At 61.5% G+C, this 57671-nt stretch carries 53 protein-coding genes and 1 tRNA gene; 21 read left to right on the top strand and 33 right to left on the bottom strand.

Annotated elements, in window-relative coordinates; genetic code table 11:
• Positions 1–2719: 2719 nt before the first annotated feature.
• From V8352_RS05535 to V8352_RS05480, 12 genes are all read right to left on the bottom strand, one after another.
• Entirely contained in the window at positions 2720–3421 is a 702-nt protein-coding gene (locus tag V8352_RS05535) for a hypothetical protein (RefSeq protein ID WP_336423266.1), read from the bottom strand.
• A gap of 112 nt (positions 3422–3533) precedes the next feature.
• Positions 3534–3890, bottom strand: coding sequence for a cupin domain-containing protein (locus V8352_RS05530; RefSeq protein ID WP_336423265.1), 357 nt, complete (start codon positions 3888–3890; stop codon positions 3534–3536).
• An 18-nt stretch (positions 3891–3908) separates the two neighbouring features.
• On the bottom strand, positions 3909–5285 hold the full coding sequence (locus tag V8352_RS05525) for an NAD(P)/FAD-dependent oxidoreductase (RefSeq protein ID WP_336423264.1): 1377 nt from the start codon (positions 5283–5285) through the stop codon (positions 3909–3911).
• 58 nt (positions 5286–5343) lie between these two features.
• On the bottom strand, positions 5344–6849 hold the full coding sequence (locus tag V8352_RS05520) for an aldehyde dehydrogenase family protein (RefSeq protein WP_336423263.1): 1506 nt from the start codon (positions 6847–6849) through the stop codon (positions 5344–5346).
• A 13-nt stretch (positions 6850–6862) separates the two neighbouring features.
• Complete coding sequence (locus V8352_RS05515; RefSeq protein ID WP_336423262.1) at positions 6863–7870, bottom strand: aminoglycoside phosphotransferase family protein; 1008 nt, start codon at positions 7868–7870, stop codon at positions 6863–6865.
• 17 nt (positions 7871–7887) lie between these two features.
• Positions 7888–8232 (bottom strand): cupin domain-containing protein, encoded by a 345-nt coding sequence (locus V8352_RS05510; protein WP_336423261.1) that lies wholly within the window; start codon positions 8230–8232, stop codon positions 7888–7890.
• A 15-nt stretch (positions 8233–8247) separates the two neighbouring features.
• Complete coding sequence (locus V8352_RS05505; protein WP_336423260.1) at positions 8248–8610, bottom strand: cupin domain-containing protein; 363 nt, start codon at positions 8608–8610, stop codon at positions 8248–8250.
• Positions 8607–9893: a glycosyltransferase gene (locus tag V8352_RS05500; protein ID WP_336423259.1), complete on the bottom strand. Its 1287-nt coding sequence runs from the start codon at positions 9891–9893 to the stop codon at positions 8607–8609. Before V8352_RS05500 ends, V8352_RS05505 begins: the two co-directional genes overlap by 4 nt.
• Positions 9894–9948: 55 nt before the next feature.
• Positions 9949–11007 (bottom strand): ABC transporter ATP-binding protein, encoded by a 1059-nt coding sequence (locus tag V8352_RS05495; protein ID WP_336423258.1) that lies wholly within the window; start codon positions 11005–11007, stop codon positions 9949–9951.
• The gene (locus tag V8352_RS05490; protein WP_336423257.1) at positions 11004–11795 is read right to left on the bottom strand and encodes an ABC transporter permease; all 792 of its coding nucleotides are present in this window, start codon (positions 11793–11795) and stop codon (positions 11004–11006) included. The genes V8352_RS05495 and V8352_RS05490 overlap by 4 nt, the downstream gene beginning before the upstream one ends.
• A gap of 2 nt (positions 11796–11797) precedes the next feature.
• Complete coding sequence (locus V8352_RS05485; protein ID WP_336423256.1) at positions 11798–12649, bottom strand: ABC transporter permease; 852 nt, start codon at positions 12647–12649, stop codon at positions 11798–11800.
• Between the two features lie 102 nt (positions 12650–12751).
• Complete coding sequence (locus V8352_RS05480) at positions 12752–13801, bottom strand: polyamine ABC transporter substrate-binding protein (protein ID WP_336423255.1); 1050 nt, start codon at positions 13799–13801, stop codon at positions 12752–12754.
• Positions 13802–13819: 18 nt separating this feature from the next.
• Between V8352_RS05480 and V8352_RS05475 the strand changes: the two genes are divergently transcribed.
• The 3 genes from V8352_RS05475 to V8352_RS05465 all read left to right on the top strand — a co-directional run bounded on the left by V8352_RS05475 (position 13820) and on the right by V8352_RS05465 (position 17260).
• The gene (locus V8352_RS05475; RefSeq protein WP_336423254.1) at positions 13820–14926 is read left to right on the top strand and encodes a GntR family transcriptional regulator; all 1107 of its coding nucleotides are present in this window, start codon (positions 13820–13822) and stop codon (positions 14924–14926) included.
• A complete protein-coding gene (locus V8352_RS05470) occupies positions 14923–16236 on the top strand; it encodes a glycosyltransferase (RefSeq protein WP_336423253.1) in 1314 nt (437 codons plus the stop codon). Before V8352_RS05475 ends, V8352_RS05470 begins: the two co-directional genes overlap by 4 nt.
• 148 nt (positions 16237–16384) lie before the next feature.
• Positions 16385–17260, top strand: a complete 876-nt coding sequence (locus V8352_RS05465) for an NAD(P)-dependent oxidoreductase (RefSeq protein WP_336423252.1) — start codon at positions 16385–16387, stop codon at positions 17258–17260.
• On the opposite strand, the gene V8352_RS05460 is transcribed toward V8352_RS05465, so the two are convergent.
• Entirely contained in the window at positions 17257–17574 is a 318-nt protein-coding gene (locus V8352_RS05460; protein WP_336423309.1) for a DUF2520 domain-containing protein, read from the bottom strand. The genes V8352_RS05465 and V8352_RS05460 overlap by 4 nt on opposite strands.
• A complete protein-coding gene (locus tag V8352_RS05455; protein WP_336423251.1) occupies positions 17538–18101 on the bottom strand; it encodes a hypothetical protein in 564 nt (187 codons plus the stop codon). Before V8352_RS05455 ends, V8352_RS05460 begins: the two co-directional genes overlap by 37 nt.
• Before the next feature lie 370 nt (positions 18102–18471).
• Between V8352_RS05455 and V8352_RS05450 the strand changes: the two genes are divergently transcribed.
• Together V8352_RS05450 and V8352_RS05445 are read left to right on the top strand one after the other, a co-directional pair.
• Positions 18472–19941: an aldehyde dehydrogenase family protein gene (locus V8352_RS05450; protein WP_336423250.1), complete on the top strand. Its 1470-nt coding sequence runs from the start codon at positions 18472–18474 to the stop codon at positions 19939–19941.
• Positions 19942–20167: 226 nt separating this feature from the next.
• Positions 20168–21268 (top strand): TRAP transporter substrate-binding protein, encoded by a 1101-nt coding sequence (locus V8352_RS05445; RefSeq protein WP_336423249.1) that lies wholly within the window; start codon positions 20168–20170, stop codon positions 21266–21268.
• Positions 21269–21341: 73 nt separating this feature from the next.
• Here the strand turns inward: V8352_RS05445 and V8352_RS05440 are convergent, their stop codons facing one another.
• From V8352_RS05440 to V8352_RS05425, 4 genes are all read right to left on the bottom strand, one after another.
• Positions 21342–23042, bottom strand: a complete 1701-nt coding sequence (locus tag V8352_RS05440; protein WP_336423248.1) for a TRAP transporter large permease — start codon at positions 23040–23042, stop codon at positions 21342–21344.
• On the bottom strand, positions 23039–23584 hold the full coding sequence (locus V8352_RS05435; protein WP_336423247.1) for a TRAP transporter small permease subunit: 546 nt from the start codon (positions 23582–23584) through the stop codon (positions 23039–23041). Before V8352_RS05435 ends, V8352_RS05440 begins: the two co-directional genes overlap by 4 nt.
• A 116-nt stretch (positions 23585–23700) precedes the next feature.
• Positions 23701–23976, bottom strand: a complete 276-nt coding sequence (locus tag V8352_RS05430; RefSeq protein WP_336423246.1) for a LysR substrate-binding domain-containing protein — start codon at positions 23974–23976, stop codon at positions 23701–23703.
• Positions 23973–24164, bottom strand: coding sequence for a LysR family transcriptional regulator (locus V8352_RS05425; RefSeq protein ID WP_336423245.1), 192 nt, complete (start codon positions 24162–24164; stop codon positions 23973–23975). The genes V8352_RS05430 and V8352_RS05425 overlap by 4 nt, the downstream gene beginning before the upstream one ends.
• Positions 24165–24388: 224 nt before the next feature.
• Between V8352_RS05425 and V8352_RS05420 the strand changes: the two genes are divergently transcribed.
• Entirely contained in the window at positions 24389–25699 is a 1311-nt protein-coding gene (locus V8352_RS05420; RefSeq protein WP_336423244.1) for an HlyC/CorC family transporter, read from the top strand.
• A 153-nt stretch (positions 25700–25852) separates the two neighbouring features.
• Here V8352_RS05420 and V8352_RS05415 read toward each other — a convergent pair whose 3' ends face one another.
• Entirely contained in the window at positions 25853–27286 is a 1434-nt protein-coding gene (locus tag V8352_RS05415) for a mechanosensitive ion channel family protein (RefSeq protein ID WP_336423243.1), read from the bottom strand.
• 303 nt (positions 27287–27589) lie between these two features.
• Here V8352_RS05415 and V8352_RS05410 point away from each other — a divergent pair, with 303 nt between their 5' ends.
• The 3 genes from V8352_RS05410 to V8352_RS05400 all read left to right on the top strand — a co-directional run bounded on the left by V8352_RS05410 (position 27590) and on the right by V8352_RS05400 (position 31192).
• On the top strand, positions 27590–28948 hold the full coding sequence (locus V8352_RS05410; protein WP_336423242.1) for a GntP family permease: 1359 nt from the start codon (positions 27590–27592) through the stop codon (positions 28946–28948).
• A 120-nt stretch (positions 28949–29068) separates the two neighbouring features.
• Positions 29069–30616 (top strand): cation:proton antiporter domain-containing protein, encoded by a 1548-nt coding sequence (locus tag V8352_RS05405; protein WP_336423241.1) that lies wholly within the window; start codon positions 29069–29071, stop codon positions 30614–30616.
• A gap of 102 nt (positions 30617–30718) precedes the next feature.
• On the top strand, positions 30719–31192 hold the full coding sequence (locus V8352_RS05400; RefSeq protein ID WP_336423240.1) for a DUF411 domain-containing protein: 474 nt from the start codon (positions 30719–30721) through the stop codon (positions 31190–31192).
• Positions 31193–31411: 219 nt separating this feature from the next.
• Here V8352_RS05400 and V8352_RS05395 read toward each other — a convergent pair whose 3' ends face one another.
• From V8352_RS05395 to V8352_RS05370, 6 genes are all read right to left on the bottom strand, one after another.
• Positions 31412–33046 (bottom strand): phospholipase D family protein, encoded by a 1635-nt coding sequence (locus V8352_RS05395; protein ID WP_336423239.1) that lies wholly within the window; start codon positions 33044–33046, stop codon positions 31412–31414.
• A 196-nt stretch (positions 33047–33242) separates the two neighbouring features.
• Positions 33243–33596, bottom strand: a complete 354-nt coding sequence (locus V8352_RS05390; RefSeq protein ID WP_336423238.1) for a hypothetical protein — start codon at positions 33594–33596, stop codon at positions 33243–33245.
• Complete coding sequence (locus V8352_RS05385; RefSeq protein WP_336423237.1) at positions 33581–34411, bottom strand: CobW family GTP-binding protein; 831 nt, start codon at positions 34409–34411, stop codon at positions 33581–33583. The genes V8352_RS05390 and V8352_RS05385 overlap by 16 nt, the downstream gene beginning before the upstream one ends.
• 52 nt (positions 34412–34463) lie before the next feature.
• Positions 34464–35801 (bottom strand): metal-dependent hydrolase family protein, encoded by a 1338-nt coding sequence (locus V8352_RS05380; protein ID WP_336423236.1) that lies wholly within the window; start codon positions 35799–35801, stop codon positions 34464–34466.
• A 923-nt stretch (positions 35802–36724) separates the two neighbouring features.
• Positions 36725–37648: a zinc metalloprotease HtpX gene (htpX, locus tag V8352_RS05375; RefSeq protein ID WP_336423235.1), complete on the bottom strand. Its 924-nt coding sequence runs from the start codon at positions 37646–37648 to the stop codon at positions 36725–36727.
• A 183-nt stretch (positions 37649–37831) separates the two neighbouring features.
• Positions 37832–38985 (bottom strand): IS3 family transposase gene (locus V8352_RS05370; protein WP_336423234.1). Its coding sequence is split into 2 segments (ribosomal slippage): positions 37832–38733 and positions 38733–38985, totalling 1155 coding nucleotides; the frame shifts between segments, so codons are not numbered across the junction.
• 553 nt (positions 38986–39538) lie between these two features.
• Between V8352_RS05370 and V8352_RS05365 the strand changes: the two genes are divergently transcribed.
• Positions 39539–40561: a cytochrome-c peroxidase gene (locus V8352_RS05365; RefSeq protein WP_336423308.1), complete on the top strand. Its 1023-nt coding sequence runs from the start codon at positions 39539–39541 to the stop codon at positions 40559–40561.
• Positions 40562–40877: 316 nt separating this feature from the next.
• Here the strand turns inward: V8352_RS05365 and V8352_RS05360 are convergent, their stop codons facing one another.
• Both V8352_RS05360 and V8352_RS05355 read right to left on the bottom strand, forming a co-directional pair.
• On the bottom strand, positions 40878–41207 hold the full coding sequence (locus V8352_RS05360; RefSeq protein WP_336423233.1) for a hypothetical protein: 330 nt from the start codon (positions 41205–41207) through the stop codon (positions 40878–40880).
• 182 nt (positions 41208–41389) lie between these two features.
• Positions 41390–41473: transfer RNA gene (locus V8352_RS05355), tRNA-Leu, on the bottom strand.
• A 174-nt stretch (positions 41474–41647) separates the two neighbouring features.
• Here V8352_RS05355 and V8352_RS05350 point away from each other — a divergent pair.
• The 3 genes from V8352_RS05350 (at position 41648) to V8352_RS05340 (ending at position 43783) form a co-directional block, all read left to right on the top strand.
• On the top strand, positions 41648–42226 hold the full coding sequence (locus V8352_RS05350; protein ID WP_336423232.1) for a YqaA family protein: 579 nt from the start codon (positions 41648–41650) through the stop codon (positions 42224–42226).
• Positions 42227–42229: 3 nt separating this feature from the next.
• Positions 42230–42697 carry a disulfide bond formation protein B gene (locus V8352_RS05345; RefSeq protein WP_336423231.1) on the top strand — a complete coding sequence of 156 codons (468 nt, stop codon included), beginning with the start codon at positions 42230–42232 and terminating at the stop codon, positions 42695–42697.
• Positions 42698–42784: 87 nt separating this feature from the next.
• On the top strand, positions 42785–43783 hold the full coding sequence (locus V8352_RS05340; RefSeq protein WP_336423230.1) for an aromatic ring-hydroxylating oxygenase subunit alpha: 999 nt from the start codon (positions 42785–42787) through the stop codon (positions 43781–43783).
• Positions 43784–43792: 9 nt separating this feature from the next.
• On the opposite strand, the gene V8352_RS05335 is transcribed toward V8352_RS05340, so the two are convergent.
• The gene (locus V8352_RS05335) at positions 43793–44221 is read right to left on the bottom strand and encodes an Lrp/AsnC family transcriptional regulator (protein ID WP_336423307.1); all 429 of its coding nucleotides are present in this window, start codon (positions 44219–44221) and stop codon (positions 43793–43795) included.
• A 115-nt stretch (positions 44222–44336) separates the two neighbouring features.
• Between V8352_RS05335 and rocF the strand changes: the two genes are divergently transcribed.
• The 3 genes from rocF to V8352_RS05320 are packed head-to-tail and all read left to right on the top strand — an operon-like array spanning position 44337 to position 47262.
• Positions 44337–45266 (top strand): arginase, encoded by a 930-nt coding sequence (gene rocF, locus V8352_RS05330; protein WP_336423229.1) that lies wholly within the window; start codon positions 44337–44339, stop codon positions 45264–45266.
• Complete coding sequence (ctlX, locus tag V8352_RS05325) at positions 45263–46210, top strand: citrulline utilization hydrolase CtlX (RefSeq protein ID WP_336423228.1); 948 nt, start codon at positions 45263–45265, stop codon at positions 46208–46210. Before rocF ends, ctlX begins: the two co-directional genes overlap by 4 nt.
• Positions 46207–47262, top strand: coding sequence for an ornithine cyclodeaminase (locus tag V8352_RS05320; protein ID WP_336423227.1), 1056 nt, complete (start codon positions 46207–46209; stop codon positions 47260–47262). The genes ctlX and V8352_RS05320 overlap by 4 nt, the downstream gene beginning before the upstream one ends.
• Positions 47263–47490: 228 nt before the next feature.
• Here V8352_RS05320 and V8352_RS05315 read toward each other — a convergent pair whose 3' ends face one another.
• On the bottom strand, positions 47491–47727 hold the full coding sequence (locus V8352_RS05315; RefSeq protein WP_336423226.1) for an EF-hand domain-containing protein: 237 nt from the start codon (positions 47725–47727) through the stop codon (positions 47491–47493).
• A 277-nt stretch (positions 47728–48004) separates the two neighbouring features.
• On the opposite strand from V8352_RS05315, the gene V8352_RS05310 reads away from it, so the two are divergent.
• The gene (locus V8352_RS05310) at positions 48005–48550 is read left to right on the top strand and encodes an RNA polymerase sigma factor (RefSeq protein ID WP_336423225.1); all 546 of its coding nucleotides are present in this window, start codon (positions 48005–48007) and stop codon (positions 48548–48550) included.
• A 16-nt stretch (positions 48551–48566) separates the two neighbouring features.
• Here the strand turns inward: V8352_RS05310 and V8352_RS05305 are convergent, their stop codons facing one another.
• The 3 genes from V8352_RS05305 to V8352_RS05295 are packed head-to-tail and all read right to left on the bottom strand — an operon-like array spanning position 48567 to position 50859.
• Entirely contained in the window at positions 48567–49409 is an 843-nt protein-coding gene (locus V8352_RS05305) for a substrate-binding domain-containing protein (RefSeq protein ID WP_336423224.1), read from the bottom strand.
• 35 nt (positions 49410–49444) lie between these two features.
• Positions 49445–50158: an ATP-binding cassette domain-containing protein gene (locus V8352_RS05300; protein ID WP_442970966.1), complete on the bottom strand. Its 714-nt coding sequence runs from the start codon at positions 50156–50158 to the stop codon at positions 49445–49447.
• Positions 50155–50859: an ABC transporter permease gene (locus V8352_RS05295; RefSeq protein ID WP_336423223.1), complete on the bottom strand. Its 705-nt coding sequence runs from the start codon at positions 50857–50859 to the stop codon at positions 50155–50157. Before V8352_RS05295 ends, V8352_RS05300 begins: the two co-directional genes overlap by 4 nt.
• A 233-nt stretch (positions 50860–51092) precedes the next feature.
• Here V8352_RS05295 and V8352_RS05290 point away from each other — a divergent pair, with 233 nt between their 5' ends.
• From V8352_RS05290 to V8352_RS05275, 4 genes are read left to right on the top strand one after another with little or no spacing between them, the layout of a single operon-like run.
• Positions 51093–51956, top strand: a complete 864-nt coding sequence (locus tag V8352_RS05290; protein ID WP_336423222.1) for an FAD binding domain-containing protein — start codon at positions 51093–51095, stop codon at positions 51954–51956.
• Positions 51957–51993: 37 nt separating this feature from the next.
• Positions 51994–52470 carry a (2Fe-2S)-binding protein gene (locus V8352_RS05285; protein ID WP_336423221.1) on the top strand — a complete coding sequence of 159 codons (477 nt, stop codon included), beginning with the start codon at positions 51994–51996 and terminating at the stop codon, positions 52468–52470.
• Between the two features lies 1 nt (position 52471).
• Positions 52472–54715: a xanthine dehydrogenase family protein molybdopterin-binding subunit gene (locus V8352_RS05280; protein ID WP_336423220.1), complete on the top strand. Its 2244-nt coding sequence runs from the start codon at positions 52472–52474 to the stop codon at positions 54713–54715.
• 5 nt (positions 54716–54720) lie between these two features.
• Complete coding sequence (locus V8352_RS05275; protein WP_336423219.1) at positions 54721–54966, top strand: MoaD/ThiS family protein; 246 nt, start codon at positions 54721–54723, stop codon at positions 54964–54966.
• 188 nt (positions 54967–55154) lie between these two features.
• On the opposite strand, the gene V8352_RS05270 is transcribed toward V8352_RS05275, so the two are convergent.
• A complete protein-coding gene (locus V8352_RS05270; RefSeq protein WP_336423218.1) occupies positions 55155–57662 on the bottom strand; it encodes a GcvT family protein in 2508 nt (835 codons plus the stop codon).
• Positions 57663–57671: the final 9 nt, after the last annotated feature.

Below are 57671 nucleotides of genomic sequence, written 5' to 3'. Positions count from 1 at the left end.
GATCTGGTTCCGACATTCCTGCCCATGGCCGAGGCCGAGGCCTCCGAGCTGTTGTCGGTGCTGGAACGTCGCGGTGCAAAGACGCGCACCCTCTATGTCGCGGTAGACTACACCCTGACCGAGGCGGTGGTGCGGGCGCCTGTCACTGGCCAGATCAATTCGGCAGAGATCGGGCTTGTTCGCCTTGGGTCGCGGATCGACGCGATCACGATTTTCGCCGATCCCGAACTGACGATGGTCTTGGCCCAACCCGTCACAGCAACCCCAGACGACTACACCGAGCCGAACCTATTGCCGGATGAGGTTTACGCCACGACGGGCAAGTCGCTCCTTGGGGCGATGGGCCAGTTCCCCGGCGGCGAAGCGGCGATCGCTGCGGTCGCATCCGACCGGCGCGAGGTGGTCCGGGCTCCTGCCGATCAGCGCCCCAAACTTGTGGATGCGATCACGCAGGACATCGTCGCCACCGCACGGGATGAATATTGGATCGGCGCGCGTTGGAGATTGCACGGTTACGATGCGGATGCAGGCGGATATCCCGTGAAGTCAGTGGGTTTTCGTGCCGCGCCGCATGGCGGCAACGCGTCAGGTTTTCCCTCACCCCCGCTTCAGGGCGAAGCCTCGCACGCGTATGAGGTGCTGAGGATCGACCCGGCGCGGCGCGCGGAGTTCGAGACGTATCTTGATCTTGACAGGGCGGACCATGTCGACGGAATGCGGCTGACAAGCTATATCCGCGTGCGCCCCGTCGGGGTGCAGGACGACCGGTCAGGTGCGACCCTTGTCATGTCTGCCCCATCCGAAATCATGCTGGGCCAGACAAAAGGCAATGGCTACGTGCTGACGGATGATGACAGGTTCCTGATTGCCGCACCGCCCAAGCTGGGGCCGGACTCAATGGATGCGCCCCAGGTCACACCGCCGGACGTCCTCATGCTGGACCACGAGGGGATCGACATGCTTGCCCTGAGCGTCGCACCAGAGGTCTATGATGACGCGGCCTATGAGCGGATGCTGGTCGAGCGTCTGCTGAAGGAACGCGCGCTTGCCGGGGCTGCGGAAAATGCGGTTGCGCCACAACCAGTGGACTGGGGACGTTTTTTCGAGAACCCGACCCAGCGCCTGACTGCGCCCGAGATTGCTCGGCTTGTTCCGATTTTCCGGGAGTGGACGCAGGCACGGGCTGCGCAACTGCCGCCGCGCGTGGCCATTCCACTTGGCTTCGGATTGCAGCAGCATCCCGAAACCGGATGCAACGGCATGCAGGAGGTCTTTATCAGTTCTGGTGGGCGCCATACTACGGTCTTTGACGATTTCGCGCGTCATATGCCGGATGCAACCCTGCCGGAAAAGCGGTTTCAGTTCGGGAGAAACAGGCCGCCCCGCGCCGGGCCTGACCGGCTGTGGGTCTCCGAAGGCCGTGCGATCATCGACGACACGCGGGCCGCCTGCGACTATATAAAGCGGCAGATGGGCCGTAACAGCGATGTGCCCGATCTGGACCAAGCGCCCTATGTCGATGCACTTGTGCGCATCCGGGCGCAGCCCACGCCACAGGCAAACATCCGGTTTTCCAGCGCGACATATATCGCGAACCTCGACGAGGTCACCTTTGCACCCGCCACGCCGGCCCGCATGGATGCCCCCGGTCTTGTCGGGGTCGTCTCCCTAAGCGCGACACCTGTTGCGCTGACGGCGCAGCATCGAAACAATGTGGGCAAGGTGGAGGTCGCACCCACGCTGGAGGCGGATGACTGGCAAGTGCCGGTCGCAGTCCCGCCAGAGGCGCAGGATGTCGTGGGGCTGACGCTTGGAATGCCGCTAGAGGCGTTTCTGACAGCGGTGCGCGAGAAATTGACCGACCCCGTGCTGTTCACGCCAGAAAAGCCTGTCGAAGGGATGTTCGGCACCGCCATCGGCCTCATGGACCCGGATACAAAAGAGGCGTTCCTTGCGCTTTACGTGGCCGGCGTGCCGAACGAGCCCGTCATTGGCATCATGCGGCGGATCGAGTTGACGCCCGATCAGGCCAGCGCAGCGGCCCTGCGCAAATCGCTTGAGGCAAAATACGGCGCGCCCTCGCTCACACAAGGAGATCGCTATCTTTTGTGGGGGGTGCTGCCCGAACGCGAGGACCAGTTGGGTTTCTGCGGCGGCATACAGACCGTCAGCAGCAGCATGGGCAGCGGCTTGCCCCGCATGGCAACGATCCAGACCGACCGCTTCGACAGCGAAAACAGGGCTCCGCAGTTTGATTTCTGGTATGGCGCAGGCTGGCCAAGGGACGCGTCGGGTGGACCGTCTTACGCAATGAAAGACCCCGACCGCTGCGGCCCTGTGGTGACAGCCACGATCTATGAGCGCAATCAGGGCACCGTGCTGGGCGTCTGGCTTTTCGACCGTAAACTTGCCGAAATCCAACGCGACGCCCCGCAGCCCGAGGTGGAGGAGGCCGATATAGATCTCTGAGCCGAGGCGCAAAGCGCCGGGGAATGCGGGCAGGTTCAGGCTGACAATGGCGCATTCAGGCTGGTGCGGATGTCTAGCGGTGTTCATCGGCGCGCCAGTGCGGACCGTCCTTGCGGACTTTCGCTAAGATCGCCAAAGGGACTTGTTCGGACGGAGCGGGGCGGAGGGCACCTCAACTCCACAGAGCCCAGAGTGAATTCGACCTGTCCAATGTTGAATTTGGTCGCTTCGTGGCGTCTCCAGAGCCGGATTAGGTACCCAAGGTGTTGGTGCTGCGTTCTTTCTGACCAAGCGGGCCCGTCTTATTGGCCGGAGCCAGGAAAATCGAGAGTGTCAGCAGGCCAAAGATAAACTCGTAGACTTCCCATTTACGGGGCAAGTCAACCAGCAACATCACAAGGCTCGCCACCAGCGCCACAACCGCATGACGCTTGCCGGGCAAAGGCACCACCAGATAATCGATCACGCCGGCGATCAAACGCACTCTTGGATAAAGAAGCGGCAAAACCACAAGATAAAGCAGAATTGCCACAGTCAAAAAGCTGCCGAAGAGCGTTTTCGTCAGCTGGCGCCCGCCGAAGACAAGGTTATGAATAGTGATCTCCTGCTGGAAATTGTTTTCCATGAAGTATTCAGGCGTCTCGATATCAAAAATCCGCTGGCCCCAGGAAATTTCCTCGCCTGCGCCGAATACGAACATCAAAGCATAAATCAAAAGAAGGACAGCCGCCACGACCCGCCCAGTCCGTAGCATCGCCGCACCCTGCCACCCGAGAACGCAAGCGGACACGAACAACAATATGGCAGTTCCATATTCGACCGGGCCATCCTCAATAGCAAACCCAGTCGCAAACTGCTGGTCAAAACCCAAAATCCAGTAGGCCAGCACGAACAACAATGACGCGTTGATCAGGCCAAAAATCAGTTGGTCGGCGGGGCTAAAATCACGCATTTTGTCATTTTCTGTTGTGCAAGTGAGTGATTGTCATAGTTGCATTGCCGGCCCCCGTCAAACGCCTAAGGCATCGCACTAGGTCAGCTTCGGCGCACCAAATCCAGCGACCTCAGGACAGGATGAAGAACACCTTTCGGACCGCTGTCAGATTTTCCCAAGTTCCGTCAAAGCCTGCCGCCACGACAAAGCTGTCGCCCGCGCCGAAGGTGCGCGTCTGGCCGTGGCGATCCGTCAGGCGCACATCGCCCTCCAGAATATGGCACATCTCGTCAAAGTCGCACTTGCACCGCTCCTTATGCGGCTCGGCCTCCCAAATGCCCGCCATAGCGCCCTTGCCCGCGTTCTCGAAATGGTGCCAACTGCAACTCTTGTAAGGGGTATCAACGACACTGGGATCGTCGATGACCGTGTGCTGCGGCGTCACGGCAGAGGCATCGAATGCGATGACATGCTCGGGGTTCTTCATTTCAGTATCTCCTTCAACCTATGATCCAAAGCCAATCTTGAACTTGTCCAGCGTTCTGAGAAGCAGCGACCTGTGCCCTGTCAGATCCTCGCGCGCCAGATCGGTCTGAGCCCATTTTACGGCCCAACTGCGAATGGGTTCGGGCGGAAACGGCACGGCGCGACTGCTGAGCAGTTTCAGCCGAGTGCGCTCGGTCGTCTTGCCTTCCAGCAAATCCAGCATCGTCAGCGCGGCAAACCGTGTGGCCGACACTCCCTGCCCGGTAAAGCCCATCGCATAGGCCACGCGGTTCTGGAACGCGGTCCCGACAAAGGCAGTCAGACGCGCGGATGTGTCGATAAGGCCGCCCCAGCGATGGGTAAAGCCGATGCCGCCCAGCGCCGGAAACGCGTCAAAGAAGTTGCGCTCGATCGTTTCATAGCTCTCGGCGCGGTCATGCAGATGCGCATCCCGCTTGCTGCCGTAATAGTAGATTGCATCATACCCACCCCAAAGAATCCGGTTGTCGGCTATCTTGCGAAAGTAGTGAAACTGGTTGCCACTGTCGGCGATGCCATACCGCCCCTGCCAGCCGATGGCCGCAAGCTGATCCGCGCTCAGCGGTTCACTGACCAGCGTGTAATCCCAGATCGGGATGATTGCCGAACGCAGCCGCCGAAGCAGCGGCACGGAGGCATTCGTGGCCAGGATCACCTGTTTGGCGAGCACAGTGCCCTCCGCAGTGGTCAGGCGCACGCCGTCCGCTGCATTCTTCATCCCCGTCACAAGGCTGTTTTCATGAAGCGACGCACCGCGCGCCATCGCCGCCTTTGCGAGGCCGTCCACCAGCCGCGCCGGGTTGACCAATGCATAATTCGGCTCAAAGAGGCCGGCGTGATATCTGGGCGTATTGAACCGCTCGTCTAGGGCGGCGCCTTCCAGATACTCGGTTTCGATGCCAAAGCGGGCGTAACTGGCCTGCATCGCGCGCAGCCCCTCGGCCTGCCACGGGGTCGCCGCGACGTTCAGCTTGCCGTTGCGCTCGAACCCGCCATCTATGCCGTGATGCGCCAGATCCGCCTCAAGATCATCGAGGTTTTCGCGCCCCAGGCGGATCAGCGTTTCGGCCTCGCCCGGCCACCTTTGCGTTGCATTCGAGACACCGTGCGAGATGCTGGGCGCGCAAAACCCGCCATTGCGCCCGCTGGCCGCATTGCTCAGCTTGCCCCCTTCCAGAACGACGATGCTGGCGTCACCGTTCCGCTCGGTTGCCTTCAACGCCGACCAAAGCCCGGTAAAGCCGCCGCCGATGATCGCCAGATCGCAGGTGACATCCCCCTGCAGCGGCGGCGCATCCACCGGGTTTTCCACGGTCTCGCGCCAGTAGGGCGCCGGTTTTGCGTCACCAAATCTCATGCAGCACCTTTTGCAGACTCAAGTCCATCACCCCTTTGCCTCCTTGGCGCGGCGGCCTTCAGACATGCTTGCGTCCACCTTCGTCGAGAAACCAGTCATCGTCATAAGGATACCACCAATCATGGCGCACCGGCTGGTGATCCATGATGACCATTTTCGTGCGGCGGAACGTGTCGAGGCCCATGCGCCCCAGTTCACGCCCGACCCCCGAATTCTTCCACCCGCCAAAGGGCAGCGCATCATTGTCTATCATCGGGTTGTTGACCCAGACCATACCGGCCTCCAGACGCTCATAGGCCGCGTGTGCCTCGGCCAGATCGGTGGTAAAGACAGATGCGCCGAGGCCGAACGCGCTGTCGTTTGCCGTTTCAATGGCGGTGTCGAAATCAGGCACACGCACGATAGAAACGACCGGGCCGAACACCTCCTGTCGCTGGATCGCCATATCCGGCGAACAATTGGTCAGGATCGTCGGCTCGTAGAACCAGCCCGTCTCCATGCCCTCGGGGATACGGCCGCCGCATTCGACCTTGGCCCCATGCGCCACCGCATCCTCGACGAGGCGCATCACGCGTGCGCGCGCGACCTCGCTGACCAGTGGGCCGATCTCGGATTTCTTGAGGCCGTTGCCAATGCGCAGGCGCTTGGTTTCGGCCACGAATGCCTTGACGAACGTGTCGTGCACCGCGTCGACGACATACATACGTTCGGTCGAGGTGCAGACCTGGCCCGACATGTGGAACGCCCCCGTTACCGCGCCCGCCGCAGCCACGTCGATGGGCGCATGGGCCGAGATCACCATCGGGTCCGAGCCGCCGGCCTCGATCACAGCAGGTTTTAACCGGCGCGCGGCGGCCTCGGCCACCGCCTGCGCGGCCATGACCGATCCGGTAAACGCGACTGCATGGGTTTTAGGGCTGTCGACCAGCGCCTTGCCCACCTCGACACCGCCGGGCAGGCAGGCGATGAGATCCTGAGGCATATCATTGAAGACCTTCATGAACTCCAGCGTCGATAGCGTCGTCGCCTCCGCCGGTTTGATGATCGCGCCATTGCCAGCGGCAAGCGACGCGGCGACGGTCCAGCACATCAGCAAAATCGGGAAGTTGAACGGCATGATATGCACCGAGACACCCAGCGGTTCGTATCGCGCGAACTGAAGCGAGCCCATTTGCGTCGTTCCCGCGACCTTGCCGGCCTCGTCGCGCGCCATTTCAGCATAGTAGCGAAAGATCGGCGCACAATTGGCGACCTCGCCAATCGCCTCCGGATAGGGCTTGCCCATTTCGCGGCTCATCAGGATGGCGCAGTCGGTCATGTCATGCGCCTCGATCCGGTTTGCCAACTGGTGCAGCCTTGCGGCGCGCGTCTTGGCATCGGTTTTCGCCCATCCGCGCTGCGCCGCGTTGACGCGGGTCAGAACCATCTCAAGCTCGGCCCCGCTCACCTCGGCACGCTGCGCGACCTCGTCCAGCGTAGCGGGGTCGGTCACGACATGGGCCGCACCCTCGGATCTGTGGAAATCGGGGGCAAGATAGTAGCAGGGCGAGAGAATGTCAGACATGCGGACACTCCTTTCAGGGTTTGAGACGTGTTTCGAGCGTTGCGGCATTGGCCTGCCAACCCGGCAGGCGCGAATCCAGAAACGCAGATATTTCAGCCAGCTTGGCCTCCGCCAGCGCGTCTTGGAACTGGCGCAGGACACGCGGCACCCATGCCAGATAGCGCGGCTTGCCATCGCGCTGGCACAGCCGCACGAAAACACCAAGGATGCGCGCATGGCGCTGTGTGGCCAGTAGGTGATAACGATGGCGGATATCCTCGGGTTGCCCAAGATGCGCAGGCGCGCCGGCCAGATATCGCGCCAGCAATGCCTCCTCCAGTCCGGGCGACAGATCGCGGCGCGCGTCCTGCAAGAGGGACATGAGATCGTATTCGCACGGTCCCAGCGCGCCATCCTGAAAATCCAGCAGACCACAGCGCGCGACGCCGTCGCGCCCCTCCAGCAGCATGAGGTTGTCGACATGAAAGTCGCGCATCACCAGCGTGTCATGGCCATCCACCGGCCCCAGCGCCGAGCGCCAGAGCGCGCGCCAGCCCTGCGCGAAGTCTGCCGCATTCAGATTCGCCGTGACGGCAGGCGCGAACCAATCGGCAAAGATATCAAGCTCGTCCAGCATCACCTGCAGATCATAGCAGGGCTGATCGACTTGTGGCCCGCGCGGGTCGTTGTGCAGATGCAGCAACGCGTCCACAGCCAGACGGTAAAGCGCGCCCTCGTCCTGACCGGCGGCCAGTGCGTTGGTATAGGTGGCGTCGCCAAAGTCCTCGATAAGGGCCAGCCCCTTGTCCTTGTTCGCCACGACGACGCGTGGCGCCGATAGCCCCAGATCGTTCAGATGTGCAGACAACCGCATGTAGGCGGCAAAGCCGACCGGGTCGGCCTGATCCTCCATCAACAGCAGCCCCCGTCCCTCCAGACGAAAGTAGCGGCGCGGCGACGCGTCCGACGCAAACACCGTCAGGCGCGCATCATCCTGTCCATGCGCCGCCAGAAAGGCGGCTGCCTCGGGATCAATCTGCAAGGGAGGCCGCGCGGCGATCATCGGATCATGTAGACCTTCTTGACGGTTTCGACGACGGTGCAGACGCCCTTCCAGTCCTGCGGAAAGAACGCTGCCGTGTCAGGCGTGATCTCGATCACATCGCCGGACTCGTGGACATAGGTGCAGCGCCCTTCGAGAAAGTGGCAGAACTCATCCTTGGTGACGTGGCATTCCCATTTGCCGGGCGTGCAGATCCAGAGGCCACATTCGCTTTGCCCGTCTTCGCCCTTGTGCAGGACCTTGCCGGAAGTGCGGCTTTCGCCTTCGATCATTGTCGGGATGACGCCCCAGTCGACCGTGTCGGTGACCTCGAGCGGATTGCGCATGACAGGTGCTTTCATCGGTTTGATCCTTTTTCAGACAAGCATGTAGATGTTGCGCAGGGTTTCGGTGATCTCGGCGGTGCCTTTCCAGCCCGCCGGGAACATCACGCAGGTGCCGGGACCGGCCTCGATCACCTCGTCGCTGCCGTCGCGGCGATAGATGACGCGGCCCGCAACGAAATGGCAGAACTCGTCACGCGGCACCGAGATTTTCCAGATGCCGGGGGTGCAGACCCAGATCCCCGTCTCTGGTGAGTTGTCTGGCCCCTTGTGCAAGAGACGTCCAGTCGAATGCGACTGCCCCTCGATCATGTCCGGCTGGGGCCCCCAATCGAGCAGATCGTCATATGTCGTTGCAGCGTGTATGTGGGGCGCGGACGATTTGAGGTCAGTCACGACTGCGCCTCCGCCAGGCCGGTCAGCAGCCGGGCTGCCTTTTCCTGGCCATTTTGCGACTGCATGTGAGCGGACGTCTTCTTGAGCCGGGCCGCCATCTCCGCATCGGTCAGGCAGGCCTCGATCTTGGCAGTCAGGTCTTCTTCGGTCCAATCGTAGCGGTCCGAGCGGAAGCCGTGGCCCGTTTCCTCGACGCGCATCGCATTGTCATGGCCGTCCCAGACATAGGCCATGATGATCGCCGGCTTGCCGAAATAGAGGCACTCGGTGAACGAGTTGTTGCCGCCATGGTGGATCACCGCATCGACCTGCGGGATCACCGATGGTTGGGGAAACCAACTGTCGATGATGACGTTGTCCGGGATATCGGTGTATTCCTCCTTGTAGTCACCCACGTTGACCAGCGCGCGATAGCGGCTGCCTCCGATCAGCTTGATGATACGCTTGAGCAGGTCGGTGTCCCCGGCCCCCAGCGAGCCGAAGGAGACATAGAGCAGCGGGCCGTCGTTGTTCTTCTTGAAGGTCGGCACCTCGTAGGGCTTGTCCTGACGCACGCAGCCTTCAAGATACTGAAACTTGCTGGGGTCCAGCGGCTCGGCGCGGCGGTATTTCATCTGCTCGGGATAGAGCAGCAGGTTGAGATAGGGGGACGGCTCAAAGAACTCGCCCGCCGGATAAGGGTCTTCGCCGGTGGTCTTCAGAAACGCGTTGAAGTCATCGTGGATCGGCTTGATGACCTCTTTGAACTTCTTGCGGAACGCCGCGTGACCCTCGGTGTCGTTCACGGACATGCCCGACAGATGCGGCGGGATCGCGGCATCCTCGATCTCGTTTTCCGAGCATGAGATGATGCGCACCCACGGCGCGCCGTAGTGCTTGATCGCGGGGAAAAGGATCACGTTGTCGACGGCAATCACATCGGGTTTGATCTTGGCCAATATCTCCGGAAGATCCTTTTCAGCCCACTTCGCGCTGTCGACGATCGCCTCCCAGCATTCCTTGACGTAGTTGTCGAGCTGGTCGATCGGCGCCTTGCGGAAGTTGGGAATGTGGTTGTTGATGAACTCTTCCCAGAACTTGGCCATTTGCTCGGGGGGCATCGGCTCACTCAGGTTCACGGGATGCGCCTCGAACCCGTAGTCCTTGTAGACATCCACAAATCCGGGATCCGACAGGAACACCACTTTGTGGCCCTTGCGTTCGACAGCCTGCGCAATCCCGACAGAGTTCAGCGCCGGGCCAAAAGCGGCCTCGGGAAAGAAGGCGAAGGTTTTCTGTGTCATTGTGTCATCTCCTTGTGTGTGAGTGCTGCCGCTTGGGCGCGGCTTTTGGTTGTGGTCAAAGGGCGAAGGCACGGGTGTCCTTGGCCGCCCAATGAACGGTGACCATGTCGCCCACACCGATCGGGCGCGCCTCGGCGACATCGGCGGTGATGCGCACCAGGACCGGGTCCGGCGCGGCGGCAGTTTTCAGATGCACCTGCACATCCAGCCCGTGGTAGGCGATGGCCGAAACCTTGCCTGTCACACTGTTTCCACCCGCCTCGCCGCTGAGGCTCAGGCGTTCGGGGCGCACGGCCGCAACACCTTTCTGACCGGCTTGCAACGGCATGCCTGCGGCGATGATGCTGCCGTCCTCGGCCACCAGTTTGCCCGCATCCTCGCGGATGGGGAAAAAATTCATCACGCCGATGAAATCAGCGGCAAAGCGGCTCTCGGGGTGTTCATAGATGTCGTGGGGCGTGCCCGATTGCAGCAGCTTGCCGTCCTTCAGGATCGCCACGCGGTCTGCCATGACCAGCGCCTCTTCCTGATCGTGGGTGACGATGACGAAGGTGATGCCGAATTCGTCCTGAATGCGCTTCAGCTCCAGTTGCATTTCACCGCGCAGCTTCTTGTCCAATGCGCCCAGCGGCTCGTCCAGCAGCAAGAGCCGAGGACGCTTGACCAACGCCCGCGCCAGCGCGACGCGCTGACGCTGACCGCCCGACAACTGATCGGGTTTGCGCCCGGCCAGATGATCCAGCTGAATCACGGCCAGGATCTCATCCACACGGCTCTTGACCTGCGCCTTGGGCAGCTTCTCCATCTCGAGGCCGTAGGCGATGTTCTGTGCGACGCTCATGTGCGGGAACAGCGCGTAGGACTGGAACATCAGGTTCACCGGGCGCCGATTGGGCGGCACCTGGCTGACATCCTTGCCATCGAGGATGATTTCGCCCGCATCGGGCAATTCAAACCCGGCGAGCATCCGCAGAAGCGTCGTCTTGCCGCTGCCGGACGCGCCGAGCAGGGCGAAAAACTCGTTCTCGTGGATATCCAGATCAATGCCATCAATGGCCCGGACAGCGCCGAAGTGCTTTTGCACGCCGCGTATCTTCAACAAAGGCTGGGTCATTGTCCCGGTAGCCCTCCACGGTTCAGACGCTGCGATAGGGCCAGGATCACGACCGACACGGTCATCACGATGGCGGCCAGCGCATTGATTTCTGGGGTGATGCCGAAACGGATCATCGCAAAGATCTGCATTGGCAGGGTAATGGAATCGCGGCCCGCTCCGGCGGTGAAGAACGCGATGATGAATTCGTCCAGCGACAGGGTGAAGGCCAGCAGCGCGCCCGCGATCACCGCAGGCATCATCACCGGCAACACCACACGCCGGAGCGTCGTTGGCATGGACGCGCCCAGATCGGTCGACGCCTCGACGATGGACCAGTCGAAATTCCTGAGCCGTGCGCGCACGACCGAGCAGACGAACGCGAGGTTGAAAACGACATGGCTCACGATCACCGTGTGCAGCCCCATCGTGACGTTCAGCAGCGAAAAGAAGCTGAGCAACGCGATCGCCAGAACGATGTCGGGGATGATCATCGGTGCAAAGATGATCGTTTCCAAAAAGCGGCCCTTGCGGCGACGGATCTCGACGCCCACGGCCAGCAGTGTGCCCAGGATCGTTGCAAGGAACGTCGAGATCACGGCAACGATCAGCGTGTTCAACGCGGCGCCCATGATGTCACCGTTGCGAAACAGCTCTCCATACCATTTGACCGAAAATCCGGTCCATGCGGTGGGCAATCCGCCCTCATTGAACGAAAGCGCAAAAAGCACGGAAATCGGAATGTAGAGAAAGGCAAAGACGGCTGAGAGGATCATCAGCATCAGGCGGCGGTTGGCAAATCCCTGCATGCTCAACTCTCCCGCCGCGCGCCCGAGGCCCGCTCGCTTGCGAAGGTCTGCAAGGTCAGCAAACCCATCATGATCGCGATCAGGACCATCGAGAGAGCCGCGCCAAAGGGCCAGTCATTCGCCGTCAGGAACTGTGCATAGACGAGGTTCCCGATCATCTGGAAATTGCCGCCCCCCAGCAGCGCGGGGGTGACGAAATTCCCGATACTCAGCACGAAGACAAAGACAAAGCCCGTCGCGATCCCCGGCACTGTCATGGGCAGGATCACGCGACGAAAGGTCGTCCATCCGCCAGCACCCAGATCGCGGGACGCTTCGGCGATTTCGGGGTTCAACCGCGCCAGGGGCGCATAGCAGGCCAGGATCACGAAAGGCAGATAGTTATAGACCAGCCCGATGACCACGGCGCTTTCGGTATAGAGCATCTTGGGCAGGTCGCCATCATAGCCAAACCACGCCGCGATGCCGGCAATCAGCCCCTCGCGGTTCAGCATCACGATCCAGGCGTAGGTGCGCACCAGATAATTCGACCAGAAGGGCAGCACCGCGAAGAAGAGCAGCATCGGCTGGCGCCGGGCGGGCGCAGCCGCGATGGCAAAGGCCGCTGCATAACCGATGACGACCGCGATGAGCGCGGACAGCCCTGCAATGACCGCCGACTTGATCAGGATGCCAGCATAAAGAGGATCAAAGACCAGCGCGATATTCTCAAGCGTGAAAGTGTACTCGATGCCGCCGTAGATGCCCCGCCGGAAGAAGCCCAGCGCCAGAATAAGAACGCAAGGCACCACCATGAAGGCCGTCAGCCAGACCAGCGCGGGTGTCATCAGATACAAAGGTTTGCGGTCAGTCATCAGGCGCGCCCGTGCAGCGGGGGTCGAGCGCAAGCGCGCTCGGCCGCTGTGTTGAAACTTTGGAGAAACCGCCCGGCACCAGCGCACCGGGCATGGGCCAGCCTAGTTGGCGGCCTTGATTTCGGACACGATGCGTGAATAGGCACGCTGGGCCTCGCCGACATCGCGCAACTGTTCGTACTCCAGCAACTCATCGGGCTGAGTGCCCATGTTCGGAAATTGTGCGACGAACTCATCCGACAGGGCTTGCATCGCAGGTTCGTTCGGCACCTTGTAGAGGATGTTTTCGGCGGCCCAGCCGTGGTTCACCGGATCGAGCACGAAGTTGACGAACTCGTAGGCTGCATCCTTGTTCTGGGAATTCTTGAGGATCACCATCGTGTCCACCCACAGGTCCGACCCTTCGTCCGGGACGACATATTTGATATCCGCGTTCTCGGCGATGCCGTAGTTGCACCAGCCATCCCACGCCTGAACCATCTCTGCCTCGCCCGAAACCAGCTTGGCGTAGAAGGTCGTATCGTCATAGGCCAGCAGCGTTCCCTTGGTCTCGATCAACTGATCGCGCACGGCGGCCAGTTCATCTTCGTCCGTCGTGTTGACCGAATAACCATTGGCAAGCATTGCCGCGCCGAGCAGCCAGCGATCCGTGGCTAGCATTGTGGTCTTGCCCTCCAATGCTTCTGAAGGCTCGAGCAGGTCCATCCAGCTGCTCGGCGTCTCGGCCACCAGATCCGAGCGATAGCAAAGCCCGGTGGTGCCCCACGCGTAGGGGACGGAAAAGGCGTTGCCCTCGTCATGACTCAGCTGCGTCGCTTCGGGGTATAGATTGCTGATGTTAGGGATCTTATCGTGGTCCAACTCCTCGGCAAGGCCCAGGTTTTGCAGCACTTCGGCGAAGGGCGACGAGACAAAGACAACGTCATAGCCCTTGCCCTTGGACGCAATCAGCTTGCCCATGATCTCTTCGTTGGTGCCGTGCAGGACCAACTCGGCCTCGTTACCGGTGGCCTCGTTAAAGGCCTCAATCGCGTCAGGGGCCATGTAGCCGTCCCAATTTGACACGACCAATTCCTCAGCCGACAGTATGCTGGCGCTGACCGCCAAACTTGCGCCGATCACGGCACCACATTTCTTGAAATCCAATGGCATTGCGTTTCTCCCTGTCAGTTGTCACTGCAGCCGCCCCACGAGGAGGCAGAGAGCAGCAGTTTTTGCGGTCATTGCCGATCATTTTCACAAACTGTATTAAGATTGTTAAAAGTACGTCAAACTGTATTGACTGTTCTTTTTGCAGCCCGCCCGATTGTTGCTGGGCCGCACCCGGAACGAGGATCGCCGCCGATGTCTGAAATGCGCCGAAACATCCGGCAAAACCACCTGACGCTCGCCCAGAAGATCCTGAGCGTCGCGCTTGAGCGCGGACTCAGGCCAGGCGATCACCTGCCCGAAGAGACGTTCTCCAAGGCGTGCGGCGTTTCGCGCACCCCTGTGCGATCTGCGTTCAAGATATTGGAGGAAAGAGATATTCTGGAATGGCGTCCTGAAGAGGGATATTTTCTGGCGCTCAACTCGCCCGAAGAGATAAGCACGACGATACGCGCGCTGGAAGAGGCCGAACACTCGATCGCGCACCTGATCCTCTCAGACCGTGCCGAGCGGCGGATTGGCGCCGTTCAATCGATCAGCGCCCTGACGCGGCGCTATAATGCGCCACGCGCGGCTGTACTGAATGCGTTAAAAATACTATCCAAGGACGGTCTGGTCCGACAACTTCCGGGCCGTGCATGGGCATTCCAGCCAATGATCGACTCGCCCGATGCCACCGACGACAGCTTCGATTTTCGCATCGCGATGGAGCAGCAGGCAATATTGGCGCCCGATTTTGTCCTGGACAGCCAGCGCGCGGGACTGCTGCGCGAGCAGATGAATGGCTTTCTCAATACCTCAGAAGGCGGCGTCACCCCCACGGATTTCCGGCGCATCGACATCGAATTTCATACGCTGATCGCCGAGTGTTCGGGAAACCGATTTTTGCGGGGCAGCTTGACCGCGCACCATCGCTTGCGCCAGGCATCACAAAAGATCGCCCCCAGCCCCGAGTTCCGCCTGAGGCAGGCCATGGTCGAGCATCTCGAAATTCTCGACAGTCTCGAACGCAATCAATTTCAACTGGCAGCCGACCAGATCGTCGTGCATCTAAGGCGCTCGCGCATCCGCAAGCCACAGGCCGCGAACCGCGGCATTCCACCGCTGGCCAAAGGACCGCGCACATGACCCGCCCCCCCGAGATCGCCTTTTTCCCCGAAGCCAGCTTTGGCGCCGCGCTGAACTGTGTCGGCATCGCCCAAGAGCTGCAAAGGCAGGGCGCGATCCCGGTGTTCATCTGCCATCCGGGCTTTACCGGCGTCTTCGCGGAATATGGCTTCAAGGAGTATCACCTGCCCGAAAGTCCCGAGAGCAGCGCAGAGGCGATCGAGGATTACTGGCAGGATTTCACGAACACCCACGTGCCGCATTTCAATCTGGACCCGCTTGCGCAATTGCCGACCTATGTCGAACCCACCTGGAAGGCGATCGTCGAGACCGCCATGGCGGTCGAGGATGATCTGGCGCGGCTGCTGAGCCAGATCCGCCCTTCGGCCATCGTCCTGGACAACGTGATCATGTTTCCGGCTATCGCCAATGCCGGGTGCCCTTGGATCCGCATTGTGTCCTGCGCCGAGACCGAGATCCCCGATCCCGCCGTGCCGCCCTACCTGTCGGGGTTGGCGCCAGAGGACACGGACGCAATCGCCACCTTCAGCGCGGCCTATGCGAGCGCCACCGAGGGCATTCATCGCCGCTACAACAGCTTTCGCAAGAAGCACGGTCTGCCGGCCCTGCCGTCTCCGATCTTTCTCGAACAATCGCCAACGCTGAACCTGATGCTGGCCCCTCAGGCCGTTCGCTATCCTCGCAAGGTGCCGCTGCCCGAGGATCGTTTCGTCTTTCTCGAAGGGTGCGTGCGCACGGAAAACCAGTTCGAGATGCCCCGCCTGCCGGTCAACGAGGGGCCGCTTGTTTATGTCAGCTTTGGATCCCTTGGGGCGGTCGACACGCAGATGATCAAACGGATGATCGATGTATTCGAGACAATCGAGGCACGCTTTTTGGTCAATGTCGGCGCCATGATCGAGGCCTATACCCGTGTTCCCGACAATGTGCATCTGGGCGGCTGGTTTCCTCAGCCCTCGGTGATCGAAGAGGCCGCGCTGGTCATCCATCACGGTGGCAACAACAGTTTTTGCGAGGCGCTTTATCATGGGGTGCCGTCCCTTGTGATGCCCTATTGCTGGGACGGCCACGATAATGCGCAGCGCGCGCAGGCCACCCGCGTCGGCAGGCGCATCGACCGCGCAGACTGGTGCGCCGCATCCTTGCGCGACGCCATCATCGGGGCGATGCAAGACACCGAGATGCGTCAGCGCCTGGCCAAAATCTCGGACGCCATGCAGCGCAATCCCGGAACCAAATGCGCCGCGACAGCGATCCTCGGCGCGGTACAACGGGAACCTGAACGCGGCCGCGTGGGCGCGGCCCGATGACATGCATCCAAAGGAATGACTTTGCAGAACAGGAAAAGCCTGTTGCCTCCCATGCGATCATTTGGCTTTTGGGCAGAAACCCCTGCAAGCCGGACAAGGCCCCCCGCTTGGCGGCAATGCCAATCGCCAGACAAGAAAGAGAACCAAGATGAACGTAGGAATTATCGGCGTTGGCCTGATGGGGCATGGCATTGCGCGCAACGTGCTGCGGCGCGGGGGATTTACGCTGAGCTTTCTAGATCATCCGGGCAACCAGCCGGCCGATGAGTTGCTGGGCCTCGGGGCGCAAGCGATGGACACACCAGCCAAGGTGGCAGCGGCATCAGATGTGGTGATCCTCTGCGTCACCGGCTCCCCTCAGGTCGAGGCTGTCCTGACCGGGGCGGATGGCGTGATCCCTGCGCTGCGCACCGGGGCAGTGGTGATCGACTGCTCGACCGCACTGCCAGCCTCAACGCTGAAGATGGCCGATCTGGTCAAGGCGGCGGGCAAGGATTTCATCGATGCGCCAATGACGCGGACCGCGACCGCCGCCCATGAAGGCAAGCTGAACCTTTTGGTCGGCGGCGATCCGGCCGTGCTTGAGCGCGTGCGCCCTGTGCTTGCCTCCTTCACCGAAGAGGTGACGCATGTCGGCCCGATCAGTGCGGGCCACCGTTTGAAACTGCTGCACAACTACGTCTCGATCGGCTTCATGTCGCTGCTGGCCGAGGCGGCGGCACAATCGGCGGATGCGGGAATCGACCCGCAGTCTTTCGTGGATGTGCTGGCGGCTGGCGGCGGGGCCAGCGTTGCGTTGGATCGTCTGGCGCCCTTCATCACGGAGGGAAACCGCGAGGCTTTGCCCTTTGCGATCAGTAGTGCGCTGAAGGACTTTGACTATTACCGCACCATGTCCACCGAAGCCGGCGCGCAGCGCACCATTGCGGATGGCGTCTATGATGCGCTGTCAAACGCCGTGAGCGGCGGCGATGGCGACGCCTATCTGCCCGAAATGGTGCGCGTTTTCCAAAAAAATCCTTAGCGGGTTTTGCCTGTCCGCTTCAGCTGCGCTGCCATTGCGCTCAAGGCGTCATAGGCGCGGCCCGCCTCGGGATGCCAATGCGCGACTGCGGCGTGCTGGCGGGTGACGACCGCCGTGTCGCCGCGGGCCGCAGGCCCGGTCAAAGCGGCCTGAGGCCCGAACGCCACTGTATTCTCGACCGTGCTTTTCAGAAGCGCGGCGTGCAAGGCGCCGATCGCGTCGTCCGGAACACCCGCCTCCGCCCACGCCTCTTGGGCGATGGCCTGCAACACGGTGGTCAGGTTGTTCGAAAGGACCGCAGCCGCGTGGTATATAGCCTTGGCATCGGACCTGACCGGAAAGCACCGGGCGCCCCGGCAGCCTCGAACATCGGTTCCAGCACACTGAGTGCCTGCGCAGCGCCCTCAAGGCCACAGAACGTCCCGGCGAACTGCGCGGCGGATGCAGCTGGATCGGCAAAGGATGTCACCGGATGCGCGCTGGCCAGATGCCAGCCCTTCGCGTCCAGAGGGGCCATTTCGGCGGCGGGCAGGAAGCCACTGCAATGAAAGGCGATGGCGGCTGGAAATGCGCTTGCCGCAAGCTCCGCGGCGATACCAGCAATCTGGGTATCCGGCACGGTGATCATCCAGATATCGGCGGGCCGCATATCCTCGAGGGTCTGCACGGGGCGACCGGTCCCGATGAACGCAGCCGCATCAACTGCCTTTTGCGGGCTTCGGTTAAATATGTCCTGGACATCGCACAGTCTTGCCTGCGCGAACAGACGGCCCAGCGTCTGGCCCACGTTGCCCGCGCCCACCAGATTGAGCGTCAGCGCGCGGCCTGAATGCTTGGTCATCGGCAGTTCCCCATGACCGTCGAGGCGCATAGTCTCTTTGACAGTAGCTTCCTGCGACCTCCAAAACGATTTTTCATCTGATTCACGCGCATCACTTTCATTCAATCGGGCGGTATCCGCACCGCCCACCTGTTACCGGACCACCGCCGGGGCCGGAAGGGGAAGGCATCCAAAGCCACCCTGAAAAAGAGAGGCACGCGGCGGCCTGCATTGGCGTAGGGCGCAGATTTCCCTGCCAGACCCGATGGTCGTCATCTCATATTTTGAACGCCCCCTCAGCTTTTCCCAGTTTCAAGCAGACGCCGGTGTTGCTAGGGAGGAGCCAACAAAAAAAGAGGTTGCGATGACACTGGCTTTTGACCCCCGAAAAATGGCGGATGCACTTTACACGGGTCAGTTCTGCCCGATGTTCATCGACGGCAAACAGGTGCCAGCGCAATCCGGCGAGGTTCTGGGCGTCACTGACCCGGCATCGGGGCGCAGCATTGCGACCGTCCCACGCGCGGGCGCATCCGATGTCGACCTGGCCGTGGCAGCAGCGCGGCGGGCGTTTGAGGGCCCTTGGTCAAAGTTCACCCCTTATGATCGCCAAGAGATTCTGCTGCGCATTGCTGATCTGGTCGAGAAGAATTGGGACGAACTTTGCGTCACCGACACGTTGGATATGGGCCTGCCGATCTCGCGCACTCTGGGCAACAAACGCCGCGTGATCGGGATGCTCCGCTTTTACGCCGGGCAGGCCACCGCCTTGCATGGCGATTACATCGAAAATTCGGTGTCGCAGTCGATGATCACCTTCACGACCCGCGAGCCGGTTGGCGTCGTGGGGGCGATCATCCCGTGGAATGCCCCGACCGCCGCATCCATCTGGAAGATTGCGCCGGCGCTGGCAACCGGCTGCACGATTGTCCTCAAACCGTCCGAGGATGCACCGCTGGTTCCTTTGCGCCTTACGCAATTGATGCAGGACGCGGGCCTGCCGGACGGCGTCGTCAACGTGGTGACGGGCACCGGCGCCGAGGCGGGTGCGCCGCTCGCCCAGCACCCGGATGTGAACAAGATCGTCTTTACCGGCTCCACCGCGACCGGTCAGGCGATTGCGCGCGCCGGTGTGGACACGCTCAAACGGATCACCCTCGAGCTGGGCGGCAAGTCCCCGATGATCATTTGCAAGGATGCGGATATCGCCAAGGCCATTCCGGTGGCCGCCATGGCCGTCTTTGCCCATTCCGGGCAAATCTGCATCGCCGGCTCGCGGCTGTTCGTGGCGCGAGAGATACATGACGAATTCCTCCACCGCCTCTCGGAGTATGCGCAATCGTTGAAGATCGGTCACGGGCTGGACCCTGACACGGACCTTGGGCCACTGATCAACGCCCGCCAGACCAGCAAGGTCGAGGATTACATCGCATCGGGCGAGGCCGAGGGCGCAAAGCTGATCACGGGCGGAGATCGCCCGGCGGGTGCGGAATTCGACGGGGGCAATTTCCTGCGCCCCGCCGTCTTTGGCGGTGTCGGTGACGACATGAAGATCGCGCGCGAAGAAATCTTCGGGCCTGTCATTTCGGCCATGCCCTTTGACACGCTGGACGAGGCCGTGACGCGCGCCAACGCGACGCCCTATGGCTTGGCGGGCGGTATCTTTTCGCGCGACCTCTCCACCGCGCACAAGATGGTCAAGCGGCTGAAGGCAGGCTCGGTCTGGGTGAACATGTATCATGCAATCGACCCCGCCGTGCCGTTTGGAGGGCTCAAGATGTCGGGCTACGGCAAGGAAGGCGGCGTCGAGCATCTGGACGCCTACCTCGACACCAAGTCGGTTTGGATCCAGACCGACTGATCCACCGCCAATGTCGTGACAGTGCAACACGCGCGCAGCGGCCAGGGCGGGCCCACGGCCGATGTTTTGCATACCTGTTCAGTTTTCCGGCATTGTCGCGCTCAGGGCGCCCACTTAGAGTGCGGCGTCTACGGCAGAGCGCCCGGCTTGGGGCGCGCAGCTTTGCGCGCCGAGGGAAACCGATCGCTTAACGATAGAACGTCATATGGAATTGGAGGAGACATCCATGGACCGCAGAAACTTCTTGAGGGGCAGCGCCATCGCTGCGACCGGCGCCACATTGGCAGCCCCGGCCATCGCACAATCCAGCCCCAAGGTGACTTGGCGTCTGGCCTCCAGCTATCCCAAGTCATTGGATACGCTGTTCGCTTCGAGTGAATCGATGGCCCAAGCGGTCTATGACCTGACCGACGGCCAGTTCGAGATTCAGGTCTTCGCGGCAGGCGAGCTGGTGCCACCGCTTGGGATCGCCGACTCGGTCGGGGATGGCACGGTCGAAATGGGCCATACCGGCTCGTATTTCTACATGGGCAAAGATCCCGCCTTCGCCTTTGGCACCGCGATGCCATGGTCGGGCAACGCGCGCCAGTATCAGGCATGGATGCATGAGGCGGGCGGCAACGACCTGATTAACGAAGTCCTCGCAGATTTCAACCTGATCAACCTGCCTGCCGGCAATACGGGCACGCAGATGGCGGGCTGGTATCGCAAGGAAATCAATACGCTGGACGACCTCAAAGGTCTGAAAATGCGCATCGGTGGTCTCGGCGGCACGGTGATGAGCCGGATGGGTGTCATTCCACAGCAGATCGCAGGCGCGGACATGTATCCCGCGCTGGAGCGCGGCGTTCTGGATGCAATCGAATTTGTCGGCCCCGCTGACGATGAACGGCTCGGATTCTACAAGGTCGCGAAATACTACTATGCGCCCGCCTTCTGGGAGCCGTCGGGCGAATTGAGCTATTTCATCAACAAGGACAAGCACGCCGAACTGCCCAAGACCTATCAGGCGGCCCTGACCCATGCCGCGCGCTCCAGCGGCGCGCAGCTCTTGCATCGCTATGACGCGCGCAACTCGGCTGCCTTGCAACGCCTGCTGGCAGAAGGCGTTGAAGTACGCACGATGCCCGAGGAAATCCTGCGCGAAAGCTATCGCCAGACGCATATGCTTTATGCGGAAATGTCCGAGGAGAGCGAGAGCTTCAAGAAAATCCACGACCACATGTTCACGTTCATGGACAAGGCCAAGGCCTTCACCAACATCTGTGATTTTGCGTACGATTACGTTGCCTATCAGGCCGCGCAGGCCAACTGGCCCAAAACCTGAAGACAGCAGACCGGGACACCGAAAGGGGGGCGCGTCCATCGGGATGCGCCCCTTTTTTTATGCGAGGCCCGCTTTAGTTGCTGCCCCCCAATGGGGAGAATTGCGGCGTCGCGCCGTCGCCGCTGCCCGGCAACCCCGGCAGCGCACCACCGCCCAGCCCCGGCAGGGCTGGCAGGCCCTGCTGAATGTCGCCCTGCATTGGCGCAGGCGTGTCCTTGTAATGGGTGACCAGCCCCGGAAACGCGATGACCATCGCCAGGATCGCCCCCTGCAAACCGATGTAGGGCAAAGCGCCCTTGTAAATCTCGATCGTGCGCACGGCCTTCATCCGCCGCGATGTCACCTGATCGGTCCAATCCGCGTCAGGAGCGACAGAGCGCAGGAAAAACAGCGAGAACCCGAAGGGCGGCGTCAGAAAGGATGTCTGAAGGTTAATCCCCAGAATGACCCCGAACCAGATCAGATCAATCCCCAACTGGTGCGCGACCGGCGCCAAAAGCGGTACGATGATAAACGCGATCTCGAAGAAATCCAGAAAACAGCCAAGTATGAATACGATCAAGGTCACAAAGATCAAGAACCCGATCTCACCGCCCGGCAGCTGCAACAAAAGCTCTTCGATCCACAGGTTGCCGTTGATGCCATAGAATGTCAGGCCAAAGATCCGCGCGCCAATCAGAATGAACATTACAAACGCGGCGAGACGCGCCGTAGCATCCAGAGCGGACTTGAACATCTTGTAGTTCAGGCGTCGCCGGATGAATGCCAGAACCAACGCTCCGGTCGCGCCCATTGCACCCCCTTCGGTCGGCGTCGCGATACCCAGAAAGATCGTGCCCAGCACGAGGAAAATCAGTGCCAGCGGCGGGATCAGCACGATCACCACCTCCTCGGCCAGTTTCGATATAAGGCCCAAGGACAGCTTGCGGTTCAAAAGCGTCGATCCAAGCGCGAACATGGCTGCCAGAAAGATCGACAGCACCAGCCGCATTTCGGGCCCAGACCCGGTAAGCCCCCAATGATATGCGGCGAGCGCCACCAAGACCGACAAACCGATGATCGCCATCAGCGACACGAGGCCACCGCGAAACTTGCGCGCCTCCAGCGGCAGCGCTGGCACCAATTTGGGGCGGAAGATGCTGAGCCAGACGACGAAGGCGATATAGATCCCGATGGTGATCATCGCAGGAACGAAGGCCCCGACGTACATGTCCCCCACGGGCTGCCCCAGCTGGTCGGCCATGACGATCAGAACCAGCGAGGGCGGCACGATCTGCGCCAACGTCCCCGAGGCGGCCACAGTGCCCGCAGCAATGGCCGGGCTATAGCCGTAGCGCAGCATGATCGGCAGGGAAATCAGGCCCATCGCCATCACCGAGGCCGCGACGATCCCCGTGGTCGCCGCCAGCAAGGCGCCAACAAGAACAACCGCAAGAGCGACGCCCCCTCGCACCGGGCCAAAAAGCTGACCGATCGTGTCCAGCAAATCCTCGGCCATGCCCGATCGCTCGAGGATCAGGCCCATGAAGGTAAAGAAAGGAATCGCCAAGAGCGTCTCGTTCGACATGATGCCGAAAACACGGCTGGGATGCGATTGCAGCAGCGGCCAGGACAGGTTGATTTCGCTGGACAGGTGCGACAGCTCGACACCGACCACGAAAAAGCCCAGCCCGCCGGCCGCCAGCGTAAAGGCCACCGGATAGCCCAGCAAAAGCATGGCCATGACGGTGCAGAACATGATCGGGGCAAGGTTATGTGCGATCACATCAATCATGACAGATCAAGCCCTGCGTCCCTCTGGGGATCGACCAGCGCGCCCCTCAGGACCGCGATCCGCTTGATGATTTCCGAGACGGCCTGAAACACCAGAAGCACGAACCCCAGCAGGATCAGGAAGCGGGCAGGCCAGATCACCAGACCGCCGAAGTTCGAAGAGGTTTCGCCCGAAAGCGCGGCGCGCAGGAAATACGACCAGCTCAGCCACGACATCAGGACGCAGAACGGCAGCAGAAACGTGATGTGACAGATCAGATCGATCACATCCCTTGTTTTCTTGGTCAGCAGGTTTGTCAGCACGTCGATGCGGACATGGGCGTTGCGCCGCAAAGCGTCTGCGGCTGTCAACATGAACACCGCGCCAAAGAAGTACCATTGCAACTCGAGCCAGGCGTTCGATGACACATTGAAGGCCTTGCGCGAAATGGCGTTTCCCGTGCTCACCAAGACCGCAGCCAGAACGAACCACGACACATGCCTGCCGAAAAAGCCCGTCAGCGCGTCAATCACGCGCGCTATCCTCAAGACGAATGAGATCATGTCTGCCCCCCTTCCCTGGCCACGCGTCCCGGTCTCTCCCCCTCCCGGTCAGCCAGCCTTTTCGCCAAAACCTATGATCACGCACGCGGCACGACGTCCAGTCCAAAGACGCAAGATTACCCTTGGAATTCAGCAGTCGCCGTCTCCTGCATCTGTTGCAGGTCCGACCGGATCAACGCCATCAGCTGCTGGGAGAAGCTGTGGTGCACATAGCCGCGCGGCGTGATGATGCCCACAGCACGATGCGCCTGCGCACAGGCGATCGGAACAGCGCGGTACCCGCTCTGGACGGTGTCCGAAATCGCGATGCGGGACACGATGCAAACGCCCAGACCGGCACTGGCGAAGGCAAGAGCAGTCTGCGCGCTGAACACTTCATACTGGACGTTCACCTGCACACCCGCCTCAGCCGCTTGGGGGTGCGGTGAAACAGATTGATACCGATCTGTTCTTCCAATGTGCGGATTTGCATGCTCACGGCCGAGGCCGAGCGGTTGCTCTCTTCGGCCGCACGCCGAAAGCTGCCATGTTCGGCAGCCAGCAGAAAGGTCTGAAAGAGTTTTAGATTGATGTTCGACATAAGACCAAAACTGCGTTGAGTGGGTCATGTAACAGGGAAGGTCTTGTCAGAGCAACTCGGCGGTTCTCTAAGCTTTTCCGCGGCGCATAGGCAGAGAAACGAGGATGAGTTCGGATGCGCTCGAAGAGGGGTTATTTTAGGATATCCCATCTGTGTGATGAACACTTCGCTGCACACATGATAGAAGCGTGGCCATTCCACCCATTTTGAAGGGATTCGCCCGCATGGATGCCACGACCGACGCTTCGTCCTTTCCGTTCCTCCTCGGCACGGCGATTGCGATCCTGCTTCTTCTGATCTGTTCGGCGATCTTTTCCGGTTCGGAAACAGCGCTGACGACCGCCAACCGCGGTAAACTTCACAAACGCGCAGAGCGCGGTGATCCCGGCGCGCAACGGGCGCTTCGCCTGACCGAGGACAAGGAGCGGCTGATTGGCGCGATCCTGCTTGGCAACAACCTCGTCAACATTCTGGCGGCATCGCTAGCAACGATGTTCTTTACCGTCGTTCTCGGCGACGGGGGTGTCGCGGTCGCGACGGTGCTCATGACCGCGCTCGTGCTCATCTTTTCGGAAGTGTTGCCAAAGACCTATGCGATCACCAATGCCGAGACCGTGGCACGCCGCGTATCACGCTTCATGGCGCTGGTCGTGATGATCGGTGCGCCGGTCGTCACGGTGGTGCAAGTCCTGGTGCGGGGCATGCTGCACGTCCTCGGGGTGCGCGCGTCCGATGCGCATCCCTTCGCCGCGCACGAGGAAATCGCCGGGGCAATCGCCCTGCATCATTTCGAGGGTGCGGTAGAGACGGCTGACAGGGATCGTCTCCTCGGGGCGCTTGATCTGGCACAGCGCAGCGTGGATGAGGTGATGACGCATCGCCGGGACGTCGATATGCTCGATATTGATCGCGCGCCGTCCGAGATCATTGCCACAGCCCTTGCCTCCGGGTTCACGCGCATTCCGCTCTGGCGGGGGTCGGCAGAGAACATCATCGGCGTTCTGCACACCAAGGATCTGTCTCTTGCGATGCATGCCGCAGTGCTGGAAGGCGGCGCTGCGGCGCTGGATGCGCTCGACATCGCGTCGATCGCGATGAAGCCCCATTTCATTCCGGAGGTGACGGGCCTCGACGATCAGTTGCATGCTTTTTCCAAGACCAACACGCATCTCGCAATCGTCATAGACGATCACGGTGCGATGCAAGGTGTCGTCACGCTGGAGGACATTCTGGAAGAGATCGTCGGCGAGATCACAGACGAACATGACGACCCCACTGACGCGCCTCTGGAAGCCGAGAAAGACGGGTCGGTCGTGGTCCGAGCCAGCAGCAGTATTCGCGAGGTGAATCGTGCCATGGGCTGGGATCTGCCAGAGGAAGATGCGGTCACCATGGCCGGCCTTGTCATCGATTTTGCCCGCCGCATTCCCGAGCAAGGCGAAACCTTTACCGTCCACGGCCACACCATCGAGATCCTCGAGCGCGAGCGCACAAGACTGACCAAGCTGCGGCTGCGCAAAGCTACGGACGAGTAACCCGCCTCCGCGCTGAATGGCATCAAAGCAGGACAGGCCACCGCTCCATTGAACGCGACTGACAGCTGCCGCTTTCTTCGGCAGCGGATACAGCAGGTGCGCAAGATTGCGCCCCTGTTTGGAAATCTTGCTGAACTCAGCCCCGCATTTGCCTCAGGTGGCGTCTTGCTCCTTTTTGGGGGTGAGCAGGTTCTCTCCGATATCGGACAGATCGGCGCAGTCGGCCTGACGCTCCAATGCGCCCCGTTCGGACAGCAGATCCCCCTCGCCGGGCGTAACCGCTGCGGCATCCGGCGTGTCGGCGGCGGGGCGGTGAGGCTCTGCCTCTGCGTCGCTGTACGTGGGCGCAGGGTCTCGCATGGGGACGCCGTCAGGAAACACAATCTCGCGGGCCGCGTCGGGCATCGCGATGCCAGCGTCCTGAAGCGCTTGTTTGACCTGCCGCATCAGGGCCGATCGGACCTTGAAGATCGAATAGGATTTTCCGTCGAACCAGAACTGCACCCGAATGTTGACCGCCGAAGACCCAAGCTCATCGACCAGGGCGCCGGGTTCGGGATCACTCAGCACCGCAGGATGCGCGCGCAGGACGCTGACGATGACATCTTGCGCATCACCGACTGGGTCGTCGTATCCAATACCGACGATGAAATCCGCCCTCCGGTTCGGATTGGTGGAAAAATTCTCGATGATGCTGTTGTAAACCAGCGCATTCGGGATCTGGACATGGTTTCCATCCAGGGCCAGCAGGACGGTGGTGCGCATATTCAGATTCTGCACGATACCCTGATGCTCGCCCACCCGTATCCAGTCGCCTGCCCGAAACGGGTTTCGGACACTCAAAAGGATACTCGCAAGAGAGTTTGCAGCGATCTCTCTGAAGGCAAGGCCCAATACGATACCGACCAGTCCGGTGCCGCCGAGCACGGTAATGGCAAGGCGTGTGAGACCTGCGACCTGCAAAACAAGGTAAAGGCCGATCAGGATCACCGGAATCGCCAACGAACGCGCCACGATCTGAAGAAGCAGCGGAGAGGTTATGCGCCCTTGGAGCGACCGACGCGCCAAGGCAGCCACGCCAAGCGCCACGACCCACGAGAGCAGGAGAATGAGCAAGGAAACCACGAGGAGCGGCGCAAACCATTGAGCGCGATCAGCCAGCCGTTGAACCTCGCGCCAGGTCGGCGTCAGATCCCAGCTTATTTGTGGCTCCACTTCGATGCGATTGACGACCGCGACGACACCCTCGGTCCGAAGCGCCAATTGCAGCGCCCATTCCTTGTGCTCATCGGTTCCGGTCAGGCCATCAAGGAAAACGATGCCCTCGCGCACCGAGACGGCCACCGGATCAAACCATTCGCTGGCGTCGAATATCCGTTTCAGACGATCCGCAATGTCGGAATCGCGCGCATTGGGCGCGACGGCGATCTCCTTTTGCGGATCACTGGAGGCCGCCTCATCGCTGGCCGGCGAGGTCTGCGCCTGCAAAGGCCCGCCCGAAAGCCCGAGTGAAAGCACGGCCAGAAATGCCAGGCGCCAGAGAAGCTTTGCGAAGCAACCGAGGTTGAGCACGACACGTGGCTTCATGAGTTTGCCCAACGCTTGATGGATGACGACCGGGTATTACTAGACCACGCTTGTTCCCCCTACGTCCAGACCATCGGTAGCCCTGCCGCTGACCGGGGCCGCGCCGCGCCCTATTCTTCGACGATGCGGTGATACTGCGGCACGCCCCCAAGAGGATCGCCTCGCCCGCCCTCAGCTCCGCCAGGTGATTGCTTCCGCAAAAAACCGCTGGGGGTTCGCGGCAACACCCATGTCAGTCACGGCTGCAGGCGCTCGACCTTTGCGACGGCGCTGCTTATGCTGCGTCGCAGCGAGAGAGGCTGTATGAGCGTTTTTCTTATCATCGTCGCCCTGGCGCTGCTGATCGCAGGTGCGTGGCGTGGCATTTCGGTGCTTGTCCTTGCGCCCGTGCTGGCGATGCTGGCGGCACTGGTGTCAGGCGCGCCGGTCCTTGCGGGCTATACGCAGATTTTCATGCACGCGACCGGAGGCTTTGTCATTGCCTTCTTTCCCCTCTTCTTGCTGGGCGCGCTGTTTGGCAAGGTCATGGAGGCGTCGGGCGCTGCGTCCCGATTGGCCCTAGCCATTGCAACCGCCCTTGGCTCGGGCAACGCGATCCTTGCCATCGTGCTGGCCTGTGCGCTGCTCACCTATGGTGGCGTGTCGCTTTTCGTCGTGGCATTCGCGGCATGGCCGCTTGCGCGGGCGCTCTTCGTGCAGACCGGCCTGCCTGCGCGCCTGATCCCGGCGACCATCGCGCTTGGGGCGTTCACCTTCACCATGACCGCCCTGCCCGGCACCCCGTCGATCCAGAACGCGATCCCGATGGCAACCTTTGGCACGACACCCTTTGCCGCGCCCGGCCTCGGCCTGATCGCCAGTGCCGTCATGCTGGGCTTTGGACTGGTCTGGTTGCAGATGCGGGTGCGCAGGCTGGACGGTGCGCCCGCCCCGAAGACTTCAGACGCCGCACCGCAGGCGTCGCACCTGCCGCTATGGATCGCACTGGTGCCAATCCTGTCTGTCGGGGTGGTTACGCTGGCAATGGGCAACTTTATCCTGCCGGCGCTCGACACCTCGTATCTTGGCGACCCGGTTTATGGGGCGACCGATCTCGCTCGGGTCAAGGGGCTTTGGTCGGTGATCACGGCGCTGACCGTGGCGCTGGGGCTGGCGTTGATCCTCAGCCGCCCGCCACGGATGATGCAGGTTTTGAACGCAGGCGCGGAGTCTGCGCTATTGCCCCTCTTCAACACCGCAAGCCTCGTGGGCTTTGGTGCCGTCATCGCGGCGCTGCCCGGATTCGAGGCACTAAGGCAGAGCCTGGAAGGATTGTCCGGCGGCGATGTCCTGATCTCTGCCGCGCTGTCATCGGGGGCATTGGCAGGGATCACAGGCTCGGCCTCGGGCGGGATGTCAATCGCGCTGGATGTGCTGGGGCCATCGCTGAGCGCGCAGGCAGCGGCACAGGGGGTCGATCCGGGGCTTTTGCACCGCGTCGTCGCCGTTGCGACCGGCGGGCTCGATACCCTGCCGCACAACGGGGCGGTCATAACACTATTGGCCATCTGCGGCATGACCCACCGCGAGGCCTACGTCGACATCTTTGTCGTCGCGGTGGTCATACCGACGATCGCCTGTGCATTGATCATCGGGCTTGGAATGATGTTTGGCAGCTTCTGACGGTCATGATCCGGCCCGGAAGGCAAACAAGTCGGCCACAGACCATCGGGAATACGATATGGCGTGCGGGGGCAAGGTGCGTAAGGTTGAAGTCACATTGTCGAGGGAGAATTGCGCACCGTGTTTGAAGTCATCACCATAAGTTTCGCCTTCTTTTTCGGATTGGCTGTCCGGCAGATCGGTTTGCCGCCCTTGGTTGGCTTTCTGGCCGCCGGGTTTGCCATCAACATCTTTGGCCCGGCGCTGGCTCTGCCCGAATATACCGGCGAAACACTTGGCCATGTCGCGCATCTGGGTGTGTTGATGTTGCTCTTTACGGTTGGGCTCAAGCTCAAGCTTGCCCAGATCGCCCAGCCACAGGTCATCGGTGGGGCGCTTCTTCACTTCGCCATCTCGGTCGCGGTCTTCATGCCGGGTCTCAAACTGTTCATGGGATTCGACTGGAACACCGCGCTTTTGCTGGCGATTGCGCTGTCCTTTTCGTCAACCGTGCTGGCCGCGAAACTGCTGGAAACCAAGCGTGAATTGGGCGCATTTCATGGGCGCACCGCGATTGGTATCCTGATCGTGCAGGACATCATCGCGCTGATCGTGCTGGCCGTCTGGTCCGGGCAGACACCAAACATCTGGGCGCTTCTGGTCTTTGGCGTGCCAGTATTGCGCCCGATCCTGCATCGGCTTCTGGATTTCGCCGGGCATGACGAACTTCTGGTGCTCATGGGGATGATGCTGTCGCTGGTGATCGGCGGAATGGGGTTCGAGGCGATGGGCCTGTCCTCGGAAATCGGTGCGCTGGTGATGGGAGTGCTTTTGTCCACCCATACCCGCGCCAAGGAATTGGGGGCCTCGCTCTGGTCCCTCAAGGAGATCTTTCTTGTCGGCTTCTTCTTGCAGATCGGGCTGACGGGACTGCCTGACTGGGGGGCGATGGTCTTTGCGGTTGCGGTCGGCATCGTGCTGGCGCTCAAGGGGGTGCTTTTCTTTGCACTCATGGTCGCGTTCAAGCTGCGTGCGCGCAGCGCATTCCTGACCGCGCTCAGTCTGACGGCCTATTCTGAATTCGGCCTCATCGTCGCAGCGGGCGTATTGCCCGATTACCTCGTTCCGCTGGCCATCGCCGTCTCGATCTCCTTTGTGGTTTCCGCACCGCTGAATCGCTATGCGCATCCGCTCTTTGAACGCTACGAGGGCAAATTGCGCCGCTATGAACGGGATACGATCCACCCCGACGAGCAACCCAAGAACATGGGTGACGCGGATGTGTTGATCTTCGGAATGGGGCGCACGGGCAGTGCAGCCTACAATTCTATCGAGGAGCAGGGATTAAAGGCGCTGGGTCTGGATGCCGATACCTACAAGGCACAAGGTCATCACGAGGCCGGGCGCAATGTCATGTTTGCCGACGCCGAAGACAGCAATTTCTGGCGCAGCTGCAACCTTGGACAGATCAAGGCCGCGATCCTTTCCATGGATGATCTTGAGGCCAAACTGATCGCAGCCCGCTCGCTGCGGCAGCGCGGATTTACCGGGCCCATCGTTGCGCACGCCCTGCATGAGGCGCATCAGGACCAGATCCGTGAGGCCGGCGCGGATTACACCTATCTGACGATGAATCAGGCAGGGATCAGCCTGGCCGAGCAGGCTGCGGAGGCGATGGCCAAAACCTGACGCAGGATCGGCCCCTTGCGTGCGGCATTCTGCTCCGCTGCCGAGCATTGAAACCAGTGCCGTCGCTCAATAGGTAAGACGGGCACGATCAGGAGTTTGAAGATGACCCACATCACCCGCCGCCGCCTGCTTGTCTCTGCCGCTGGCTTTGCGGCCATAGGGCCATTCGCAGCCACAGCACAAGCCACGACGCCTGCCATTCATGTCTTGAAGGACGAGAACTGCGGGTGTTGCTCTGCTTGGGTGGAGATCATGCAAGACGCGGGCTTCGACGTGACGACCGAGGCGAGCTTTGGCACCCTGCTGATCCGCCACAAGCAGGACAACGGCATTCCGCAAGAGATGCATTCCTGCCATACCGGCGAGGTCCAAGGCTACATGATCGAGGGGCACGTTCCAGCCGCTGACATCCGCCGGCTGCTGGCCGAGCAGCCGGACGCCGTTGGCCTTGCCGTGCCCGGCATGCCCTACGGATCCCCCGGCATGGGACCGGAAAGCAAGCGCGACGCCTATGACGTGTTCCTCGTCTTGCAGAATGGCAGCACGGAAGTCTTCAACAGTTACCCAGCGGCCTGATTTAATCACTGTGGTTGCCGTGGCCCCGTCGAGGCGTTGCAATCCCTGGCTTCGCAATAGGCTCAAACCGCCGTTCATGCGCAGCGTTGCATAAGCGGACTTCTATGACGTTTGCGGTCCAACTCTGCACCGAGGCACATGTTATCGACCTAAGTCGTCGCCGTGTGTTATCCATTCTGGAATATTGCGTCAGTCGGATGTCACACGGCCTGAGCAACGCTAGAGCATCCATTCTATCGGTAGCCAGCTTCCTGCACGAACAAAGGCGCGCAAGATAAAACTTGTGCGGGGCTCACTGTCATGAACCACGGTTTCACCGTTGGAGGTGAGTTCGTGCCACTCAATTCCGCCCGACTCAGTGGCCTTTACGTCGTAGACAAGGCTCATTTCATCAAGTGAGCGCGAAAGGCGCTGCGCAATGGCAGGGCTATCAAAGAGAATCCCCATTTCGGTATTCAGCGCAGCCGATCGAGGGTCAAAGTTGAAAGAGCCGACGAAAACCTGCCTGCCATCGATGGAAAAGGTTTTCGCATGCAGACTTGATGTCGAGCCTCTCAGAATTTGCGTAAATGTGAAGTCTTCGGCCTGCGCCCGAAGGTCTGGTCGGGAGCGGAGTTCGAGAACGCGCACACCTGCCGCAACCATTTGATCGCGGTATCGCATCCACGCCGAATGCACCACGGGCACATCCGTCGCCTCTAGGGAATTGGTCACCAGCCTTACCTCTTGTCCAGCTTTTGCCAGGTCTTCGAACAGTGCGCTGCCCGTCTTGCCCGGAATCAGATATGCTGAAACAACATCGACCGATTGTTCCACCTCGGACAACTGTTCTGCCAAACGTTCCATCAAAAGGTTCTCGCGCGCCGCGCGACCCAAGCCTTTGGCCGGGTCGTCACTGACCAGAACAGCCTCTGTCCATTCAAGGATATCCTTGCCTGCAAGCAGATTTTCCACCAGCGGGGATGATGCGATTGCTGCGAGATAGTCGGATCCCAAAATACTCTGTCTTGCAGTATCTACTGCCGTTGCCAGCGTGCCTCGGCCGGTATCAGACGCAGGTAGAATGTGTTCTGCCGGATAGCTTGAATCGCTGTTCCAATAGAGATCGAAATCAGTCGAAACAGCTGTTGCGATTTCGCCGACGCCCAGCAAGTCGAGATCATAATACGCCACCCCTTCGCCATAGGCGAAGTAGATGTCCCCGACATTGCGTCCTCCGACTATGGTGGCAAGACCATCGGCGGTCATCGATTTGTTGTGCATCCGCCGATTGAGGCGCGGAAAGTCAAAGCCGTAGGACAAAAGCTTTGGCTGCCTCAACATGAAGGGGTTGAACAGCCGTACTTCAAAATTCGGATGAGAGTTGAGGGCCGAAAGCACGTCATCAAGACCGGGTATGCCATTGTCATCAAGCAAAAGCCGGACGCGAACCCCGCGATCCGCGGCTGCGCGCAATTCATCGAGCAACAGCCACCCCGTCGTGTCGGCCTGCCAGATGTAATACTGGACATCCAACGAGGCCTCTGCTGCACGGATCAACAATGTGCGCACCGCCAAGGCATCCCGTCCATCCGCAAGCGCTGCAATACCGCTGAGGCCCGGATGAAGGTCAATCTGTGGGGCAAGCGTCCTGCCAAGCCGTGTCTCTGCACTGGGAGGAAGGGCAACTGTTTCCTCAATTGCGCTCCGATCCGGTAGTGCGTGGGTCAGCCGAAGCGCGACAAGCGCGACGCAAACGAAAACCAGAAATACAAGGAACGCTCTCAAAACGCGCATCGGGTGCTTTCTGCTGCAGTAGCGGCAAGCCGAATGGACATGCGATGCGCCAGTTTCAGCATAGTGATTTTCTTGCAATTGATCGACAATTTATGAATTGGGCGCCAAACTCTGACAGCTTTCGAATGGTGCCGCGGATAAAGGGCGTGCCCATCTTGCCAAAAGTTCTCCCCCCGGCCTGACGGGTGGAAGGTGAACACCTGTCAAAGACCCCGCCGTCACAAAACGCCACCATCATCCGCGGATGCAAGTCTACGGGATGCAAAGCGCGTCCTCAGGCTGCCATCAGTTGCAGAACTGAAACCGCGCCGATCTTGGCCCCCAGAGGAATTGCATCGAGGTCCACGACAAAGTTCGGATTGTGGGGCGAGAAAGGAAACATGCGCCCGTCCGCAACCGCCGCCTGAAACGCCCCCGGATCGGCGATGCCCATTGCCAGGTAGGCCACCTTTACATCGGGGTTGTCGCCTCCGAGCAGATGCGCGTCCTCGGATCCTGTCGCAGGTGGAAACTCGGTAACGAGGTTTTCGTCACCGAGCAGGGTGGCCAGCGGTGCCTGAAGCTGGTTGATCGCGTCCTCATGATTGACCAAGGCAGGCGAGTTTCCCTTCATCACAACGGTGGGCATCCGGTCGGGCGGAGATTGCGTGCGCAGACAAGCGTGACATCCTCGATCCACGCAAAGAAACGTGCCGGATCAAGTTCGTCGGTGCTGAGCGACACCGACATCATGTCGATAGCATGGTGGCCGCCTTCGGCGATGTGGTGATGGTGCGCGCAACCCGCGTCGCAGATGTGGCCCAAGGCGTCCTGATGCGCCACCTCGGAACTGCCCACCCGGAAAAGGTCATGCGCACGGCGGTCAAGGAGCACATCGAGCGGCCCCTGCCCGCGCTGCGTCAAATGCAGTTCGGCGCGCGGGTTGATCATCGTCAGCAGGTCTCGGACCGATTGAACATCCGAATGTGGCACGGCGTCGATCTTGTTGAGGATCAATACATCCGCGAAAGCCACCTGATCGTCCAGCTCCCGCGCGGTGGCCCGCGCTTTGGAGAAATGCTGTGCATCAACCATGGTGACGACCGCATCAAGCCTTGTTCGCGCGCGGATACTGTCCTCGGCCAGAAAGGTCTGCGCAACGGGCACCGGATCGGCAAGGCCAGTGCATTCCACGATTATCCCGTCTACCGGCTCCGACCCGGAAAGCACCTCCCCGATGGTTTCCACCAGGTCGCCCCTGACCGAGCAGCACAGGCAACCGTTGGCAAGTTGACGCAGGTTTTCCTGTGCGGCCACGATCAGTTCAGCGTCTATTCCGATCTCGCCAAACTCGTTGACGATGACCGCGTAGCGCCTTCCGTGATCTTCAGAAAGTATCCGGTTCAAGAGCGTGGTTTTCCCCGCACCAAGGTAGCCGGTAAGGATCGTGACCGGGATGGTCATTTCGACACCTTGGGCGCGAGGGGGCGCCCTGCCCTCTTTCGACCGGCGCCCCTCATGCATTGTCCTTGATGAGCGCACCGTTCTTCATGATGACCCGAAGGTTACGCTCGGGATCCGCCAGAACCCCCAGATCGGCGACCGGATCGGCGTCGACCAGCAGGATATCCGCCCATGCGCCCGCAGCGATCACGCCCAAGGGGGCCGGATAGGGATCACGGGTTCCGCAGGCGGCCATGTAACGGCCATTTCCCGATGTGGCCTGCTTGAGGACATCGAAGTTACTGAAGAAATTGCCAAGCTTGCCCAGCAACTTGCCCTGCCGCTCTGCAAGGCTCGGATCGAACAGAACGTCAGTGCCAAAAGCAATGTCGATCCCGTGCTTGCGCGCCAGCTCGTAGGCGCGGGCCGTGCCTTCGGATACCCTGATCTGCTTGGCGCGCGATACCGGATCGGAAAAGGGGATTGCATCTTCGTCGTCGAAAAACGGCTGGATGCACCACAACGTGCCGGTTTCGGCGATGATCTGCGCTGTTTCGTCGTCGGCGAGGTGGCCGTGCTCGATACAGCGGACACCGGCCCGGATCGACCGTTGGATCGCTTCGGGCGTGTAGGCGTGCACCATGACGTAGGTGCCGTAATCTTCGGCGGCCTGAACGGCGGCGCGCAATTCCTCCTCGGTGTATTGGATCACCTCGAGCGGATCATAGGCGGACGCCACGCCACCGCCTGCGGCCAACTTGATCTGCGTGGCCCCCTGCATGAGCTGCTCGCGCACACGCCTCAGCACTTCGTCGACGCCGTCAGCGATGGACCCGCCCCCCATAAGCTCGACCGGCGCAGGAGACTTGTTGGGAAACCGCGGCAGATCATTGATCGAACGATAGTCGCCATGCCCGGAGGTCTGAGAAATCATTGCCCCCGATGGGTAGATGCGCGGCCCGGTGATCTGCCCCTCGTCAATGGCACGTTTCAAGGCAAAAGAAGGTCCGGCGCAATCGCGCACGGTGGTAAAGCCGCGGAGCACGGTCCGCTCGGCCTCTTGCGCGGCAATGATGTGCAAATACGCAGGGTCACTGGTCATGGCGATGGCCTGCGGCACCGCCGCCAGTGATGCGTGCCAATGCGCGTCGATCAGGCCCGGCATCAGCGTCCCGCCACGTCCCTCGATGACACGTGCATTCTCGGGATGCGGCACCGAAGCTTCCTGCACTGCGGTGATCCGGTCGCCATCAACGACCACGGTCAGCCCATCGCGGAGTGCATCCGCTGTGCCGTCAAAAACCCGCACATTGGTAAAGACCGTTGGTCTAGGGGCGTCGTTCGGCGCAGGCGTCTGGGCGCGCACGGCACCAAAGATGCCCAATCCGGCGGACGCGGCACCGGCGCCCATGCCTGCAATTATTGCCCGACGTGAGAGGTCGGCTGTGATTTTTCGGGTGAACGCCTGAGTGAATGGCGTGCAACACAGACACCCCATCCCATGATTTGACGGGGACGACAAATTTGACTGAGACAACAAGTCGCCGGACTTTGACGGATACATGAGACTTCCCTTGGGCTGGGAATTTCGTGAGACAATAACATGTTTCCGCGATTTTCAGTCGGCCTTTGTCGCTGCTGTCATCACAACTGGCTGGGAAGTGAGCCACTTTGGCGCGCTTTGGCTGCAAACCCTGGCCTCACACCACGGCCCATGTACCATCGGTGTTTATCCCGCAGAAGTGGTCCAATGAGTGATGAAAGGCGCCTCGGCCGAGCGGGTCGGGGTCCAGAAAAGTGCCGGAACGTTCAGCGCCGTGCCACTTGCGCGATCATGCCCGGTCCACAGGTATGTAGGTAGCGCAACCGAGGATGCCCAAGTAAGAGTTGATTTCTCGTACCGGACAGCTCTTCGTGGCAAAGTGGTCCAATAGTGAGCTTTGCCCCCCGATAAGTGAGAGAGAGCTGGCAGATTTTTTGCCTCACGACGACAGAAGAAGAAATTGCTGGGCTGGAACAGAATGGCGCGGACGGGATATTTGCGACTGACAATTACATCGGCCTCAAATTTACTCTGACGAATTCAACTCCCAAGTTGTCCGCTGGGAAATACGAATACTCAGGTGAGAGTATCGCACCCGAGTTGTCAGTCGACGGCGCAACCATCACCACGCCATATGACTTCCCCCTTGGGTGTGACCGTTGTCACCGTTGATGCGCGGGACAGTTCCGGCAATTCACGGTCAGTGTGGTGGATACCACCGCACCGGCCGTACTTCGGCAGCCGGCTTCCGTTTCATGGTGGTGCAGATGCCGTCCCAAATTGGTGCGGGGTCAAGACCAGGGGCCCTCGCGCCTACCCCGCTGTGTATTGGCTTTGCGACCTTCGGATCTCGGCTGCGCGACCATTTGGGGGGCATTTTGGGACTGCCCCGCCATGGCGCGCAGGGCGGCCACGCGGTTTTCGGTCGCGGGGTGGGTCGCAAAAAGGCTGTCGTGCTTGTGCGCGTGCAGAGGGTTTATGATGAACATATGCGCCGTCGCCGGATTGCGCTCGGCTGCGTCATTGTCGATCCGTGCGGCACCCAAGGCAATCTTCTCCAGCGCCGATGCAAGCCACAGCGGGTGACCACAGATCTCGGCACCAGCCTTGTCTGCGGCGTATTCCCTTGTCCGGCTTATCGCCATCTGCACCAACGCCGCCGCGAACGGCGCGAGGAACATCAGCAAAAGCGTCCCAACCAGCCCGAGCCGTTCCCGCGAGCCACCGAAGAAAAGTGCAAAATTTGCCAGCATCGAGATCGCACCGGCGAAGGTGGCGGTGACTGTCATGATCGCGGTGTCGTGATTGCGAATATGGGCAAGTTCATGCGCAATAACGCCTGCCAACTCCTCGCGGTCAAGGCTTCGCATCAGGCCCGTGGTCACAGCCACCGCGGAATTGGCCGGGTTGCGCCCCGTCGCAAAGGCGTTGGGCTGCGGCGTGTCGATCAGGTATACCTTGGGCTCGGGCAGGCCAGCCTTCTGCGCGAGGTCGGCCGTCATGGCATAGAGCCCCATGCGATCACCGCGTGTCACAGGCTGGGCGTTGTGCATGCGCAGCACCATGCGGTCGGAGTTCCACCAAGCATAAGCGTTCATGGCTGCCGCAACGACCAAGGCGATCATCGAGCCGCCCGCCCCGCCGAGCAAGTAGCCGAGGCCCATGAAGAGCGCGGTCATCGCCGCCATCAGTATCGCTGTTTTCAGATAACTCATCTTTGTCTCCAGAAAGTCACCTTTTGGGCACGCAGGAGATATGGGTAGGTTTTCCCAAGGTGCAAGCATGTGCACCACTCGATCAGCAAAGCCGAGGCTCGGGACGGCGCGGCAATCAAGATCCGGGGCGAGACATCCCGGATCTGAGCTACTCCCCATTCCTTGGACAGGATCTGGCGTAAATTAAGCTACTTTTTGCACCTGCTGATCGGGTTGGGTTTTGTCTTTTCTCAGCCAATAGACCACGGCAGGTGGTCTGCCGCCAAGGGCTGAGTGTGGGCGTTGGTGATTGTAGAAGGTCATCCATTTCCTGATGCCTGCCTTTGCTTCCGAGCCGGTCTCCCAGGCATGCAGATAGACGCATTCGTATTTCAGCGTCCGCCACAGCCGCTCAATGAAGATGTTGTCGAGGAAGCGGCCTTTCCCATCCATCGAGATGCGCACGCCGGTCCGGCGCAAGCGGTCCGTCCAGGCAAAAGACGTGAACTGGCTGCCTTGATCGGTATTCATGATCTCGGGCGGGCCGAGCTTGTGGATGGCCTCGTTCAGCGCTTCGACGCATAAGTCGGCCTCCAGCGTGTTCGAGATGCGCCAGGCAAGCACCTTCCGGGTATGCCAGTCCATGATGGCAACGAGATACAAGAACCCCCGTCGCATCGGCAGGTAGGTGATGTCCGAGCACCAGACCTGGTTCGGACGATCCACCCTCAGCCCCCTGAGCAGGTAGGGATAGATCTTGTGCCCTTTAGCCGGCCTGCTGGTGTTGGGCTTCTGGTAGATCGGCATAAGCCCCATAAGGCGCATCAGCCGACGTATCCGCTTCTCGTTCACCAGATGACCGTCGTTGCGCGGGTGCCAAGTCATTTGCCGGACGCCGAAGAACGGCGTTTCCAGGAACTGTTCATCAATCAGCCGCATCAGGCTGAGGTTCTGTTCGGTCTCGCCTTTGGGAACGTAGTAAAAGGATGATCGTGCGATCGACAACAGCTTGCACTGCTGGCCGATCGACAGCTCTGGATGATCGGGTTCAACCATGCCGCGCCTCACTTCCCGCCCCACGGCTTGAGCTTTCTTTCCAAAAAAGAGTTGGCCACCGCCAGCTCCCCGATCTTGGCGTGCAGTTCTTTCACCTGCTCCTCGTCGATCTCGGGCTTGTTCCGACCGCCGCGTTCAAACACGCCTGACGCGCCCTCGAGCAGGGCACGTTTCCATTGGTGAATCATCGTTGGGTGGACCCCGAACCGGCTCGCAAGCTCGGCAGCTGTTTCCTCGCCCTTCAAGGCCTCCAGTGCGACCTTCGCCTTGAACTCGGGCGCGTGCTGTTTGCGTTTCGACATATCTGATCTCCTTCATGTTGAAGATCAGCAGACTGCAAATCGTAGCTTATGTCAGTGCCCGAATTTCGGGGGGTAGCTCAAACCGCCCGAATGCTTTGTATCGTCCATCCCTTTCGTCATATCACTGAGGTTGCTCCAGTAGCTTAGGTTTCTAGCGTTGTACATTTAATGCAACTCATTGATCTGGACAACAATAGCTTATATTATCGCGTTATAACAAAGACTTGACGAACTCTGCGTAGTTTCCCTGTCTCTCCGCCACTAAATCCCCGACAATGCTACTTTTCAAGTTCAGGGACGAGCGGCTATCTGTCCACGGCCTGTGAAAAAGTCATCATCGTATGAAGGATCACTGCGTCACCTGTGTCGACTATCCCAACTCTGAAACGGGGTGCTGAGCGGCCAACGCCCAAGTATTCTGTCTCATTCGGTAATCAGCTGGTAAGTAGCGTATAGTTTTCCCAATGCACGTCGTCTAATGTTGATCACGAAAACGTGAGAATCTGCAAAGGGGTACCAAGAGATGATTTTCAAGACTGGAACTGCGTTGGTAATGCTCGCTGCGATGACGGCGGGCCAAGCGCTGGCTGATGAAGAGCTTCGCGAAATCGCGCTTGATATGTTCTTGCCCCTGCCATCCACGGTTCCTGCTCTGAACGACAACATCGTCACCCCCGAGAAAGTCGACTTGGGCAAGGCGCTGTTTTTCGATCCCCGCATGTCGGCCTCCGGCGTCTTCTCCTGCAACTCATGCCATAACCTGGCGACCGGCGGGGATGACAACATGCCGACTTCGATCGGGCATGGCTGGCAGAAAGGTCCACGTAATTCGCCGACCGTGCTGAACGCCGTGTTCAACGAAGCGCAGTTTTGGGATGGTCGTGCGCCGGACTTGGCGGAGCAAGCAAAAGGCCCTGTTCAGGCGGGTGTCGAAATGGCGAATACACCTGTGAACGTGATCGCCACCCTGAATTCAATGCCGCAATATCAAGGGTGGTTTCAGGACTCTTTTCCCGATGACGAAGATCCGGTCACCTTTGATAACTTCGCGCGCGCGATCGAAGCGTACGAAGCGACGCTGATCACCCCTGCCCCTTTCGACGCCTGGCTGAACGGTAACGACGCCGCCATGTCCGAGCAGGAGGTCCGCGGCATGGAGACCTTCATCGACGCAGGCTGTGCATCCTGTCACTCTGGCGTAAACTTGGGCGGCAACGGCTACTATCCCTTCGGCTTGGTTGAAAAGCCTGGCGCTGACGTCCTGCCCGAGGGTGACAAGGGGCGCTTTATCGTGACGGAAACCGTCGGCGACGAATATGTCTTCCGTGCGGCCCCCCTCCGCAACATCTCGGTCACCGCGCCTTATTTTCACTCGGGCGTGGTTTGGGATCTGAGGACGGCCGTCGAGATCATGGCTGAATCCCAGCTGGGCGCTGAATTGTCCGACGATGAGGTCACGGATATCGTTGCCTTCCTCGACGCACTGACCGGCGAAATGCCTGAGGTCGTCTATCCGGTCCTTCCAGCTGAAACCGCGATGACGCCTCGACCCACCGGCGAGATTGTCGCGGAATAAAGACCTTAGGCTGCCGCCTCAATATCCGGCACCCGACTAAAGACCTGCGCATCGCGCGGGTCTTTTTCGTTGGGTGGCACTATTTTGAAGCGTGGCCGCAGATCGCATTTGACTGCTTTGCAGAAATTTTTCCCATCCACACCATGCCGGGATGATGCAAGACGATACACCATGTGTATGCTCTGCCGGGTGAACAATTCAGCTCGCCGGATTCGCGAGCATGCGGGTGCTATGCCGTCTTGCGTCGCCTAACCGGCCGAAGTCATGCAAGCACAGAGTTGCCTCTCATGGGTGATGGCGAAACTTGACGTATGACTCACCGATGCCTGTTTGGCTGAGCAGCAGGACGACATAGTCCTTGCAGATCCGATTTTCCGCTGAAATCACCCGCGTCAACACCACTGAGCCTGAAGCCGTTGCGGTCATCTAGGTCCGTCACCGAAAAGTCGGCATCAAACCCTGCACCACTGCCGAATATAGCGTAAGTTTCACCGGCGTGTCTCTTTCCATCCGAACCGACGCTTTCGGCACCGATAATCAAATCGCCAAGACCATCACCATTCACGTCCCCGGCGGCTGAGACGGACCAGAGACTGCCATAGTAGGACCATGCCGCGAGGTTATCATGTGCATCGACCCCACTCACGCGAAAGCCGGGGAACCACCAAATCAATCAAGATTTGAGCGTTACCGACAACCCGGCACCGTCCGTATCCCGCAGAATGGACCGCACTCAAGACGGGCACTGTGAGTGGATTGTGTGCGTCGATATTTACCGCAAACCAGATCAAACATAAGAGGTTTGCGGAAAACCCTGCAAAAGCAAGGTGGTACCCAAGGCCGGACTCGAACCGGCACGCCTTGCGGCGGGGGATTTTGAATCCCCTGCGTCTACCATTCCGCCACTTGGGCGCACTGCGCGCGACATTTAACGAATGGCTGCGTGCACGTCCAGCCCTGCCAGCGCGTCCTTTGCGCTTTTTGATAGGCAAGGATGCGCCGGGCCTGAACGCCTGTCGGGGCTTGACCGTCCCTGCCCTGCCGTGCACTGAACCCTTCACATTCTTTCCGGAGCGCGCGCCCCCGATGATCAGACGTCTTTACGACCGCACCATCGCGATGGCGCAACACCCGAACGCCCTTTGGGTGCTTGCGCTGGTCGCCTTCATCGAAAGCTCGGTCTTTCCCATCCCGCCCGATGTCATGATGATTCCGATGATCCTTGCGCGCCCGTCGCGCGCCTGGCTGATCGCCGGAGTCGCGATGGTCGCCTCGGTGCTGGGCGGCGTCCTCGGATATGCCATTGGCGCCTTTGCGTTCGAGCAGATCGGCCAGCCGATCCTGCAATCTCTGGGCAAGGCAGACGCGATGGGCGAGTTTTCGACGCGCTTCAACGACATGGGCTTCTGGGCCGTGCTGATGGCCGGGATTACGCCCTTTCCCTACAAGGTCATCACGATCATGTCCGGCTGGACGGGAATGCCGCTGGTCACCTTCATCACCACATCGGTTCTGGCGCGGGGCTTGCGATTCTTCATCGTTGCCGCACTTCTTTGGAAGTTCGGCGCGCCCATCCGCACCTTTGTCGAGCGGCGTTTGGGCCTGATGTTCGTCCTCTTCTTTGTCTGCCTTGTCGGCGGCTTCCTCTTGATCAAGGTCTTCTGAGCCATGTCGCGCAACGCCTATATCGCCCTCGCTGCCATCGGATCGGTGCTGCTCCTTGCGGCGGCCTACGCATTTCAGCACATCGGCGGCCTCGCGCCCTGCCAGCTGTGCCTTTGGCAACGCTGGCCGCACTTCGCTGCAGCGTTGATCGGGCTTTTTGCGCTTGCGCTGGGGCGGTGGTCGCATGGCCGTTTCATGCCGTGGCTGGGGATGCTGGGCGTTCTGACAAGCGCAGGCATTGCCGCGTATCACACCGGCGTCGAGCGCGGCTGGTGGGAAGGTCCGACATCCTGCGCAGGCGGCGGCCTTGGCGCAGGTTCGGGCTCCGACCTTCTCAGCCTCGATGGCCCGCTGGGCGTCGTGATGTGCAACGAGGTGGCTTGGCAGATGGCGGGCCTGTCGATGGCCAGCTGGAACATGCTGGCCTCACTTGCGCTGGCAGGTCTCTGGGCAATGGCAGCGCGGCGCTGACGGCATCTTGACCATCCCTCCCGCGGCAGCCTAGCGTTCCGGCAACCGATGCCATTCGGAATAATGCCAGTCCCAAAGGTGCCCGCCATGCGCAATCTCGATCCCGTCAACTACGTCTCGCCCGCCATCCATTCCGAGGACGTCCAGCGCATTTTCAGCGCAACCTGGCAGCTCATCGGCCCCGCATCGCGGCTGGCAACGCGAGGCGATTACATCGCGGTCGAGATTGCAGGCCAGAAGATCTTCGTCATGCACACGCGCGACGGGCTGCGCGCCTTTCGCAACGTCTGCCGCCACCGGGGCGCGCGTCTGCTGCCCGAAGGCACCGGGCGCTGCAACACGATCCGCTGCCCCTATCACCAATGGGTCTGGGGCGAGGATGGGTCATTGCTGAACGTGCCCTTCTGGGGCGATGACGCCGAATTCGAGCTGTCGGACTGGGCGCTCGACCAGATTGAATGGCGCGTCTGGCGCGGTCTGCTCTTTGTCGCCATAGCACCCGAGACGGCCTTCGACGACCAGTTGGGCGACATCATCGCCGAACTGGAGGGCGAGCCCATCGAGGACTACACTTGGGTCCATGAAGAGCGCCTTGTTTTTGATGCCAACTGGAAGATCTACACCGACAATTTTGTCGAAGGGTATCACATCCCCGGCATTCACCCCGCCTTTCACCGCGCCATCGAGTTCGAAGCGTTCGAGACGACCGCGCTGGACGGAATGGTGCGCATGACGGCGCCCCCGCGCGATGGCCTCTTCTATCGTGGCAAATGGATGTGGATGTGGCCGAACTGGACGCTGTCCCTGTTCAATGGCGGCATGAACACTTCGCGCATCAATCCGGTCGATCACCAGCGGACCGAGCTGATCTACAACTTCTACTTTGCCGATACATCGGATGCGGCGGCCGAGGCACGGGCGCAAACCATCGAGGGCAATCTGCAAGTGATCCGCGAGGATTTCGAGGTCTGCCTCGAAACGCAGAAGAACTACGCCAGCGGCGGCTATCGCGCCGGCCCGCTCTCGCCCCGGCACGAACAGGGCGTCGCCTATTTCCAAGAGCGGCTGCGCGCCAGCAGAGCCTGAGCGCGCAGCCTAGCCTTCCGATTTGCGCGTGCTCAGCAGCAGGTTCGTCTCGCTGCTGACGATGCCGTCCATGCGCCGGATCTGGCTCAGCACGCGGTCGAATTCTTCCAGCGTGGGCGCGCCGATTTCCACGATGATATCCCAGCGCCCATTTGTGGTATGACTGGCGCGCACCGCGCTGAGACCGTTGAGCTGGCGCAGAATCCTGTCTGTGCCGCGCCCCTCGATGCCCAGCATCATCAGCCCGCGCACCGGATCGCGCGCCGCATCCGCCTTGAGCATGACGGAAAAGCCGACGATCTCGCCCGCGCGTTGCAATTTTTCGATCCGGCTGCGCACCGTGGTGCGCGACACGCCGAGGCCCGCGGCCAGATCCGACAGCGACGCGCGCGCATCATGGCGCAGCGCGGATATAAGAGCACGATCCGTATCGTCCATTTCGGCGATAATTCCTTCCATTATGGCCAATCTTGTTCCAATTTGTGCAATTTGTCCACTTCCATCCACCCCATTTGCGCAACACATTGCGGGCAACACAGTTTAGGAGAGCGACATGACCGGCAAGACATGCATTCTGATCGGCGCGCCGATGGACGCTGGCAAAAACCGCAAGGGCTGCCTCATGGGGCCGGACGCCTACCGCACTGCCGGAATCGGTGCGGCGCTGGCGGATCTGGGCCATGAGGTGCTCGATATCGGCAATGTCGCGCCCGACGCCGCAACAGCGCATGCCAACCTGCCGGATCATGTCCACCAACCGGCCGAGATGATCGGTTGGACCGCGGCGCTGGCCCGCGCTGCCGAAGAGGCGCTGCCCCGCGGCCTGCCGATTTTTCTTGGCGGCGATCACGGCCTTGCGCTCGGCTCGGTCCTTGGGGCAGCAAACCATGCCGCGCGCGAGGGGCGCCCGCTTTTTGTGCTGTGGCTGGATGCGCATACGGATTACCATACCCCGCAGAGCACGGCTTCGGGCAATCTGCATGGCGCGCCCCTGGGCTATGTCACCGGGCGCGACGGCTTTCACGGCTTTCCCGAGGTGGCCCATCCGGTGCCGCACCGGAACATCTGTCTGCTCGGCCTGCGCTCGGTCGACCCGGACGAGCGTGAGGCGATGCAGGCCTCCGAGGTGCGGTTTCACGACATGCGCAGCATCGATGAGAGCGGGATCGCGCGCCCCCTTTCCGACTTCCTCGACGATGTGAAGGCGGCAAACGGCATGCTGCACGTATCGCTGGATGTCGATTTTCTGGACCCGTCCATCGCACCTGCTGTCGGCACCACCGTGCCGGGCGGTGCGACGATGCGCGAGGGGCATCTGGCGATGGAGATCATATGCGACTCTGGCCTCATGACCTCGCTTGATCTGGTCGAGTTGAACCCCTTTCTGGACGAGCGTGGACGCACCGCGCAGGTGATGGTCGATCTGGCCGCCTCGGCGTTGGGCCGCCGTGTCTTTGATCGCCCGACCCGGGCCTTTTCATGACAGTTCAGGCCCCCTCCCACGTGGTGATGATCCGGCCCAACCGGTTTCGTCCAAACCCCGAAACCGAAGCCGACAACCGGTTTCAGTCGCGCCCGGCGCTGGCGGCCGAAGATGTGGCGCAGAATGCCGCGTCCGAATTCGACGCAGCCGTCGCGCGGCTGCGCGCCGAGGGCGTGGGCGTGGGCGTGCATGTCTTTCAGGACGAGCGGGACGACACCCCCGATGCGGTCTTTCCGAACAACTGGTTCTCGACCCATCCGGGCGGCCATATCGCCGTTTATCCGATGTTCGTGCCCTCGCGCCGCCGCGAGCGCCGCGCCGATGTGCTCGAAATGCTGAAAAACGAATACCGCGTGCAGGTCGTGACCGATTATTCTGGGCTCGAGCAAGACGGTCTGGCCCTTGAGGGCACCGGCGCGATGGTCATCGACCACATTGGGCGCATCGCCTATGTCGCGCGCTCGCACCGGGCCGATCCGATCCTGCTGGAGCGGTTTTGCACCAACTTCGGATACGAGCCGATGGTTTTTGACGCCATCGACGAGGACGGCGCGCCCGTCTATCATACCAACGTCATCATGACGATCGGAACGCATTTCGCGATGGTGTCACTGGACATGATCGAGAATGCCAGCCGCCGCGCCGAGATTGCCGAGCGTCTGGCCGAGCCGGGCCGCGACATCATCGACCTTTCGCATCACCAGATCGCGGAATTTGCCGGCAATGCCATCGAGCTGAGCACACCCACCGGCCTGATGGTGGCCATGTCGTCCCGTGCGCTTGCCGCGCTGGATGGCTCCCAGATTGCCCTGATCGAGCGTTCGGCACGCATCGTGCCGCTGGACATCCCCACAATCGAGAGCGCCGGAGGATCGGTGCGCTGCATGATCGCCGGTCTGCACCTCGCCAAACGCAACTCAAACCCCGAGAAGGCCCCCAAATGAGCAACCTTTCCCCCTCCGAAAAGGCCTATGTGCCCTTCGTCAGCGTCGACAACATGATGAAGCTGATCCACCACATCGGTATCGAAGAGATGCTGGCGGGGCTGGCCACCTACATCGAAGACGACTTCAAGCGGTGGGAGCTGTTCGACAAGACGCCCCGCGTCGCCAGCCACTCCGAAGAAGGCGTGATCGAGTTGATGCCGACCTCCGATGGCGAGGTTTACGGCTTCAAATATGTCAACGGCCATCCCAGCAATACCAAGCAAGGGTTGCAGACGGTCACTGCCTTCGGCCTGCTGGCCAATGTCGGCAACGGATACCCTGTGCTGCTCAGCGAGATGACGATGCTGACGGCGCTGCGCACGGCCGCCACTTCGGCCCTTGTCGCCAAATACCTTGCGCCCAAGGGGGCCGATACCATGGCGATGATCGGCAACGGTGCGCAGTCCGAATTCCAGAGCCTAGCGATGAAGGCCATCGTCGGTATCAAGACCGTTCGGCTGTGGGACATCGACAAGGCCGCGACCAGAAAGGCGGCCAAGAACCTCTCAGGGATGGGCCTGAACGTGATCGAGTGCGACAGCGCGGAGGCCAGCATGGAAGGCGCGCAGATCATCACGACCTGCACCGCGGACAAGCAATATGCCACCATCCTGACCGACAACATGGTTGGCGCGGGCGTGCATATCAACGCCATCGGCGGCGACTGCCCCGGCAAGACCGAGCTGGCCCCCGCCATTCTCGAGCGCTCGAGCGTGTTCGTCGAATTCCCGCCCCAGACCCGCATCGAGGGCGAGATTCAGCAGATGCCCGAGGATTTCCCCGTCACCGAACTCTGGCAGGTGATGAATGGCACGGCCAAGGGCCGCACATCGGAAAGTCAGATCACGCTGTTCGACTCGGTCGGCTTTGCCACCGAGGATTTCAGCGCCCTGCGCTATGTGCGCGCCCAGATCGAGGGGACCGAGTTTCACCAGCCGCTCGACATGCTGGCCGATCCTGACGATCCACGCGACCTCTTCGGCATGCTGCGGCGCGCCACGCCCAGCTAAGCCCGGCATGATTTCGAAAAAAGGCGCGGCCCCCATGTCACCGGGGGTCGCGCCATTTTTAAATTTTTCTTGGCTGTCATATGGCGCCGCAGAGCCGCCCCTGCGGGCCACCCTGCGGCCACCTTTCCTCCGGGCCCCGTGTGCCTGTTGGAGAAAGAGCATGAGCCCGAGGAAAACCACAGCGGCCCGGTCGGCTGCCATAACCGCACCGGGCCACTCCGCAAGCGCTTACTCCTTCGGCAGCAGGCCTGCCTCCTTCGCGTCGCTCATCTCGGTTTCGTCAATCGCACCGTCACCGTTGGCGTCGATCTCGCTGAACTCTTCAGCGGTCATTTCGGGATAGACTGCCTGCACCTCGTCCATGGTCGCCATGCCGTCGCCATTGGTGTCCACGCTGGACATGTCGGCGAATGCGCTGGTGGCCAGTGCGCCCATGCCGAGGGCGAATGCGATGTACTTGGTCATATGTTTTCTCCTTGGAGACTTTTGATCTTGAGAAGGGGCACTATTGCCCGCTTCACCTTGCAAGACGCCGGCTGGGGCGATCGCGTCCCTGTCCTTCGGGCCGGGCGTGGCATGTGGCGGCACATCGCCGATGCGCCGCGCACGCTCGGCGCCACTTCGCGCAAAAAGGGGCCTCAGCGTGCATCGGCGGAAATGCCCGGGATTGCCGGATCGCGAATTGCTGGCAGTGTCTGCGGAGAAGAATTCGCCACCCGGAGTTTGCCCCAAGATGCCCAGTATGCCCCATTCTCAGTCCGAGCCCCTGCCAGATAGAGCACGCGGCACCCGGCCTGCCTGTGACGCCCAGACGCTCGTCGCGCTCCACCCCGATCTGATGCGCCTTGCCCGCCGGCTTGCAGGCAGCGAGGCCGAGGCGCAGGACCTTGCGCAAGAGACACTCTTGCGCCTTTGGCGGCGGCGCGGGGATCTGGCCAATGTGGCCGATGTTCGCGCCTACGGGCGCGCGGCCCTGCGCAACCTCTATCGACAAAGCCTGCGCCGAGCGCCTCATCTGCATCTGAACGAAGAGGACGCACCCAGCATCCCGCCCGAGGTTTTCGCAAGCCTCGCACTCAGCGATCTGAAGAGCGCCATAGCCCGCCTGCCCGGCGATCAGGCGGCGCTGATCGCCCTCGTGATGGCGGGTGAAACCAGCCCGGCGGCCCTTGCAGGCCAGACGGGATGCCCAAGAAACACCGTTATGTCGCGACTGGCCCGCGCCCGCGCACAGCTACGGCGCGACATGGACCTCGCCCCCGCCGCGCCGGTTGCGAGCCTTTTCTGATGATCGCACGGCCAGATCACTCGGCGGCGTTCGAGCGATCCGCCACGGCCGCGTTGAACGTGAAGAGCCGCTCGCCCGCCACACTGTAGCTGTCGATCAGCTCCTTGGCGCGCGCGCTGGTCAGCCAGACCTCAAGCTCTTCGGCCAGATCGCTCTTGATGTAGTCGCCCTTGTCCGGGTGGACCGGCAGGTAGGAGTACTGGTTGAACAATTCCGGATCCCCGGCAAACAGCAGCGCCAGATCGCCCTTGTTGCCAAAGTTGAGCCAGCTCGCGCGGTCCGACAGCACATAGGCGCCCATGCCCGACGCGGTATTCAGCGCAGCACCCATCCCTGCGCCGACGGGCTTGTACCAATCGACCGCAGTGCCGACGTCGATACCGGCGGCGTCCCAGAGGCTCAACTCGGTCTTGTGCGTGCCGCTGTCATCACCGCGGCTGACGAAGGGCGCGTTGGCCTCCGCGATTGCCGCAAGGGCATTGGCGGCGCCATCCGCATCGGCCGCGCCTGCGGGATCGGACTCGGGTCCGATGATGACGAAATCATTATACATAATCTCGCGGCGGTGGGTGCCATGCCCGGCCTCGACAAAGGCCTCCTCGGCGGATTTGGCATGGACGAGAATCGCATCCACGTCCCCCGTCTCGCCGAGCTTGACCGCCTGGCCCGTGCCGACGACCAGCAGATCAACGTCTATCCCGGTATCCTTCCTGATCTCGGGCAAGAGCACTTCTGCAAGGCCGGAATTGTGAAAACTGGTCGTGACGGCCAGTCGCATTTCTTCGGCCTGCACCGCCTGCGCGGTCAGGGACGTGGCAATGCCGAATACCAATGCCGCGCTGAACTTAGGAATCTGCATACGGAAAGCTCCTTTGCTATCGCGCGCGTCAGGGGTCAATCGACGATATCGCCTGCCAGAAAGGCGCGCGCCGCCTCGGTAATGGGCGCATCGAAGAACTCGGGGGCGGCGGCACGCTCGACAATCGTGCCGCCGCGCAGGAATATCACCTCTCGGGCGAGGCGCCTTGCCTGCCCCATGTCATGTGTCGCCATCACGATACGCGTTCCCGCACCCGCCGCAAGATGCAAGAGCGCCTCGATCTCGCGCGTCGCGCGCCCATCCAGCGAGGCCGATGGCTCGTCCAGAAACAATAGCTCCGGCCCGGTGATGAGCGCCCGCGCAAGGGCCAGTTTCTGCTTTTCGCCGCCCGAAAGGACCGTCGCCGCGCGCCCCTCCATCCCGACAAGGCCAATGCGCGCGCACCACTCCGATGCCGCTGCGCGCGCGGCGCGGCGCGGCGCCCCCCCAAGGCGCAGCGGAAAGGCCAGATTGTCGATGACCGACCGGCGCAGCATGACCGGCGCCTGAAAGACAAAAGCCTGCCGGTGCAGCGCCTCGGTGCGCCCGCAATTCCAGCTCAGCGTGCCCTCGCTCAGCCGGTCGAGCCCGTGGAGCGCCTTGAGTAGAGTCGATTTTCCGGCGCCATTTGGCCCGATCACGGCGGTGATACCCTGCCCGTCGAGCCGCAGATCAATCGGCCCGATCAGGCGTTTGGCGCGCCGGTGGATGGCGCCGCCAGACATGCAGAGGGGCAACAGCGCGCTCACCAACGGCCCCCCGTCTCGGTCCGGCTGAGCGCGTGGATGGCAAGGTTGATCGCGATCGAAAGTGCGATCAAAATAAAGCCAAGCGCCAGCGCCAGCGCGAAATTGCCCTTGCCCGTCTCGAGTGCGATGGCCGTGGTCATCACCCTTGTCGCATGGTCGATATTGCCGCCCACGACCATGATCGCGCCAACCTCGCCCACACCGCGCCCGAAGCCCGCCAGCGCCGCCGTCAGAAGAGCGCGGCGCCCGTCATGCAAAAGCGCCGCGATGCGCTGCGTCCGCGTGGCATTCATTGAAATCAGCAGATCGTGATACTCGGCCCAGAGCTCGCGCAGCGATTGATGCGCGATGGATGCTATGAGCGGCACGATGATGATCACCTGTGCAATGATCATCGCCGTCGGCGTAAAGAGCAGGCCCAGCACGCCAAACGGCCCCGCGCGCGACAAAAGCACGTAGACGATTAGACCGACCACCACGGGCGGCAGACCCATCATCGCGTTGAGCACCGCAATCGTGCCGCGCCGCCAGCGAAACCGCTGCACCGCCAGAAACGCGGCCAGCGGAAGCGCGATGAGGCATGCGATCAGCAGCGCGGCGCCCGTCACGCGCAGGCTGCGCCACGCGATCTCGACAAGATCGGCATCGAGGCTGAAGATCAGCCAAGCCGCCTGCGCCAGCCCCTCCCAAATATCGTTCATGCGCTCAGGTCCGCCGCCTTGCCCGGTGATTGCCGCACCACCCGTATGGGGCGGCAGCACAGCTTGCAAGATCGAGTTGCGAACGCCCACACGCAAAAGGCCGCGTGATTTTCGGGCCGCATCCATTGCGGGCGCGCGCCGATTGAGGTTTACTCAGGCCCAAAGCCAGCGTGCGGTTATCGCGACAAACGGGTGCGCCCGTCCGCGTCCACGCACAATCCATGGAGCAAGCTATGCAATACATGAAACCGCAAACCGCAGCCGAGGCCTCCGATCTCCTCGCGCGCAACGAAGGGGCGGCCCGCATCCTCGGCGGCGGCACCGATCTGTTGGTGCAGCTGCGGGCGGGGATGACCGAGCCCGAGATGATCGTCGACATCAAGCATCTGACCGGCATGCGCGACATCTCCGCCGAGGATGGCGGCTTGCGCATCGGCGCGGGCGTATCCGGCCAACAGCTGGGCGAGCATGAGGGCGCGCGAGCAATGTGGCCCGGCGTGGTGGAGGCTTGCGAGCTGATCGGCTCAACCCAGATCCAAGGGCGCTGCACCATGGTCGGCAACCTCTGCAATGGTGGCCCGGCCGCCGATAGCGTGCCTGCGATGATCGCCGCCGCTGCCGTCGCGCGGATCGAGGGGCCTGAGGGTGCGCGCGACTGCCCGGTCGAGGACTTCGTGACTGGCCCTGGCAAGACCGTGCTGGGCAAGGGCGAATTCGTCAGTTCGGTCTTTCTGCCCGCGCGCCCCAAGGCGGCATCGGACGCCTATCTGCGCTTCATTCCGCGCACCGAGATGGACATCGCCGTTGCATCCGCGGGCGCGAGCATCGAATTGGCCGAGGATGGCACGATCAAATCGGCGCGCATCGCGCTGGGGGCCGTCGGGCCGCGCGTCGTGCTGGTGCCGGACGCGGCAGCGGCCATCACCGGCTCCAAGCTGGAGGATCCGGCCATCGCCGCGATGGTCAAGGCCTGCGAGGCCGCCTGCAACCCCATCGACGACAAGCGCGGCACGGTCGCGTTCCGCACCACCGTCGCGGGCGTTCTGGCCAAGCGTGCCGCCCATATCGCCATGAGCCGCGCCGCTGAGCGCGCCTGAAATTCAGTGGCCTGAAAGACGGCCCGGAGAGCTACATATGAAACACATCCACGTATCCACCACCATCAACGGCGACGAAGCCGAATTTGTCTGCGCCCCCGAGGAAACGCTGCTGGACAGCCTGCGCAATCGCCTGGGCCTGAGCGGCGCCAAGGAAGGCTGCGGCACGGGCGATTGCGGCGCCTGCACCGTCGAGATGGACGGGCGCCTCGTGTGTTCCTGCCTCGTCCTGGGCGCCGAGGCCGAGGGCGCGCAGATCAAGACGGTCGAGGGCATGGCCATCGGCGAGGGTCTGCACCCGCTGCAACAGGCCTTCATCGACCATGCCGCGTTGCAATGCGGGATCTGCACGCCGGGCATCCTGGTCGCGGCGAAAAACCTGCTGGAGCGCAATCCCGACCCGACCGACACCGAGATCCGCTATTGGCTGGCCGGCAATCTTTGCCGCTGCACCGGCTATGACAAGATCATCAAGGCTGTTCAGATCGCAGCCGCCGACATGAGAGGCGCATGACATGAACTTCCAATCCCAGACCAAGGCCGATTTCAAGGTCGTCGGGACACGCGTCGCGCGTCCCGACGGCGTCGACAAGGTAACGGGCCGTGCGCTTTATGGCGCGGACTTCAATGTGCCGGGGATGCAGGTCGGCCTGATCCTGCGCAGCCCACACGCCCATGCCACCATCAACAGCATCGACGCGAGCGAGGCGCTGGCCCTGCCCGGCGTGAAGGCCGTCGTGACCTCCGCCGATTGGGGCGTGCCCGAGGACGATGGCCTGCGCGATGTGCAAGACAACTGCCTTGCGCGGGGCAAGGTGCTTTACGACGGGCACCCCGTCGCCGCCGTCGCGGCCAAGGACATGGCGACGGCCAAGGCGGCGCTCAAGCTGATCAAGGTCGACTACACGCCCCTGCCCCACGTGATCGACGTGGACGATGCGATGAAACCGGACGCGCCCGTCGTGCAAGAGGCCCGCGCGGATGAAAGCGTGCCCGCAGGCTCGGGCCCCAATGTCACGCATTATTGCGAGTTCGGTCACGGCGATCTGGAGGCCGGATTCGCCCGCGCCGACACCATCATCGAGCGTAGCTTTACCACCGCCGCCACGCATCAGGGCTATATCGAGCCGCATGCCTGCCTTGCCTCCTACGGCAATGACGGCAAGGCCGACCTGTGGTGCACGACCCAAGGCCAGTATCTGGTGCGCGATCTTTGCGCGGGCATCATGGGGATGGAGGGCAGCCAGCTGCGCGTCACCGCATCAGAGATCGGCGGCGGTTTCGGTGGCAAGACCACCGTCTTTATCGAGCCTGTCGCACTGGCGCTGAGCCGCAAATCGGGGCGCCCCGTCAAGATCGTGATGAGCCGCGTCGATGTCTTTCGCGCGACCGGGCCCACCGTATCCTCGTCGATCGACGTGCGCATCGGCATGACCAAGGACGGCCGGATCACTGCCGCTGACGCCAAGCTGCGCTACCAGGGCGGCGCGTTCCCGTGCGATACCGTCGATATGGGCGCGCAAAGCGCCTTTGCCGCCTACGACCTCGAAGCAGTGCGCACCCAAGGCTGGAACGCGATGACCAACCGGCCACGTCAGGCCGCCTACCGCGCGCCGGGCGCCCCGATGGCAATCTATGCGGTCGAAAGCGTCGTGGACGAGCTCTGCCAGAAACTGGACCTCGATCCGCTCGATGTGCGGATCATGAACGCAGCTGATGCCGGCACCAAGGCGTCCTATGGCGTGACCTTCGATCAGATCGGCCTCAAGGCGACGCTGGAGGCGGCCAAGGAGCACAATCACTACCACGCGCCCTTGGGCGAGAATCAGGGCCGCGGCCTTTCCTGCGGATTCTGGTTCAACTTTGGCGGCAACACCTCGGTCTCGCTCGCGATAAATGCCGATGGCACCATCAGCGTGACCGAGGGCAACCCCGATATCGGCGGCAGCCGCGCCTCGATCAGCATGATGGCCGCCGAAGAGCTGGGCGTACCCTATGAGAAAGTGCGCACGGTCATCACCGACACCAGCTCGCTGGGCCAGAACGACGTGACGGATGGCAGCCGCGTGACCTTCGCCGTGGGCCTGGCCACGATCAACGCCGCGCGGGACGCCATTGGCGTGATGTGCGCCCGCGTCGCCAAGATCTGGGGCATCGACGAAGATGCAGTCATCTGGGAGGATGGCGCGGCCAAACCCTCGGGTCCGAATGCGGGCGATTTTGAGCCGATGACACTGGCCGAGATTGCCGCGATCTCATCGGAAACCGGCGGGCCCATCGCAGGCCATTTCGAGGTCAACGCAGAGGGTGCAGGCGTCAGCTTTGGTGTGCATCTGGCCGATGTCGAGGTCGACCCTGAGACCGGCAGCACTCGCGTCCTGCGCTACACGGTATTTCAGGATGCGGGCAAGGCGGTGCATCCCGACTATGTCGAGGGCCAGATGCAGGGCGGCGCGGTGCAGGGCATCGGCTGGGCGCTGAACGAGGAATACATCTATGACGAGGACGGGCTTTTGCAAAACGCGGGCTTCCTTGACTACCGTATCCCCGTCGCCTCGGACCTGCCCAACATCGACACGGTGATCCTCGAGATCCCCAACCCCGGCCACCCCTACGGTGTGCGCGGGGTGGGCGAGACGCCCATTGTGCCGCCACTGGCCGCGCTCTCGAATGCCGTCAGCCGGGCTGTCGGCGTGCGCTTGCACGAACTGCCCATGTCGCCGCCCAAGATCCTCAAGGCGATCATGGCGAAGGCGTAATCGCCATGGTGTCTGTAAAACTCTGGGGCTCGCTCCGCGATTTGGCGGAGGGGCATGAGACCGTGGAGGTGGAAGCCAGCAACTTCAAGGAGTTGCTGGACGCACTTGCCGCAAAATATCCGGCGTTGAAACCGCAGATCGACCGCGGGGTCAGCCTCGCGGTAGATGGGCTGGTCTATCGCAATTCTTGGTTTACCGAGGTGAAGCATGACAGCGAAGTGGTGCTGATGCCTTATATGAAGGGCGGCTGAGTCCAGCACCAAGGCAGCAGGTTGCACGCAAAGAGCCGTGAACGGCCCTTGGCAGGATCATTCGCAGTTTCCTGGCGCACTGTGGCCCGCGAGGGCGTGCTGGTGCGAATGTTGAAACTGAGTATTTTTACCAAGATGAAGTTTGGGAGTGGCCCCCCGGCCCCTTGCCGCGCCGGGGGAATGATTCCTCAGCCGTCCTTGCGGATCGTCTCGTTCTTGGGATCATACGGGCTGTCCTCGGTCACGACCGCATCCCAGAGCTGGTCCGTGATCTTGACCTTGAGGGTCGTGCCGACCTCTGCGAGTTCGGGCCTGACATAGCCCATGCCGATGCTTTTGCCAAAAGCGACCGAGTAGCCGCCCGAGGTCAGGCGGCCGACCCGCTCACCAGCTTGGGTGTAAAGCACTTCACGGCCCCACGGGTCGGCGTCGTCCGGCCCATCAATCAGGAAGGTGCAGCATTTGGCGCGCACCCCGGTTTCGACCAGAGCCGCCTTGCCGTGGAAATCCTTGTCCAGTTCCACAAAACGCGGCAGATCGGCCTCAAGGGGCGTGGCATCACGGCCCAGCTCGTTGCCGAAGGCGCGGTAGGATTTCTCCTGACGCAGCCAGTTCTGAGCGCGCGCGCCGACCAGCTTCATGCCGTGCGGCTCGCCCGCCTTTTCCAGCAGGTCGAAGAGGTAGTTCTGCATCTCCATCGGATGGTGCAACTCCCATCCCAGCTCGCCGGTATAGGCGACGCGAATGGCGTTGGTCGGACACATTCCCAGTTCGATCTGCCGCGCGCTGAGCCACGGGAAACGCTTGTTGGACAGGGCCGTGGCCGGGTCGGCATCGACGATCACATCGCGCAAGACGTCGCGGGACTTTGGCCCAGCGATGGCGAGGACGCCCCATTGCGTGGTCACGTCCTGGATCTCAATGTAGCCGAAATCGCCCATCTTGTCCTCAGCAGCCTTGCGCAGGAAATCGGCGTCATATTCGGTCCAGGCGCCTGCGGAGACGAGGTAATAGGTGTTCTCGCCCGTGCGCACGATTGTGTATTCCGTGCGCGTCGTACCATGGGCGGTCAGCGCATAGGTCAGGTTGATTCGGCCCACGCGTGGCAGCTTGTTGCAGGTGAACCAATCCAGGAACTGGGTCGCGCCCGGCCCCTTGATGACATGCTTGGAAAAAGCGGTCGCATCGATCAGGCCGACGCCCTCGCGGATGGCGCGCGCTTCGTCCACCGCATGTTGCCACCATCCGCCACGGCGAAAGCTGCGCGCGTCATGGTCGAAATTGTCGGGCGCGTCCAGCGGGCCAAAGTAATTTGGTCGCTCCCATCCGTTGACGAAGCCGAACTGCGCGCCGCGCGCCTTTTGCCGGTCATAGGCGGGCGCCGTGCGCAGCGGCCGGCAGGCGGGGCGCTCCTCGTCGGGGTGATGCAGGATGTAGACGTGCTCGTAGGCTTCTTCGTTCTTGCGGGCGGCAAACTCGGTGGTCATCCAGTTCGACGAAAAACGCTTGGGATCGAGGCTTGCCATGTCGATCGCGGCCTCGCCCTCGACCATAAGCTGCGCGAGGTAATAGCCGGTCCCGCCCGCCGCCGTGATGCCGAAGCTGAAGCCCTCGGCCAGCCACATGTTGCGCAGGCCCGGCGCGGGGCCGACCAGCGGATTGCCATCGGGCGTATAGCAGATGGGGCCGTTGAAATCATCCTTGAGACCGCATTCCTCGCAGCTGGGGATGCGATGGTTCATGGCCATGTATTGGTCTTCGATCCGGTCCAGATCCAGCTGGAAAAGGTCGGCGCGGAAGCTGTCCGGCACGCCGTGCTCGAACCGCGCAGGCGCGCCCGGCTCATAGACGCCCAGGATCCAGCCGCCGCGCTCTTCGCGCACGTAGGATTGCGCATCAGCGTCGCGGATGACGGGATGCTCCACATTGCCCTCGGCGCGGAATTTGACCAGCTCGGGGTCTTGGTCCATCACGATGAACTGATGCTCGACCGGGATGGCGGGCATCTTGATGCCCAGCATTTTCGCGGTGCGCTGTGCATGGTTGCCCGAGGCGGTCACGACATGTTCGGCGGTGATCACCACCTGCTCGTCCGAGGGCACGAGGTTACCGCCCTTCTCGATCATCTTGGTTGCGGTCACTTCCCAGGCGGCGCCGTTCCAGTGGAAGGCATCTGCCTGCCATTTCCGCTCGATCATCACGCCGCGCTGACGCGCGCCCTTGGCCATCGCCATGGTGACGTCGGCAGGGTTAATATAGCCGTCCGTCTGGTGATAAAGCGCGCCCTTGAGGTCATCGGTACGGATCAGCGGCCATTTTGCCTTGATCTGGTCGGGCGTCATCCACTCGTAGGGCACGCCGCAGGTCTCGGCGGTGGAGGCATAAAGGCGATACTCGTCCATCCGCTCTTCGGTCTGGGCCATGCGCAGGTTGCCGACCACGGCAAAACCTGCGTTGAGGCCGGTCTCTTCCTCGAGCGTCTTGTAGAATTTGATCGAATAGTCGTGAATATGGGTGGTCGCATAGCTCATGTTGAAATAGGGCAGCAGGCCCGCCGCGTGCCAAGTGGAGCCCGAGGTCAGCTCGTCACGCTCCAGCAGCATGACGTCATCCCAACCGGCGCGCGCGAGGTGATAGGCGATCGACGTGCCGACGGCACCACCGCCGACGACAAGAGCTTTGACTTGAGTTTTCATGCGCTGCGA

The organism is Roseovarius sp. D0-M9, assembly GCF_037083805.1.
GTDB lineage: Bacteria > Pseudomonadota > Alphaproteobacteria > Rhodobacterales > Rhodobacteraceae > Roseovarius.
This window is presented reverse-complemented; position numbering and strand designations above follow the sequence as displayed.

Bases quoted from the DNA above. Each gene is read 5' to 3' on its own strand.
- V8352_RS05535 (WP_336423266.1), bottom strand. From the start codon at position 3,421: ATGCGTGATTTTAGCCCCGCCGACCAACTGATTTTTGGCCTGATCAAC.
- V8352_RS05530 (WP_336423265.1), bottom strand. From the start codon at position 3,890: ATGAAGAACCCCGAGCATGTCATCGCATTCGATGCCTCTGCCGTGACG.
- V8352_RS05525 (WP_336423264.1), bottom strand. From the start codon at position 5,285: ATGAGATTTGGTGACGCAAAACCGGCGCCCTACTGGCGCGAGACCGTG.
- V8352_RS05520 (WP_336423263.1), bottom strand. From the start codon at position 6,849: ATGTCTGACATTCTCTCGCCCTGCTACTATCTTGCCCCCGATTTCCAC.
- V8352_RS05510 (WP_336423261.1), bottom strand. From the start codon at position 8,232: ATGAAAGCACCTGTCATGCGCAATCCGCTCGAGGTCACCGACACGGTC.
- V8352_RS05500 (WP_336423259.1), bottom strand. From the start codon at position 9,893: ATGACACAGAAAACCTTCGCCTTCTTTCCCGAGGCCGCTTTTGGCCCG.
- V8352_RS05495 (WP_336423258.1), bottom strand. From the start codon at position 11,007: ATGACCCAGCCTTTGTTGAAGATACGCGGCGTGCAAAAGCACTTCGGC.
- V8352_RS05490 (WP_336423257.1), bottom strand. From the start codon at position 11,795: ATGCAGGGATTTGCCAACCGCCGCCTGATGCTGATGATCCTCTCAGCC.
- V8352_RS05485 (WP_336423256.1), bottom strand. From the start codon at position 12,649: ATGACTGACCGCAAACCTTTGTATCTGATGACACCCGCGCTGGTCTGG.
- V8352_RS05480 (WP_336423255.1), bottom strand. From the start codon at position 13,801: ATGCCATTGGATTTCAAGAAATGTGGTGCCGTGATCGGCGCAAGTTTG.
- V8352_RS05470 (WP_336423253.1), top strand. From the start codon at position 14,923: ATGACCCGCCCCCCCGAGATCGCCTTTTTCCCCGAAGCCAGCTTTGGC.
- V8352_RS05465 (WP_336423252.1), top strand. From the start codon at position 16,385: ATGAACGTAGGAATTATCGGCGTTGGCCTGATGGGGCATGGCATTGCG.
- V8352_RS05455 (WP_336423251.1), bottom strand. From the start codon at position 18,101: ATGACCAAGCATTCAGGCCGCGCGCTGACGCTCAATCTGGTGGGCGCG.
- V8352_RS05450 (WP_336423250.1), top strand. From the start codon at position 18,472: ATGGCGGATGCACTTTACACGGGTCAGTTCTGCCCGATGTTCATCGAC.
- V8352_RS05445 (WP_336423249.1), top strand. From the start codon at position 20,168: ATGGACCGCAGAAACTTCTTGAGGGGCAGCGCCATCGCTGCGACCGGC.
- V8352_RS05440 (WP_336423248.1), bottom strand. From the start codon at position 23,042: ATGATTGATGTGATCGCACATAACCTTGCCCCGATCATGTTCTGCACC.
- V8352_RS05435 (WP_336423247.1), bottom strand. From the start codon at position 23,584: ATGATCTCATTCGTCTTGAGGATAGCGCGCGTGATTGACGCGCTGACG.
- V8352_RS05425 (WP_336423245.1), bottom strand. From the start codon at position 24,164: ATGTCGAACATCAATCTAAAACTCTTTCAGACCTTTCTGCTGGCTGCC.
- V8352_RS05420 (WP_336423244.1), top strand. From the start codon at position 24,389: ATGGATGCCACGACCGACGCTTCGTCCTTTCCGTTCCTCCTCGGCACG.
- V8352_RS05415 (WP_336423243.1), bottom strand. From the start codon at position 27,286: ATGAAGCCACGTGTCGTGCTCAACCTCGGTTGCTTCGCAAAGCTTCTC.
- V8352_RS05410 (WP_336423242.1), top strand. From the start codon at position 27,590: ATGAGCGTTTTTCTTATCATCGTCGCCCTGGCGCTGCTGATCGCAGGT.
- V8352_RS05400 (WP_336423240.1), top strand. From the start codon at position 30,719: ATGACCCACATCACCCGCCGCCGCCTGCTTGTCTCTGCCGCTGGCTTT.
- V8352_RS05390 (WP_336423238.1), bottom strand. From the start codon at position 33,596: ATGCCCACCGTTGTGATGAAGGGAAACTCGCCTGCCTTGGTCAATCAT.
- V8352_RS05385 (WP_336423237.1), bottom strand. From the start codon at position 34,411: ATGACCATCCCGGTCACGATCCTTACCGGCTACCTTGGTGCGGGGAAA.
- V8352_RS05380 (WP_336423236.1), bottom strand. From the start codon at position 35,801: ATGGGCGCCGGTGCCGCGTCCGCCGGATTGGGCATCTTTGGTGCCGTG.
- htpX (WP_336423235.1), bottom strand. From the start codon at position 37,648: ATGAGTTATCTGAAAACAGCGATACTGATGGCGGCGATGACCGCGCTC.
- V8352_RS05365 (WP_336423308.1), top strand. From the start codon at position 39,539: ATGCTCGCTGCGATGACGGCGGGCCAAGCGCTGGCTGATGAAGAGCTT.
- V8352_RS05350 (WP_336423232.1), top strand. From the start codon at position 41,648: ATGATCAGACGTCTTTACGACCGCACCATCGCGATGGCGCAACACCCG.
- V8352_RS05345 (WP_336423231.1), top strand. From the start codon at position 42,230: ATGTCGCGCAACGCCTATATCGCCCTCGCTGCCATCGGATCGGTGCTG.
- V8352_RS05340 (WP_336423230.1), top strand. From the start codon at position 42,785: ATGCGCAATCTCGATCCCGTCAACTACGTCTCGCCCGCCATCCATTCC.
- V8352_RS05335 (WP_336423307.1), bottom strand. From the start codon at position 44,221: ATGGACGATACGGATCGTGCTCTTATATCCGCGCTGCGCCATGATGCG.
- rocF (WP_336423229.1), top strand. From the start codon at position 44,337: ATGACCGGCAAGACATGCATTCTGATCGGCGCGCCGATGGACGCTGGC.
- ctlX (WP_336423228.1), top strand. From the start codon at position 45,263: ATGACAGTTCAGGCCCCCTCCCACGTGGTGATGATCCGGCCCAACCGG.
- V8352_RS05320 (WP_336423227.1), top strand. From the start codon at position 46,207: ATGAGCAACCTTTCCCCCTCCGAAAAGGCCTATGTGCCCTTCGTCAGC.
- V8352_RS05315 (WP_336423226.1), bottom strand. From the start codon at position 47,727: ATGACCAAGTACATCGCATTCGCCCTCGGCATGGGCGCACTGGCCACC.
- V8352_RS05310 (WP_336423225.1), top strand. From the start codon at position 48,005: ATGCCCCATTCTCAGTCCGAGCCCCTGCCAGATAGAGCACGCGGCACC.
- V8352_RS05305 (WP_336423224.1), bottom strand. From the start codon at position 49,409: ATGCAGATTCCTAAGTTCAGCGCGGCATTGGTATTCGGCATTGCCACG.
- V8352_RS05295 (WP_336423223.1), bottom strand. From the start codon at position 50,859: ATGAACGATATTTGGGAGGGGCTGGCGCAGGCGGCTTGGCTGATCTTC.
- V8352_RS05290 (WP_336423222.1), top strand. From the start codon at position 51,093: ATGCAATACATGAAACCGCAAACCGCAGCCGAGGCCTCCGATCTCCTC.
- V8352_RS05285 (WP_336423221.1), top strand. From the start codon at position 51,994: ATGAAACACATCCACGTATCCACCACCATCAACGGCGACGAAGCCGAA.
- V8352_RS05280 (WP_336423220.1), top strand. From the start codon at position 52,472: ATGAACTTCCAATCCCAGACCAAGGCCGATTTCAAGGTCGTCGGGACA.
- V8352_RS05275 (WP_336423219.1), top strand. From the start codon at position 54,721: ATGGTGTCTGTAAAACTCTGGGGCTCGCTCCGCGATTTGGCGGAGGGG.
- V8352_RS05270 (WP_336423218.1), bottom strand. From the start codon at position 57,662: ATGAAAACTCAAGTCAAAGCTCTTGTCGTCGGCGGTGGTGCCGTCGGC.